Genomic DNA, 57,671 nt, shown 5'->3' with positions numbered 1-57,671 from the left:
AGGTATGCCGGTCATGGACGCACTACACAGTGCGCGAGCCGTGATTCCGCGCGCTTGGGACCAGGCGTTTGATGACGCTAGCGGCCACGTCGAGGCAGGCTACGGGCTTGCCGCCGCGTTTGAACGCCACGGACTTACGACGGCAGTTTCACTTCGAATGCTGCGGGTGGGTGAGCATTCTGGCCAAATGGGGCAAATGCTTCGGCAGTCCGCGGAGTTTTACGAGGGTGACATTTCGCGCTTCGTCGATAGATTCACACGTACATTTGAGCCTCTACTGATGGCCACGATCGGAGTGATCGTCGGGGCGATCGTGATTCTTCTGTACATGCCGATCTTCGATCTGGCTTCGAGTCTGCAATGAACACCACCTCACCAGTCTTGTCGTTGGACGCCGAGCTGATTGACAGGGCGCGTGATCTTGTCCGCCGGTCATCCGGGAGCATGATAGACGCGCTGCAGACGACGACGGGAACAAGTGGTCGGGAAATTGTCGCATTGCTAGGAAGCCACCTCAATTGGCCCGTAGTGGAAACGGCCGATATGAGTGCAGTCACACCTGCATTCGATCTACTACCGCTCGTCAAGGCTCTGCAGCGAGGAGCTGTCCTGTTACGGAGCGAGGTTGGTGATCTCTGGGGCGTGGTCGCGGATCCATTTGATGCGGATCTGCAGATCTGGCTTGATGCTCATGCCGGTGCGCCATTGCAGTTTCGGCTGGCTGTCGCGGAAGACATCCGGGCTTACCTCGCCAAACAGGAGGAACGCACCCGTGCGGTGGACGGCATCCTGGCTGTCGCGGGAAGCGACGCCGGCGACAAGCGGAATACGCCGGAGCTATCGTATGCGGCAGCGGCAGACGGCTCAAGCCCCGCAGTTAAGCTCGTCAACTCCACACTGTACGACGGACTGAAGGCCGGCGCGTCTGACGTACATTTCGAGTGCCACCCGAGCGGCCTCGGCGTCAGGTACCGCATCGATGGTGTGCTCGTGGTAGCGGCAACTTTTAGCGGTGTGGATTTAGCAGAACAGGTCATCTCCCGCCTCAAGGTGCTCGCCGATCTGGATATCGGCGAGCGACGAGTTCCTCAGGATGGCAGTTTCCGTGTAAGTGCGCAGGGGCGCGATATCGATTTGCGCGTTTCTATCATGCCAAGTGTCCACGGTGAAGACGCCGTGATCCGAATTCTCGACAAGCAGGCAATGATCGAAGCTCACGGTAGCCTGAGCCTACATGCGCTTGGATTTGACGAGTCAACGCTCCAGACGCTGCGTCAACTGGCCGATGCTCCCCATGGCATGTTGTTGGTCACGGGCCCGACTGGCTCGGGAAAGACGACGACCTTGTATGCGGTCATTGCCGAGACGCACTCCGGCCACGACAAGATCATCACCATTGAGGATCCGGTGGAATACCAACTGCCCGGCGTCCTGCAGATTCCCGTGAACGACAAAAAGGGGCTGTCTTTCGCCCGCGGTCTCCGCTCGATTTTGCGGCACGATCCCGACAAGATCATGGTCGGCGAGATTCGGGATCCCGAAACGGCTGAAATTGCGGTTCAGGCTGCCCTCACTGGGCACCTTGTCCTAACCACCGTACACGCGAACAACGTATTCGACGTCTTCGGTCGATTCACCCACATGCGAATCGACCCCTACGCCTTCGTATCGTCCCTGAATGGCATTTGTGCGCAACGCCTGGTGCGCTTGACTTGCACTCGGTGTCTCGAATCCGTCCGTCCTACCCCAGAGCAATTGCTCAGCGCGGGTCTGCACGCAGAAGACGCAGATCGATTCACGTTCGTAAAGGGCGTAGGTTGTGGGGACTGTCGGGGCACAGGATATCGTGGTCGAAAGGCAGTCGCTGAGATCCTGACTCTCAACGACGAGATTCGCGAGATGATCGTCGAAAAAGCGCCTATCCGGCAAATCAAGGAGGCAGCGTACAGGCTTGGGACTCGACCGTTACACCAGACGAGTTTGGATTGGGCCACACAGGGGCTTACCACACTCGAGGAGGTTCGGCGTGTGGCAATGGTCACGTGAATCCGTCCAACTCGTGATCGCCCAGGATCACGTTTCCTTTTTTCGACGCCCCACACCGAACGCGGTCGTTCCGGTCGTGCAGGTGTCCGTGCCAATTTTGGCATCCGTTGAGGACGCGGTGGCGTCGTGCTTTGCCGATGAGCAGAAGACGAAGTTTGCAGTGGACATCGTGGTGAGCGATGCATATACCCGATTCTGGATCGTCACACCTCCCAAGAACGTGTCCACAAGGAGGGATCTCAGACTGTGCATGTTGTTGCGATTCGAAGAGCTGTTTGGCGACTCGCCAGACAACTGGAGCCTGCAAGCTGATTGGCACGCGACCAAGCCCTTTATGGCGAGTGCAATTCCGTTGCCACTCGTCAACGCGATTCGCACGGGCATGTCGTCGCGCTGTCTCAGCGTCAAACGCTGTGTGCCCCATTTCGTAGCTGAATGGAACAAGCACTATCGGTCCTTCCATCAGGGCGAAACGTGGTTCGCGGTGTCCGGCGATTCAACCTTTACCGCAGCGCTGATTCAGAACCGACAGATCGGATTCATCCGTAAGGTACAGCAACAAATTGGTGAAGAGACTCAATTGAATACGGTCGTGTCCACGCTTCGATGCCTGGCGTTACACCATCACGGTAGTTCACCCCAAACTGTCATATTGAGCGGCGACGTCCCTGAGGCCTGGCACGGAATCGATATCGGCGGGTTCCATTTCAAACGGGTACAGGGCGTCACAGTACAGGCCGGTTCCAATGAGTCTCGTGACGCGGATTCGGGAAGGGATTCGAAATGATGCGCCTAAACATTGATTACGCGGCATCAGTCGGACAGCCACAGCGGCGGCTCCGTTCGCCGGCCCTCGCGCTCGCGCTTATCGGTCTAGGGCTATGTCTTTGGGCTGGCGTTCGAATCGATGAAGCGCTTAGCACGACCGCGAAAGTCCGTGCTCGAGAAAACCATCTCGAGTCGGTCCTTGCGATGCGCGAAACCGCGAATCGCCCATCTCCGCCGCCTCCCGACGCTCAGGTGCGCGCGGTCAATCAAGGAATTGGGCGGCTAAATGTACCGTGGGGTGATTTCTTCGAAGCGCTACAGAGTGTAGCTACACCGCATGTAACGCTGTTGGCAATCGAGCCCGAAGCAACGACCTTCACCATGAAAGGCACGGGTGAGGCCGCAGGGCCGGAGGGAATGGTTCAGTACCTCGAGGATCTCAGGCGGAACAGGTTCTTTACGAGCGTAACCCTCACCCATCACGAGATCAACACATCCGATTCCAACTTGCCAATACGCTTCAGATTTGATGCGACCTGGCGGGGATCCGAGCGATGAAGCGCACCGTCCTCAACTTCACTCTGTGGCTCGCAACGTTTTCTATAGCGGAATGGATTGCGGCCGGAACATTTACGTTAGGTCTTCTGCTGAGCAGCGTCGTTGCACCACTGATGGATCGCGAACTGAATTCGCAGAATTGGCAGTTGCGTCAGCAAGAGCGGACCCTCCAACGGTCTAGCACGCGTCCGGTAGCGAGGTTTGACGAGGCGGAAAGCCGGCTCAAACACTTTTACTCCGTGCTGATCCCCGAGGATCAGCTCGAGCGATCGATTGGAAGGCTCTTCGAGATTGCCAGCCTCTCCGGTGTGAAGCTCGAGAAAGCCGACTACCGCCTGACCACTGACAAGGCTGGACAGTACGAGACCTATCAAGTCGACCTGCCCATTCGGGCAGCCTATGCAGCCATCCAGATGTTTTGCGAACAGGTACTGGCTGAGTTTCCATCAGCGTCACTGGACGCTATCAAATTCCATCGCGACAAGGTCAGCAACGGACAGATCGAAGCGACGCTTCGGCTGACAATCTTTACTGGCTTGCGTATGTTGCGGCCGGCACCGCCCCAACCATCGCCACCAGCGGGAGCTCAATTGGTCTCGGGGGCGACGAAATGAAAATGCGCCGCATTCTAATGGCCGGCGGCCTAGTCGCTTCAGCTCTCATCGCGGTGTTCGGAGATCGATCGAATCCGGGAGAGGCGGTAGGTGCGACGCGCCGAGCGCTCGTCCCGGCATCCGAACCCTCTCCAGGGTCGATTCAGGCGACGTCGGCGAGCGTATCAAACCGTGTCGATCCCGATGCTCGTTCAAGTGGCGTTTTGCTGCTGCGTGGCCGCGCCTCCCCGCTCATTCACAAACAAGACGCCGCACCTTTTGCTGTGACGTCCTGGACTCCACCGGCACCCGCATCGTCAGTCGAAGAGAAGCCTACCGCACCGCCGCTTCCATTTACCTATCTCGGCAAAGAGCTGGAAGGCGAACAGTGGCGGGTCTTTCTTGCCAAGGGCGACGAGATACTGATCGTCAAGGCCAATGACGTAATACGCGATACCTATCGAGTCGAGAATATCACTCCACCGATTGCGACCATTCGCTATCTACCTCTGAATGAGGCCCAACAGCTGAATATCCAATAGCGAGTCGCGTCGGCCATGTCAACCAAATCCATTCTGCTTGGAGCCATCCTAATAGCGATGCTGTCTGCGTGTGGCACTGAGCGAGCGCTGCGTGCGGCGCATGAGTCCTTCGATGCTGGAAAGGTGGACGAGAGCCTCGCGACGTTGCGAATAGCACTCAAGAATGACCCTACAAACGCGGTGCTGCGCGCCGAATATCTAAAACTGCGCGATCAGGCCGTCGCGACCTCGCTGGAGGCGGCCAGAGACGCCGTACGCAAAGGCAATGTGCCTGCAGCGCGCGATAACTATCAGAACGTTTTGAAGCTTGATCCAGACAATGATCGGGCGAAGTACGGTTTAGTGCAACTGGATACTGACGCACTCCACACAAAGTGGTTAGATCAGGCCCGAGCGATGGTCGCTAAAAAGGACGTCGACGGAGCGATTCCGTTGCTGAAGAGGATTCTCGCGGAGGACCCCGCCAACACGCCTGCTCGGACGCTATTTAAGTCTCTTGATGATCCCGTTGAGCGACCACCTCTTAACGCGACAATGACAGAGGCACTGAAGCGGATGTTCACGATCAACTTCAAAGACGCGACCCTTTCACAGGTTTTCGAGGTGATGTCGCGCACGTCAAGCGTCAACTTTGTGTTCGACAAGGACGTACGCACTGACCAAAAAACCTCAGTCTTTCTGAATCACACGACGGTCAAGGCTGCGATCGATGTCGTGTTGATGACCAACCAGTTGGAGCAACGCACCCTAGACGAGAACACGATCCTCATCTATCCCAACACACCGGCGAAACTGAAAGACTACAAACCATTGACGGTGCGAACTTTTTTCCTGGCGCACGCAGACCCGGAACAGGTCGCCAACACCCTAAAGACGATAGCCAAGACCCGCGACCTCATCGTTGACAAGAAGGAAAGCAGCGTCATCATGCGCGACTCACCGGAAAACGTATCAATCGCGGAAAAACTCGTTCAAATTCTGGACCTGCCAGACCCAGAGGTGATGCTAGAAGTGGAAATTCTGGAAGTTGATCGCAACCGCCTTTCAAGCCTCGGCATCAAGTATCCCGATCAGCTTACGTTGACGCCGTTACCGAGCGGCTCAAACAATACGCTGACACTGGCCGATCTGGGTCGCCTGACGACGGCGGCCGTGGGTGCGACCGTGCCGCCACTTACGGTCAACGCGAGTCTCACAACGACGGATACAAACCTGCTCGCGAATCCTCGCATCCGCGTGCGTAGCCGCGAGACCGCCAAAATCCTGATTGGCGACAAGGTCCCGAACATCACGTCTACGTCGACCGCAACTGGCTTCGTGTCTTCGAACGTTCAGTATCTCGATGTCGGGTTGAAACTCGAGGTCACGCCAGTCATAGCCGCTGACGGCGAGGTTGAGATAAAGATCAATCTGGAAGTGAGCAACATCGCGAACCAATTGACCACGTCGCAAGGCACCATCGCTTATCAGATCGGGACCCGATCCGCGGCCACCGTACTACGACTGAAGGATGGCGAAAACCAAGTACTTGCTGGCCTCATCAATGACAACGATACCCACACGGCGAACAAGGTACCCGGACTGGGCCAGCTTCCGATACTGGGCAGGCTCTTTTCGAGCCACCAGAATGATGGCAAGAAAACCGAGATCGTTCTCTCGATCACGCCTCATCTCATTCGCACCCTCCCGAGCCCCGATGCACGGCTGTTGGCATTCGACTCCGGCACTGAGTCCAACTCACGCAGCATGGTAAGAAGCGATGCCAATGTGGACGCTAACTCGCAGTCCAGCGCGGCATCCGTTAGCCTCCCGTCTGCAAAGCCGGCGCCTGAAGGACAAGCACCAGCAACTACAGGCAGCGCAACCTCCTCGCCACCAAGTGCGCCGGTCGCACCTGTGAATGGATCGGCGAATCCCGTGTCCGACCCGGCGAATGGGTCCGCACAGGCGATCTGGCTTGCACCTTCGCAAGCCAAAGTTGGCCAACCGTTCACCGTGCAACTTGTCATGAATTCAGGGCAGCCCGTGACCGGCATTCCCGTAGCGATTGGCTACGATCCGAAAAAACTGGAAGTGGGCAACATCGTTGAAGGCGAATTCCTGAAACAAGGGGGTACGCCCACGAGCTTCCAAGTTAGAGCCGACCCGGCAGCCGGGCAAATCTACGTAACCGACACTTACACCGGTGATGGGCAATCAAGCGTCGCCGGAGCGACGGGGCAAGGTGCCGTATTGACAGCAACGTTCAAACCGATCAGCTCGGCCAATCCAACCTCACTTTCCGTTGTGTCCATGGTTCCCGTTGGGCAAAACGGGGCGACTATCCCTCTTGCGTTGCCGGCCCCGCAGGCAATAGTCGTATCGCCTTGAAAGGTGTCTTATGAGACGCAATCTGGCCGGATTCACGCTCATCGAACTCCTCATCACGTTGGCCATACTCGCCGTGTTGGCTAGCATTGCGTTGCCGACAGCGCAGGTGTCGGTCCAACGTGTGAAAGAATTCGAGCTGCGGCGGGACCTACGCGAAATTCGCACGGGGATTGATGCCTACAAGGATGCAGCGGACCACGGACGCATTGAAAAGGCCGCCGACAGTACTGGCTATCCGAGAAATCTCGATGTGCTAGTCGACGGCGTCGAGGATGTCCGGGACCCTCGGAAATCAAAGATCTATTTCTTGCGACGTATCCCGCGTGATCCCTTTTGTGCCGACGAAGCCGTCGGTGACGCTGATACATGGGGAAAACGCAGCTACGCGAGCGATGCAACGGACCCGCAGGAGGGGGACGATGTCTACGACGTCTTTTCAAAATCTCCGGTCGTTGGCCTTAACGGTATCCCGTATCGCCGGTGGTAGTGACCCCGATCTCTCTTCAGGGGCGTCGAGATCGTGCGTCCTCTGCAGAACGAATGGATTCACGCTTATCGAACTGTTGGTCGTCATGGCAATCGTGGCCATGCTCCTCACGCTCGCGATACCGAAGTACTTCCAGAGTGTCGAAACGGCCAAGGAAGCCGTTTTGAGAGAAGACCTGCGGGTCATGCGCGAGACCATCGATAAATACTACGGAGACACGGGCCATTACCCTGACAGCCTTACGCAACTGGTGGACAAGAAATATCTACGCGCGGTGCCCATCGATCCCATTGCCGGTCCGACTGCCGAGTGGAAGATTTTGCCGCCTGATGACCCAGACCAGGGAAAGGTCTACGACGTAAAAAGCACTGCGCAAGGTAGCGACAAGAGTGGAGCGAGGTATGCCGACTACTAGCAAACGCCCGCGGACGCGAGCAACAGGTTTCACATACCTAGGACTGTTGATTTTTGTCGCGATTGTCGGAATTGTCTCGGCCGCTACAGCAGCTCTAGGTTCGATCGTGCAGAGACGGATTGCGGAGGACGAGTTGCTTTTCGTAGGCGCCCAGTTCCGGGCCGCTCTTAAAAGCTACTACGAAGCGACGCCTCCCGGTGGCGCCCCTTATCCCGTGTCTCTGCAGGCCTTGATGAAAGACACACGTTTTCCGACCGTCGTTCGGCATCTGCGGCAGATCTACATCGACCCCTTAACCGGGAAATCCGACTGGATACTTGTTACAACGCCCAACGGTGAGATCATGGGAATCAGTAGTGCATCCGATCGGCGCCCGATCAAGGTTGATAGGTTTCTCCCGCCATTCGAAGCATTCGCAGGGAAGAAGAGCTATTCGGAATGGGTCTTTTACTATCAAATGCTGCCCGTTGCCGTTGTGCATCCCTCTGATGTGTCAACTGCGAAGCCGAATGTCACTGATCTCCGAATACCTACAAACGCATACACCGTAAAGTGATCCTTCTCCTACTTTGCCGCGCATCTCGCCACGATGCGCAGCGCTTCTGGTCACGTTGGGTTTATCGATGATCGCCTCGGCGCGCTCGTGAGTGGATCACGTGCGCACCGATCAACCTGTATTCTTCGCGACTCGACTGCGCACTGCGGTGCTGTCTTGAGCCGCGCGGGACTGCTCTTGCCAATTCATCAGCGTGGCACGCGCTTCGACTGACTACGTCAATTTTTCTATTTGCTTCCGATAAGTACTCCAATCAGTCTCGACGCAAATTTATTCGGTAAGGCCGCAGGCATGCATTGCGAGCCAGCAAAACGCCAGCTACTCTTGTGATGTAGCCGATCAGGTTCGGTGAAGGAAAACAGGGAGCGGGGCTTACCGGTCTGGACGTTGTTCCGCGGTTTGTTCCCGCCCCACCTCCCCGTGTGCCCGCTCAACTAGCAGGCATTGTCGTTTCTGCGGTACCCGGCTGGATACGTCCCTGTTCCCACCGGGGGAGCCGACAATACGTCGATAAAATATTTCACGGACTGGGGCGGTGCTACACTCGCGCTGCCATGAGCTAACGGCATGTAACTCCGCCAACAACCGCGACGACGCCTTCCATCGAACAAGAAAGAAGGGGAAGCGAATGACGATCAATATCGCGCTCGCAACGAGCGAAGCTGTCATTTTCGGTTGCGATAGTCTAAGTAGCACGACCGATTACCTCTTGAGCCCATGGGAATTCATTGAACGCGATGCCGACGGCGCACCGGTCCTCGACGAAAACGGCTTGGTGACCGCAAGATTTCCACTCGATGGCCTTCAACCCGTTGTCACGAACGCGTTTGGCGGCGTAACGAAGATGTTCTCCATCTCTCACGGCGGGGTAGAAGCAGCCGCAGTCACATCTGGTTTGGCAACCTTGGCCGGGTCCACCATTCACTCTCGTGCCGAGGACTTCCTCAGTCGTGGAGATGCCGCAGAAACCGTAGCGGGTGTAGCTGAAGCCTTTCTTCATCACATGCGTCAGCTGTATGAGCGCGACATGGAAGCGTACTCACTGCCTCTGGGGTATCAACCCGAGCTTGAGTTCCTCGTCGGCGGATATGACGCAACGTCCGCATTTCCCTCCACCTTCCGTATCAAGGTGAAGGACAATACCTGCACGCTAATTTATGGGGACGGAAAGAGTGGCCTCAGCTGGGCCGGACAGGCAGACGGCGTCGAAAGACTGCTGTTTGGCATAGACAGCCAGCTGAGATCAAGGATCATGCTAGCGGTTAGCGATACAATCGACCGCTTTTATGAGGAATCGAAGGCGAAGACCGCGCAGATCGTTGCGCAGCTCATCGATACCGCAGGCCTCGACAGACTCCCGGACGAGATTGATACGGAGTTCGTAGCAAGGCCCGCCATCACGTTACCAGACGACGAGTTCCGACTCGACATCGACTTCGCGAATTCACCGATGCAGGATGCGATTGACTTGGTCTCGTATTTGGTTAATCTCCAGTCAGGAAGGGCCAAGTTCGTAAGAGGTGTGGCAACAGTCGGGGGCAGGACCCATATTGGTGTCATAACACGGAATAATCGACTGAAGATGCTCAACGAGCCTGACTTCATTCACCGCAATGTGGGGTACAGCAATGATTACTAACACCCGTCGAAGTGGCTCGCTCGGCACGACGAAGCCGGGCGAGGTCCGTGTCGGCGTCGCGACCGCGCGGTCGGGCTCGACTTCATCGACCAGAAAGCCTGCGCCAACGGCCGAGAAAGTGGTGACGCCGCGAGAGAAACTCGTGGTTGTGAGAGGGGCTGTGTCGATTGTGGCAGTTGATACAAAAGCTAAGCCGTAATCCTGACACGTCACTTTTTGCCGAGATCTTCTTATTGTTAGGAACCGTCTCGTTGTTCGAGCATCAAGTGCGCTGCCAGCAGCCCCAGAGGATCCTTTCATCATCGGATATCGCACTGCACGCGTGCGTGTGCCAGTTGGCCAGGTGTTGGCGGAATCGAGAGGCCCCCTGAATACAGGCGGCAGCTCCTGTCCTTCTAGATTCGACGCTACGCGACGAACCGGATCGCGCTGTTCTCGATGGCGGCCTGGTTGCCGTATTGCCAAGTGATGTTGCGGTGTTCATGTCCGATCGGCAGACCCGAGTAGATCGGCAGGCCGAAGCCGCCCAGCACGTCGACAAGCATCTGCTCGAGCGTGAAATCCGCACCGTCCGGGATCGGGCAGCGCGTGAATTGCCCGAGCACGAACGCGCGGGCCCCGTCGAACGCGCCGCTCAGACGCAGTTGCGTCAGGCTGCGGTCGAGCCGGTAGCCGAATTCCGTCACGTCCTCCAGCAGTACGATCGCATCGCGTGAGCGAAGCGACCAGCGTGTACCCGCGACGCTCGCGAGCACCGTCACGTTGCCGCCGCACAGACGTCCCTGTACCGCACCAGGGGCGCCGGACAAATGCCGCAGGCTCAGCGGGGCGCGTTTGCCACCGGTCAGCACTGCGCGCATGTCGGCACGCGTCGCGTCGTCGACCTTGGTTGCCAGGCTGTGGAATGTCGGACCGTGCAACAAGCGCACGCCGGGCCGGTCTGCAAGCGCGCAGAACAGCGACGTCGCGTCGGAAAAACCGATGATCGTCTTCGGCGTCGCGATCTCGTCGGGCAGGTGCTCGAGCAGATGCGCGCAACCGAATCCCCCTCGCGCGAGCCAGACGATATCGATTGACGGATCCATCAAGGCGCGTCGCAGATCGTCCGCGCGCTCCTCGGCGGTACCGGCGAAATAGCGATACCGGCTGCCGAGATGTGCGCTCGTCGTGACCTTGAAGCCCCAGCTTTCGACGAGCGCGATGCCGCGCTCGATTCCTTGCGGATCGGGCACACCTGCAGGCGCGACGACGCCCACTGTCTTGCGTCTTGATTCCATTGAACGGATATCCTCGAGTGCTTTCTGACTCTGCATATTATTGGCACCTCGGACCGCGCGAGAGCGCACTCGGCTTCTGCAAATTTCCCTGGATGATCAGTACGCAGACCTCAACACCATTTTCCACAGATTGAAGGCCCACCAACTGCGCAGGGTCACGTGGCGGCCCGTTCTTTGGGCTGCAATCCAGCACACAGAGCACCGCAGTCTTTTTTCCCTTCGCCATTGCATAGGATGCTGTTTGACGAGTAAAGCGTCGGCCATCCTCTAGAGCGAAAAGCGCCGATTTCTCAACCTTCAACTCGATGGGGATTCCGCGGAACGACAAATCAGTGGCACCACCCGCTGCGTTGGCATGTTCGTCCAGTTCGATCCCGATGGATGCGCTGCGTCGCAATGCGGCACGAACATCCTGTTGGAACTCAGCCTCAGACCGCATGCCGGGGAACAGCGCGTCTTGAACCGCACTGCCGGCAAGATTGAACACCGCCGAGAGGATAGTTAGCAGGTCAAGCAACTCCGGCTGCGCAATGCCCGGCACTCTGCGTAACGCTTCGCGAAACTCGACGAGGCGCCGGTCCATTGCAGGGTATCCGCACATAGAACGCGATGGATCTGTGCCATCAATAAGCAGCGTACGGTGTCCCACAATCGCAACCGGCTGCTCCGACTTCGGTGGCAAAAACTCCGCTGCGTACTTGAATTCGAACGGCCTCGCATGGAGACCTTGCGACACCTTCAGAATGGCGCGACCTCGCTGACGTAAGACGTATGGCGGATCACCCGGCGGACGGGAAAAACGAAAACTTGGGAATTCGTACGTTGAGGCGGGCTCCACAGAAACCGGTGTAAGTTGCAGTTCACTATGCTCCTCTGGCCACCGCGTGACGCGGACTTCCAACTCCAGATCGTGAACTTCTCCAGGCGTAAGCTGATGGGTGTGCTGCGCGTCGATCAAGTCAATCTGGAACTTCAGAAATGCTACCGTGAGCGGCTCGGCCCCCGGCCGCTTATCGAAGTGCGGGTCGCGCATCTTCCCTGTAAAACGGATGTCTTGGGCAAACATGCCGAGCGGCAGAGGTATAGCACCAACTGCGTTGAGAAGCTTCACGGCATCATCCAAACTAGATACGTCAAGCAGTGCTTTGCTGGCTTGGACCAGACTAGCAGCCGCCACCTGGCTCTCATATTCCTTCAGCCAAAGTGGGTAGCGTGCCTTCGCGCTTCGTAAGAAGCGGTCAGCGTCTGGTAGCGCCGTCAAAACAGCATCGTGCCATTGGACTATGCTTGCCGAAATGCGCAACAACCCCGCAAACGCCGCGTATGCGACAGCAGCGGCTGGATTGGCAAAAGACGCCGAAATCGAGTCTAGCTCGCCGGCCAGTGCATTCAAATCTTCCGTCTTTGCATTCTCTGGGAACCGCAGCAACGCTTCCGCGGCGTTCAAGCGTGGCGAACGCACGTCGGGGCGGGTCAAATTTGGCCTCATTCTTCGCCTCTGTTGCGCTTCACGCCCTCAAACGTCTGCCGCCATTGGCTAGCGCATTCGAGAGCATCTGCATGGTTTCCTGTCGCAAGGTGTCGCTCGAACTCTATCCCAAGCATCGATAACTGCGCGTATTGTTTACGTATCAGCATCCGAGTTGAATCAGGCAATATGTCATGGGAGTGGCCTGCAATCTTCGCGGCAACATCCCAAGCACCGACTACGCTAAAAACCTCGATACAGGCCGCGGCCAATACCCAATCGTCGGAGCGCTGCTCGCACAAGGTTACTAGGGCCGCCTGCATGCCGAGCAAATGGTCTTTGGGCAGTTCACGCAGTAACGAAACCAATTGATCGTCATAGGTGTCGTAACGCTCCTCCGACCGCAAGAGCTTGAGAAGGAGATCAGGAAAGCCCTTTATCGGTACTAGTCGCGTCAACATCCACGAGTGACCGCGTCGTAGCACGATCGCTACGTCGACCTTCATCAAGGTTGCAACAAAGACGGGTCCCCATACCCCAGCGAAGCGTGGCTTCTCATGCAAGCGGCCGACTAGGAGCTCGATACAAGTCACAAGAAACGAATCATGTTCGCGGTCACCCTGAGCATACGCCATGAAAATCGCCATGACCTGCTCGGTAATTCGATCTTCGTATTCCTCTGGAAAGGAAATGCGCTCAAGTGCCTCAGCGGCAGACTGATGAACACCGATGATCGGGTCGGACAACAGCAACAGAAATGCATCGTGCACAAGGGACGGAAGATCGGTCATGCTCAAGTGACGTAGCTCCCGCAATGTCTGCGCGGCCGCCATTCTCACCAACGCAGACTCCCCGACCATTGCGCCATACAGGAACGGGAGCACAGCATTCGTCGATGCCGCTGTATGCATCAACGGCGGCAAGGCCCGTATGAGTGCGCTACGGAACTGCTCCGGCCACTGTACGTCGCTAGCGATAAAGCCGATGAATTTCGCCGCGATAACTGTACTTTCGGCCGCCGCGCTACTCGCCCATTCCAGAATGGCCGAACGCAGACAAGCCAATTGCTGTCGTCTGTTACGGCGGTCCATCTGCGCGAGGAAAGCGCTCGCTTCGCCAGAAGACACCTGCACCGGAGGATTGGTGACGTCCGCGAGCGCCTGATCCAACAACGCAGCCGTTCCCAGCAGGAGTTCCATTTGATCGCATGCGACCTGAGTTAGCTGCTCCGGAAAGTGTCGCAAGGCTTCGTGAGTCTCCTGCAATACATCGGGATTCTGCGTCGTTGTAACCCATGTCAAGAGGCGGCGTAGCGCTATCCCGTAAGGCCTGAGATCGGGAATCACATCGACAGATTCAAAGCGATTGCCCGGCAATCTCAACAACGTGGAGTAAACGCCGGCGATCCGCTCTTCTCCGGCAGAAGAAGCTCCTTGATAGTAGTTTACGAGCAATGCGTCGACCTCTTGATCGTCTGCCAGCATGGCATAGACAAGCGCGCGCTCCAGCGCGTGCACGACTTCGCGCATTTCCGAGTCTGAGTCGATATCGATCAAAGAATCGACTCGAGCGAGTTTTGCAGCAAGGCTGCGAACCAAACTTAATGGATAGGCATTGCAACCATATGCGAGCGGAATTGCTCTCGCCGCGGCCTTGACCACAAAACTCGATTGACTAGCAATCAGACCATCTAGCGCCCTTTCCACAGCTGCGGGAAATCTAGACGCTAAAGCTTGCAGCGCCTCGGGGCGTTTCTCGGGTTCGGAAAAATCGAAGTCGTGACGTGGCGGCGCAGCCAGCAAGCACAAGCTCTTAACGGCCGCTTCCGCTTGGGAAGCATCAACCAAATCAAGGTGTGCCAGCAAGACTTGTGCAGCAATCGCGATATTGCGCTCCCTCGAAAGACATTGCATCGCGCAAGCAACGAGCCGCTTGTGGTCCTGGGATACTATCTGGAGACAGCTCAGTGCCGTTTCGATCGCCCACGACTCGTTCGATTCAATCAGATGGAAGAGGTAGTCGACGACGTCGTCGGCAAACACCTCGGGCGCGAGACGAGCCGTCGCAATGATCTTCTCGGACGCTGACTCCGTACGAGTTTGATCCAGTGCCTGCAGATCTTCAATCAAGGAAACAACGGGTACTGCCGCATTAGTCTGAAGTGCAACGCGCACTTTCTGGCGGGCATCGAGTTCATCGCGCAGCTTTCTTTCTTGCCGCTCTTGATCGGCCGCCATGGCAGCCACCATCTGATCTCGGCGGCCCACGAGTTCCACAAGATTGGGGAAACGCAATGGTTGCCTAACGGTGCAATTTACACAGTTTCGATCGTAGAACGCAAGCGCCGCCTCCTCGAGATACCACGTTGCGATTCCGCCAGCAGGGGCGTGGTCACAGGCCATTGAGTGGTGGCCGATCGGAAAGCCGGTAGCGGCTTCAATCATCCCCGTGCCGCCGGTTTTTTCGATCCTCGCGTGACCACACCAGTTCTGGATAAGAACCTTAACTTCCTGGTTGCGCTGGCCGACTTCCACCGTCCGCTGGTAATCCCGTTCGCTAACCATGAGCTTAGAACCTCTGTCGTTTCAGAGAAGACAAATGCCGAAATTCATTTTAATCTGTCGACGCACCGAAAACATGTAGTCTCTGCTCCGGGGGCAGTTTCCGCCAGTCGCGACCGGCAGGTGCCAGCCGCAAGCGGCTACTTGGGTACATGTCGCGAATGGCCACTCCCGGAGACGGCTCCTCCTTTGAGCCGTCCCCGTACAGACAGCCTATCAGCGTCAATCAGTTGCCTCTGTAATTGGGCGATTGTGCAAGTTTCTTCCCCCCACGACGTCCTCGATTGCCTAGGTCAGCTAGGTACTCGTGGCATCGTGAGATACGATGACGGCGTACTGCCCCTCCAAAAACTTCCGATCAGTCATTCCGCATTTATCAATCTACCCATGAGCCTGGATCGCGTTTGCTCCTCTTGCTTCTCTGATCATGACTTGCGTGCTTGGGTTCGGAACCAAGATGGTCCCCGTGGCTGCTGCGTCTGCAACAAGTTTGACTCCCCAACAGGGGAGTTCCACAAAATTGTGAATCGCATCGAGGAATGCCTTAGGCGTTACTATGGCAGAGCAGTCGATCAACTTGGATATTGTTCAGCGGAAGGGGGATATTTAGGGGAGCACTGGGATTCGTGGGACATGCTCGCCAAGGTCGGGTTGGATTTTCCTCGAGACTATAGCGGCAGGCTGAACTCGGCTATTGCGGGCGCCATGACTGATGAACCTTGGTGCGACTTCGATGTCGGCGCACTTGACCTTGACCATGCGTTGTGGAGCAGTTGGGAATCGTTTTGCTCGACAGTAAAGCACGAACGGAGGTTCTTTTTTCACGCCAGTGGTAGGGACGACCAAGACTCGCTCACCCCTGCATCACTGTTGAATAGCATCGCTCATGCGAGTGAAGACCTCGGCTTGATAACGGAGATTCCTCCCGGATTGGGATTTTGGCGTGCTCGGCCAGATCTTCAGAAGGGGCAGCGCGTCGGGGCATCAAATTTTGGGCCACCTCCAGCCCACCTCGCTCGTCAAAGCAATCGCATGAATCCTGCCGGTATCCCGATGCTATATCTCGCATCGTCGCAGGTGACCGCTCTAAAAGAAACTCGCACGGAACAAGCAAAGGTAGGACGCTGGCGCACGGCGCGCCCGATACGGATTCTGGATCTTCGCTGCCTCCCCCCCGTGCCTGGTGTGTTTTCCGATTCCGCACGCGCACCAGCCCTGACGCTCAAATTCCTACATGACTTTGCCGACGACATCATGAAGCCGGTCGCGCGGGACGAGCAGGTACATATTGACTACCTGCCATCACAGGTTGTTACTGAGTTCATGCGTGATCATTCGTTTAAAGCCGGAGCGCTGGACGGAATTGCCTACAGGAGTACCGTCCATCGCGGTGGTTGGAACCTTGCACTTTTCCTCGGACCGATCGATCTAGGGCTTGCGAAACGCGAATGGGGCCCCACACGTCCACTTGCATTTGCGTTCGACAAGTCGATGTGGGCCACGTCCGTGTAGAGCCGCGTGCCACGGCAGCGTCGGATACCTTGCTGCTCCTTTGCGAATGACGCCGTGCTATAGGAGCTCATGCATCTCTCTTCAGACAAAATTATTTCAATGAATCAAGCCCCAGAGCCCCGTGTCACTACCGTGACCTGAGGATCGCCAAGCTGCGTCAACGTGTCGTCAAGCACCCGAAGGTACCGCACAGTCGATTTTTCGTAGTCCTCTATGAGCTGAGATTCAAAGTTCTCTTGTCTGCTATGCTCTTGAATGGAACTTATGATGCCATCGTCGGTCTTGTGCGTAATTCCGTCATCGATAACATCTTGCGTGACAGCTGCCATGCGTGTCGTGCACTCGGTGACATACGCCAGTTTGGCAATGTCGAGATCACCTTTTCCACCAGAAGGCATACATGGATTAGGAGATGAAAGGTTGCTCACCGGATGAAGATCAATCTCATCGACGTGAATCAGGTCGTCAGCCATATGCTTCCCGAAATATCGGACCAGCTTGAAGTGTTCAACGATCAGTTGTTCACGCCAGCGCCGGTGGAATGCCATATAGTCTGCCCAAGACGACGCCGAAAACTCCTTCCAGCCCTTGTTGTGTGAGGCAATGGTCATTTTGGCTAGTTCATTGTAGCCATCGTTCAACAATCGACTTGTCTCCTGCGCGGTAGCCTGTGCACCATCGATAAAACGCACGCGCTCAGCATGCGCTTCCTGACGACTCAGTTGCCAACCTATCCCCCCAACGTCAGGGTAGAGGTGATAAGTGCTGCCGCAACCGGGCCTGCAAAATTCTGCCAATACGAAGCATCGTTACTCATTTCAAATGGTCCTAGACGAGGTGGAAGATATACCCCTTGAAGTTTGCCACGCAAGTTAATACGATTATTTTGCCCTGATACTCAGGGTTCCACCACAACGAGAGGTGACCATGGCAACGGGAAAGAAAGCCGCATCGGACGCGGGCAAGATCTTGCGTGATCCGAAGTCGACAAAGAAGGAAAAGGAGGTCGCAGCATCTGACCTAGCACAGCGCAAGGGTCCCGCATCGAACAAGTCCAAACCAAAGAAATAAGCCGCCCCGGCGCGCCGTGTTGATTAAGGTCCATACGCACGCGGCGCTGCTTTTCTCTCTCGCAGATTCCCCACCTACACGGCAATCGTAGGTGGCATCCTCCGATCTCCGCTAGCTACCAACCAGCTCGTCAGGATTCGCAATTCGATTCATACGCGCCATGAGATTCGCATATCGGAGAAGCTTGTTCGATAGTTAGCAACCTACAGCGCGACCAACTCGTACAGCATAAAGGTAGTCACCGTCAGACACTGCACCTGTTGGCGAAGCAGCCATCCCGCTGCAACAGCACGTGAATCCGGCGATAGCCGTATCGGCGCTTCGGCGCGGCGATGGCCATCATCCGGCCAGTCAGCGCTTCGTCGTCAACTCGGCGGCGTGATTCGTAGTGGAACAGCGAGCGCGAAATCCCTACCAGCCCGCAGGCCCGGGTAACACCCATGGCGCGTTCGGTCATCAATATCCGGACCGCTTCGCGCTTGGCCTGCGGGCTCGCCACTTTCGAGCCAGCAGGTCCTTCAACGCGGCGTTATCGAGCATAGATTCAACCAACAGGCGCTTGAGCTTGCTGTTCTCCTGCTCCAGTTCCTTCAGGCGCTGTGCTTCGGAGACCGTCATCCCGCCGAACTTCGCTTTCCAGTTGTAGTAGGTCGCTTCCGAGATGTTGGGCGCAACATACAGGCTCTTAGCACGGAACGATGGTCACGCGAGGCCAGCGATTGCGATACTGCTTCTCTTCTAACCGCTGCCGATACGTCGCGACACTGACTCGCTCGGGATTCCGACGAACCACCATGGCAAATAAATCATCCAGCCCATACGGTGCAAGAACCCTGATCGTGTCGTCAGAAAGCAGAGTCAACCCGACTGCGGTTGCATACTCCGGCCACGACGCGACGGCGGCCTCTAGCGACTTCAATGGTGGCACGGCGTAACCAAAAGCCGCCTCGAACCAGGTGTGAACGGCGGCTTGATTGGTGACCTCCCATGGCAATTGGGGGTGCATCCTGCTTAGATGAGACTGAAACGTTGCGTCGCGCTCTGCAGAAAGATCGGCACCATCGAAGTACGCGACATCGACGTCAGGCAATGCTGATGATGATTCCAACCCATGCAAAGAGTCCCAGACGAGGTTCCGGACGGCACCAGCACCGATGCACCAGGAAGGTAGATTCAGGGACCGGACTGCAACCAGTGCGGGCCAAAACCATGAAGACTCTCGCGCAAGGGAAACGAGGTGTGCTTCGAAATCAGTTGATGGCATGAGCGAAGAGTCCGTTGGGTAGAGGCGAGGATCTGCCGCTGAGCAAACTCGCCGCTCATGGTAAGTCGATCTTAACCGAGTGTGACGCAGATGGAGGAGATAGGCGTCCTTTACCGACCGCTTACTTCCATTTTATCCCAGTCTCGCTTAAAGTTTTTAGTCGCGACTTGAAGGCACTTCTCGTAGTTATATATTTCCATACGCGCATCTCCGATTGCTACAGGAGTCTTCGATTAGATCAAGACAGCGTAGTTAATTTTCTCATGGCCGCAATGCGACGATGACTTAAAGCAGGCGATTTCATTGCCCGTCTGTCGACTACAACCAGCCCTCAGTCCGACTCAAAGCCGTGTGACGTCCCAACCACAATCACACGACGCTGAAGCGGAATACGGCATCAGTCAGCCAGACTGCCGTTGATGACGATGGACTGTGCGGTTAGAAAGGCTTCATTGGTGCGTCGATCGAACGGATGCGAAAACAGTCGTCGCAGAGTCGAAGCGTTCCCGGCCCAGCCGCCGGAATACTCACGAAGACATAATCGCAGGCTGGGTCATCCGCACAGACACTGCATACATCCATACTTCCCGTTGCTCTAATGGCCGCTTCCGTCATTGCGGCCTGCTTGGGATTCCATTCGCGCAACGAAGCAAACCACTCAGGTGTGTGCGGGCGGAGCAACCTGGGAGGCGCGGGCTCGCGCAATCCCTTACGCTCGAGCCACCGAGTTGCCGCTCTAATGCGCCGAGCATGAAACTGCGTCAGGATATCGTACAGCTCTACCTTCAGCGCAAAGTATTGACGAGGGTGCAACGTGTTCACAGTCACATAGCCCGCGTGGTTCAGGACAAAACGGTTTTGACACAACTCCTCGTCTGCCAGCAGCTCTTCGCAGTACCTCTGCTTGCGTTCCGCTGAGCCAGTGTGCCCCTCCATCAAGGCGACGTGGTACTGCCAGGCATTCCTTTCAAACTCATCTCGCCACAGTTCCAGGTACCTAGAAGATCGCAGGGCTTGCACCAGGTAAGCGTCGCACTCCGGATGCTCTATCAGGTAGGCATCGATGTCGTTGAGTGACTCAATCTCAGAGGATAACTTGCGGGCCTCCCGAAGCAAGGCGTTGGTTGAATCGCGCATGGTTTGCACGTTGTCAATGTCGTCACGCCAGTCAGCCTCTTCTTCTGCGCTGAGATTTCTGAGCACATTAGACACTTCAACAAGCGCCGAGCTCTTTAGGAACTCCCCGGGATGACAAAAATCAGCATCCGGCACGAGGTCCACGCCGGCATTGCGATAGGCCTGCGCGACCAAACGCGAACAGTACTGTCTCCGGCCAGCAACGAAACCTGCCAACACGCTCTTGGCGGCGCCGGTCATGGAGTATCGGGTACCAACCGCTGCTCTGGCGAAAGAAATGACGGAGCGCAATTGGTCAGTAGTCAGCGGCTTCACCGGTCGAAGTACATGACCAGCGCAGCCTGGATCAAGAATAAGTCGCTCAAGATTGCGTGCGTGAACACCGTCGCCAGTGGAGTCGATCACACTCGACTTACCCACACAAATCATGGCATGAGAGATGTCCGCACCGGTGACCCTGCGGATCGTTTGGCTCATTGGCTCGAGCGTGGTCGTCAGAACAACATCGCCGGGCTGGATGAGGCCGACAACGAACGCCCTGGGTTGCAATTTCAATTCGCTCATTTCACAACTCAGATTGAGCATCGATCCGACGCAGGTACTGAATGATGGGGTCTCCGCTGTAGCTGTCCGCCCCTTTCTTAATCGGCTCAAACAACACCTTCTCAGCCAGCCGTTGCGAGGCAACATTGTCCTCACCAACGATGGCCTCAATCCAGAAGGCCGTCATTCCTGCTCGGCTGAAGCCGTTCCACATCTCCTTGATGGCGGCAACAACAACCCCACGAGCCTTTCCCTGCCCCCGGTAAGCCTCAGCAACCGCCCAACCCACGTTGAAACAAGGCTCGCCCTCGACAGGGTCACATGGAATAAACTGCACGAGAGCCACGATGGAACGCCCAGCCATCTGGGCATAGCTCAGCCTAGTTTCGCCGTTGGGCCGATCCATATGGACCAGCAAGTTTCGGTCGAGGTCGCCGCGCTGCACTGTTATCGCATTTGCAGCAAGTGCTTGTTGAAATGACTTGAGTGCTCCTGCCACATCCGGCAAAGGCATAATATTCACCTATTAGGGTTTACGACGTCGACCAAAAAATCTTCAAGCAAATTAATTCCCGGCCGCTTCGTCCAATGTGGATCACTATGCCTTAAACCGGTCAGCACCTTTGAGATCAATGCTCCTCTGTTCAAGTCGACCGACAATACATCGGCCGCAAAGGAGGCAAAGTCCCCGCCTGCGAATATCGCGGACGCCCGAAGAGGAACTGACCGATTTCCGACAGGCCGCTGAGCCAAATGGTCAGGCGGAGTTTTTTGCCATTAAATTCAAATAAGCAATATTCTATTTCCCCACCCCGACAGGGAATAGGACATAACAGCCAGATACATGACAAATACATTTAAAGCGCATACAACAAAAGACCGCGCACAAATAATTAACCTACGCTCGTCAAACACCTTCTAACATAGACCATACTTGGTGATAGTCTGCGCCACGCTGCTTCCCAAGGGCACTCGCCCACGTTTCACGACTGCCTTTTAATTCTTCGCGCAATCGATAAACGCTTCCGCCCTCCCCAAGTGACGACCTAGCAGCAAGGCCCAACGCAGCATTGCGTGGCACCCCGGCACTACGCAAAGCGATCGCGGAGTCGCGATTGACACCATACAAGGCCATAGATGGAACATTAGCCGCCTCGCGGCGCTGTTCGTCACTCATTGACTCAAGGCTCGTACCAAACTTCATCGATATCAATGAAGCAAGCCCCCATGATGCGGACGTAGATATCTTCTTTACGTTTCTCATACATTCCGTAATTTTCTCTACGTCTGTTTCACCCTCGAAGTACTCCTTCGCAATGTCAGGAATGGGGCGGCCGTTCACCCAATCTGCAACCATGAACGCTAACTTGCTGCCATCCGAGCCCTTGCCAAATTCCAGATTCTCGCGAATTTCCGGAATCTTGAGCAAAATTCCCATGACTTCCTTCAAAGTCCTATTTTTTCCATTAAACAGTAGACTTCCGCTCAAGAGTGATTCAGGCGCATGAACTTGTGCCAAGTCACTCAACGCACGACGAACACTTTCTATAGAAAATCCTGTCGAATCGACTAACTTGACCGCCCCCATGTCCGAGGCAAAGCCTTGTGCGTATTGCTGCGTTTGAATCAGCAGGTGTCGCGCCAGCACCGTATTGTTCTCACGGAGAGCTTTGTAGCCCAATGTTCCGCGCAAGATAAGCTCCAACTCATCTGCAAATTTCACGGGGCCGACACGCCGGAACGTGTGAGTAATGAACTGAGCGAAGGCTGACCATTCCGGTTGCCACACGAAATCCCTTAGCCCTTTTAGGGCGCGCTCGTCATACAGCTTTTGTGCCATTGCAAGTAGCCTCGACGCGAGATTCTCGAGAGCTTCACTTACAAATTTCTCATGCTTGGTTTGCTGTTCTTGCGTGCTGCTAGCGAGTGCGACAACACCGACTGCTTCCTGGTCAACACGCCCCACGCGTCCAGCAATATTCCAGAATTCGGAGTAATCCATCTTCGACTTATACGGTTGGGAAATCGTCGCCAACACCAAGTTCGAAATCGGGAAATTCACCCCTTGCGCAAGTGTGGTGGTTGAGCAAAGAGTGTGAAGCTGTCGTTCGGAAAAAAGCAACTCAATGAATTGGGCAACCTCCTCAGGCAATCCTGAATGGTGGACCGCAACACCGACGTTTATATAGTCGGCCAATGGGAAGTCCTTTCCCAACTCATATTCAACAAAGCGTGCAGCAAGAGCCCGCCTTGTATTTGACTGTTCGCCAAGATTGTCAAAATACATCGCCAGCGTTTTCGCAGCATCCCATGTCGCGTCAACGCGACCGCACAACAAAACTGTAGGGCCACGCGTACTCAAAACCTGAGTAGTAGCAACAGCAAGCTTATTTACCGCAGTCTTGGATACGGATTCCGTAAGTCCAAGCAATGGGCTCACGCCGGGAAGCGTCACCACTTCATCGACGAAAAGTGTCCGCCTCGGCGTATGCAGCGTGCGAAATTGAATATCCTCTAGCAGTTTCCCACGCTTCGCCTTATCGCGAGGGGGCAGGGCGAGACCGACGACTCTATCATTCGGCACCCAATCCGCCGCAATGGAGTAATCCTGATAATTTACCTGGTCGAGCCACGTCGCGACTTCCTTTGCGTTCTTAATAAACGGCGTCAAAAGTAGAAAGCGCGCGTCTCGATGCTCTCGATTCAGCATCGCCAACAGCAATTCAAGTTTGATGGCACGGTCGTCTGAGCCACCTACATTGTGCGCTTCATCGACAACGACCAATGCAAGCACGCCGAGCTTGTCGCGTATGTCATCGCGACGCATCAGTAAATCAAATTTCTCGGGTGTGCAAACAAGCACATTGACCGGTGGTTCGGAATTCTCAGCAGACTCAGCGTCCAAAATAGCCGCTTCGATAGAATCGAATTCCAATGCCGGAGATAGGCGTTCAACGCGCAAACCTAACTCTCCGAAATCATGACGTAGCTTCGCCGAGATTTGATTGACTAGAGCACGTGTTGGCGCAATGTAAGCAACAAAACCTTTAGAGCTGCCCAGGTCATTTATCGCTTGCAGTATTGAGAATTCTGCAATAAGCGTCTTTCCACTAGATGTCGGTAAATTTACGACTATCGAGCGGCGGGCTGTTGAAATGAGCCCTTCCTCAGCCAAGGCAGCCCGCTGAGGCGGAAGCAGTTCGAAGATTGGATTGTGTGGTCGATTTACAAGGTAATTAGCAAATCGCTGCGTTAGAGAATTTGCACCTCGAACCGCGGTGCGAACCGAGTTAGCTATCAACTGCTTCGCGGCAGCATGCAACAGAATCCCAACGTCGAGCAAATCTAACGAGCGAGCGCGCTCAAACGCCTCGATTGCACGCTCGAACTGCATGTCGGTTTGCGCGCCAATATCTGATGCACCCTCACTGCGTCCAGTTATCGTGTAGGACGCCATCCGGTCAGCCGCACTGGCGAGATTATAGAGCCCCACAAGCTCAAGGGCGGCAGATTTCTGTTCCCGCGTGCCCCGTCCTTGGAGCCATCGACTCTCGTATGTCTTTTGCTGCGCCCTCAGACTCGCAATTATTGAGACCGTGGCATCAATGTCGTCGCGGCCGTCCTTGCGCAACAAGCCAACCCAGGCAAACGCAACAGACTGACGCACATATGGCAGCCAATGCTCTCGGGGTGCAGAAATGGATGCCATCTCGGTCCGCAGAAATCTGCGGGCTTCAGCCGGGCGATCAGCAATGATGGCGAGCGTAGCTGTCCGCAACAGCCAAGTCAGATGGTCTTCTGGTGGCTCATCGTCGGGACGCTCATCTTTAAGCAGGAGATACGATTTTGCTGCCCGGTTGCGAAGCTCGGGGGCAAGCTGATTCGGCCCCATGGCATCAAGAACTGCAAGCTCGGCAATGACTGAGGCGAGTTCGTCCCTAACCTCATCGCGAAGCGATAGGCCAAACGTCTCATAGATACGCCGCTTTTGCGCCTCGGCATGTGCACGTTCGACGCTTCGCAGGGTTTCAGAAGTAGCCACGATGCTGTACCTATCAAAGCGGTGTGCAATGTAGCGACCAATTTTTGGCTGGAACGCAGATATACAGAGCGAGAAGCGAAACGCAATCTACGTTCGGCAACTTGCCCGACAACGCCCCGGCGTGATGAGCAACATCTTTCGCCTGCGGAGTAGTGTCTCGAACGAGGACACCGACGAGCTCTGCCCCCGTCGGAAATTCGTTCGCAAGACGCTTGAAAGCCTCCCGCCAGACGGGCATAAGCGAGGTCTCGCGAACCCGGCTGTATGTGTACGACAAAAGGCGCCTGAGCACTCGCCAGTCGGTGGCAAGCGTATAAAGTTGGTATTCTAACCCTTTGTTCCCGTACATGACCGCCGGGGGAACTTTCAAGTCCGATGAGGTCTTCACCTCGGCAAACAGGAACCGGTAGCCACCGTCATCCGACGGTATAAAACCCACTATGTCAGCGCCCGGAAGGCTCGCGCGAACTGACCGCATGTCTCGCCTACGGTTTGTCGGCCAGATGGCTTGCAACCGTGACTGCAAGGCGAGTTCCGCCATTGCTTCGCCGATGTCATTCTCCGAGAGTTGCTCATCTGGAGCCATGAGCGCCGCGTGTAGCGCTGTATCGTCGAACCCCTCGACTCGCATGAAATCGTTCAGGGCGGCAACTTCCTCCGCGTCATACGCGCGGTTGCGAACTGGGCCCTTCAACCAATCGATGCAATCGGCTTCGTCAGCGACACAAAGCCCCAGGTACGCAACACCCGCCTCGGCGGACTTATAGTTCTGCTTCGTGGAAGAAGGCAGCATACAATTCGATTTTTTGCCAAGAACACACGTCTTGGTCGTTTTCTTCAAACCGTCTGGTCTACGACGGCCCCTCGGCGCTACTCTTATCGTCTCTCACACACTGCACCAACACTCATCATCCGCCTGGAGAGCTCCAACTTCCCCATATCATCTACTGCTTTAGCTAATTTAATCAAGCTTGTGTGTGGAGAAGGGAGGTGAGGCCCTAGCAGGCGGGTCGGATACCGATGATAGTGGATAAGATGGGAGCCTTTATGTCACTGCGGCATGGCTGATTTAGTAGGGATGGCCATCAGCACACCACATTGGCCGACAATTGGAACGAGTGGCGCCGAGACCGTGCTGCCATCCAGGCGAGATTCACGTCCGATTGTCGCAAACAGTCTCTAAATTCTGCAGCTGTCAAAGATGACAGCCACCTCCCACTTGAGGTATCAGCGATATTCCCGTTGGGCCAGAATCGCTGTTGCTGTCGGTAAGCCACCCGGAAGACTATCTATACGACCAAAGCGATCGAGTCCAGTACTCGTACCTGCGACTTGATCTAGCTCTGAGTGATAGTTCAGATCCCGATTCGTTCATGTTAATCGTCGACGTCGGAAAAGATAGACCGCCCTGCCGTAACGTCTCTTACTTTCGCAGGTGCAACTTTCTCCCAAAAGCTAGCTGAACTGTCCTCTGACTCCGTTGACTTGACCGATCTCTTAGCGTCTGCCAACTCATCTTGTAACTCTTGGATTCTGCTCTGCAAGTCGTCAGGAATCAGATCTTCGATGTCGCGAAGGAAACTAGAGACTGGGTCAAAATGATCGTCGAGATCGCTGTCTGGATCTGCGCTATCAGCAAGGCTCGATATACGGTCGCCAATATCCTCGTCCAGCATCCCGAATAGTTTCCCCGCAAGACGCATCAGTTCTAGAGGAGGAATAAGCCCGAGCAAGTCGTCGTCCTGGAGGAAAGACAGGTCGAGATTGCGAAGTGCCGCTTCTTGGAGCTCGTCGCTCGTTGCCAAACGCATACTGTCCTCCAGAACTCCAAGTCGATGAGCAAGCCCATGGAGTCGAATACGATTGTTCCATCCAACCTTATGCCAAGAACGTGCATCGCCGTGCCTTCTTAGAATGGAGGGGTCGAGTTCGAGGACCTTGTTGGCCACAGACTCCGGACATCGCCCGACCAAAAACAGAAATAATTTCTCATTAAGTCCCGCTGTATCCGGCGCATCGACCAAGCGTCCGATCAGATTGTCGAAGCTCGTAGCAGGCACTACTACGGCGTCGCGCACCGTTGGTGCTCCGTCGCAGACGGCTTCGCTGAGCAGGTTTTCGAGGCGTGTGCCGCGAACGTATAGGCCGACCAAATCTGACCTAACACTCAGGATGCTGCTTATCGCGTCTGCGAACGTAGGATGGACGAATCCCCAACACATTTGCCCGTTTTCCAAGCGTTTTAGCAAGAAAACGCCTTGAAGCTGACCAAGCGCTTCGATGACGGATGCAACCGACACTCCATATTTGTCTGCGGCGACCTTACATTCCGATTCGCCAGCCGAGTGATCGGGGAGCATTGAGCGAGCAAGAAAAACGGACGTCATCGCCGCTTGCTGTGCTGCCGTGAGTTCAAGAATCGTTTCTTTCAGAAACTCCTGAGGCTCATGCACAAATCGAAATAGATCATCGGGCAGCGACTTCACGCCGGTCGTGTAGCTCGAATCACCTAATCTTCGCGCGATTTCCGGAAGCAAGTAAGGCTGCTCGGCCAAGCTTTGCAGGTGAGGCTTCACCGCCCGCTTCCAAGTCTGTCTCTGAATTCCAGCCTTTATGTGGTTGTACAAGATCTGCTGCCGCTCCTCTGGACTGAGCAAACCTACGTCAACGATCACCCGACCGTCCGCAAGAAGTGGGTGATTTCTGGTGCCGAGCTTATGCTTTGCCGCATTCCAAATGTGTGTACGGGACGTGAGGATAAAGTGATTGCCCAATTCAATCGCTGCCTTCATTTTCGGCATAAATTCGATCCAAGCGTCGACATAGTCATCTCTCAGCTGATTCGGACCGAAGGCATCGTCTATCCAGAACAAGCGATTTCGCTCATGCGGATTCCAACGGGATCGTAGCTCAAGAGGGCCTTCACACTTGAAAGTTTGATGATGTTCGCTGTCTATCGCGGTGGTTGCCAGAATTGCCGCCAGCATTGACTTGCCCGCGGCGGGAGAACCCAATAGCAAAACGAACTTGTGTTCGCCGAGCGCTCGGACGGCAGTCCTGTGCGCCCCGGTGGGCACATAAACTTTCAAGCTCCGCAACAGGTGTCCGAGAAGGACTTCGGTTTGCGCTGCACATCTTTCATCGACGATAGTCGATAGATCACCCAAGCCGTAGACGCGTGGCACTAACGCCCGTAGTCGCGAGCTGCTTTTAATTTGAAGTGTGAGCCACTCGCGCCCGAGAACGTGAGGCTCAAGAACCCCAGCTGCAGTGAGCGCGCCTCGAATCTCCGACGCCACGGGAGCATCTATGCCAAGATTGGTAATGAAGTAGTAGACAGATGCTTTGCCGGCGGAAACAAGGTTCCTGACAGTATCCAATTCGTCGGATATATCGGATGGTCTCAGCCTGCCGTCCGCCCGACTGCTGAATTTGCATTGGACAGTTGCCTCAGTGGATTGGTCACGCCCGTCCCGTCCCGGAAGCATGAAGACAGCATCCTGCCCACCATCCTGCGCTTCGCGATAAACTGAAACGGTGCGGTCGAACGCTACTTCACATACTTGGGCGCAAAGATCTTGAAAGGCCTTCCAGCCCAACGTATTTAGCGCAAGAAATACATTCGGTGCCTGAGGAGTTGATTTAAAGTCTTCCATACACATTTGTCCCCTTCAACCTCACCCGACCAACACATCACTCGCTAGCTCGCCTGCAAACCTGATTTGGGAAGTTCAGTGATCAGGGAGGCGGCAGCGGTTCGACCGCTTGACCAAAGTAGACCATGCAGACAGCCTCCTGAAACGCAGCTGGTAGCTGGCCTTGGGCGTGGAGATCTTCCACGGTGCTGACGGCTAGAAAAGGCTTGTTTTTGCGAGGTGCTTGATATCCCAAGAGGCCCTCCAGATCTGGCGCAACCAAATGCCGTTGATTTGCACCAGCGACTAACAGAGCGAGAATATTCTGGTTGTTTGCCTGCTCGGCCGGATTGCCAGGATCTTCGTCGTGCAGTACGCGATAGGGGATGTTGAATGCGTTCAGCACGCGCTGAAACGCTGGGATGTTCGATTTGCCGTTGCAGTCCACAAGCGACACCTCGCGCCGAAGCCGTAGATGTCGTTCGAACAGTCCCATTAGCTCTGCGCCTCGCTCGAAAGCTGCAATAGCGCTAAATTCCTCCATAAGCACGACCCGTTTGGCGAAGAAAAGCTCGTTCACGGTAGGATCGAAGCGTGCAACAGTATTCAGTCGCTGCCTGTCGGCTTGGAGAGGTTGCCCCGGAAAGAGATCTTGGGTCACCTGATGCGCAGCCGCGTCACCTTGTGGCGTCTTGAACATCCTAATGATGGCTCGATACTTGGTGGCGATATCAAGGAACACTGGTGAATGAGTGCAGCATGCCACTTGGGTAGAAGCTTGCTCAGCCAAACGATACAGCACGTCACGCATCAACCGCTCCATTTGCGGATGAAGATATAGCTCCGGCTCTTCGATCAGCAAGATGTTGGCTCTTACCGATGCGAGGGCCGCACCAGGTACAACCTGCGCCTGCGCATCGGCCAGTGATTGCAGCAAGGTGATGACCAATGTCCGCTGAAGGCCGTGTCCTTGGTGTCCGACGTCAGTATCGATGCCTGCTTCCACGTCGCGGATGACCAGAGACGTTGATGGCAGCACCATCGACCGAATCTCCGGCGCTTCCGTACGAATCAGCGCCTGGCCTCCTACTACTTCGTTGAGGCTCCGGTTGATCCGGTCCTGTAGGTCCCGAACCTCCTGGGCTTGTCGTTGAGGATTGACCTCGTCAGGGCGGAATAAGGCCAACACCTCCTCCAACGCCTCTTGCAACCGAACCATTTCCGGGCGCTGTGCCAAGCTTCGCTCGACAATGAGATTCACCAACTTGCCGTAGGTCGATGCATCCTTCGCGTTGGTCTCGTCGCTAGCTTCTTGCACCGCCCGTACCAGTATGGGGCGTGGCAGGATGGAGTTGGCGTTGCTTTTCCAATTTCCGCCGCCACCTGGGTTAGGCACCCAATCGGGCGCGCCGAAAGCCACGAGGTCAGGCCGTTGCCGTCGCACCGCCTCGCGCAGGGTCTCTCTCGCAGCGTTCGTAGGGCGAACTCCGCGATTTGGCAGCGCCGCAATGAGCAGCTGATATTCCTCTGGGAATGCATTCCAAGTCGCGTCAGCCTCTGGCCAGCCTTCAAATCGCTCCGCGCCGGAGAAGGAATACAGCGCCTCTTTCCACCCACCCGATTCGCCGTCCTCGCCGGCCTCGAACCAGTAGCGCTTCTTCAAGACCCAGCGGTCGCCGTTCATGCGACCACGAACTGCTACCTGAGTTGTCTCTTCGTCGCTGAGACCGTCGAAATGTCCAATGAGCTCAATCGCGTTCGCCACATCGGTCAGATGTCGCCGGAACAACGAAGGGTCTTTAATTGCGCTGCCGCTCAGGAAAGCAGCAATGGCCGACAGGATGGTTGACTTGCCGGCGTTGTTTTCACCGATTAGCACCAGCAAGTCCCCCCACTCCAAGCTGGCATACTCGACGCACTTAAAATTTCTGACCTCGAAGCGACACAGGCGCATGCGATTTCTCCCCGATATCAAACTGTCTTGAACACTGGCTCCTCAGTACATCAGCTTCATTTGTCTCGTTCGATGACGTCGTAGTACGACTAGTCATCGCCAATCTTACGTCAACAACCAGATAGCCGCGACTGACTACTTGCCGAACCTTGCGGTCGACCGATATGGTCGGCCATATATCACAATAGGATCAGCCTTAGTTTCGATACAGCAACGTGGCGTCATCAATAGCCAACGGCATCAGGAACTGCTTGGTCGGCTATTTCGAAACTTATTATGGGGTGGATCTCCCGAATGCTCGTCCTCCTTGCAACGTCCTGGCCCTGCGCAACCGGAACGAAGTGAAGCCGTTGTTCCTGCCATCAGATCACGAGTGCAGCTTCACTTGCTTGGCACGAAACAGTGGCTGCATCGACTGGAAATTATCGACATGCGCACCCAATGCCGTGACGCTCCTTGCGGAGTCAGATAAAACCCAACGCATACCGTATCTGACGCAATGGAACGCGTCGCCGGTCGACCCTGCCACTGCCCGGCCTCATTTCAACGGCGTGTTGGCAGTCTATTCGCTCCTCTACCGCGGCTAGACCTTCGGATAATCCGGATTCTGTAGCCGCCGACATACGCCAGCACTGGTACAGACAGCGTGCACTCTCAATCTCCTCGGGGACGCTCGCCACAGGAGAAATGTGCGAGAAAGCCGAACCACATCGACACCGCACCATGCTCGGCCGCGTCACCATGATCGGCTTCTCGCACTGTGGACAAACGTCAAGCAGTTGAACAGCATGCACGGGACATGCCGTCATCCAGGTAAGACGATGGGCGGCAAGCATTATTCCGCCGTCGAGCAGGCACATCGGACAGATTCGCTCGCGCGCTCGAACAAGCAAGTGCCGGGCCTCAATCACGTGACGCCCCACCGCGTAACTGAAGGCGGCCCCTCGTGCTCGCCCACCGACTTCGACCGGGCACATCGATCTCATGGTCGATTGCCCGATCCGGCAAACACGCGACAGCTCTGCAATCTCGGCGGAAACCAACGGACCGAACGCAACGCAACCGGCGTCGCGCAGCAACGCCCCAACACTTCTCAGACCGTTGGCGTCCACCAGACGCATGAGCACCGACGACAACGACTCGTCGGGATAGGGTTCGACGCGAAGCGCAAGCGGCAGCCGTAACATCGCATTCGCTGACCTTGCGGAGCACGACATCCAACTTCGATTTTCCATATCGAACTCCAGATCGATGCGGTGCTCGTTCCTAGCGGTAGGCGCCTGTCTGCATACTCAGCAGCGTCCGGGCCACCAGTTCCTCTCCGTCGGCGGTATCGAGATACGTAATTGGCTTCTTCCACCCGAGTGACGGCACCTCTTCGTGTAGCCACGCACACAACCACTTTTTCGCATCAAATCCCTCCGGCTCGCCTGACTCGTCGACCATTTTCTGCACAAGATTAACAAGCTTGTTTCAGACAGCTTCAGGCACGCGCTCGACCATACATTCGGATCGCCATGTGCCGCAACGACACGTTTTCATGATGTCCACCTCGCCCAGATTCGAAGTCCTATGTCGGAACCAGTGGCGATCCGATTCGAATCGGATCGCCACTGGTCATCGACAACACCGCGTCACACGGCCTACACCACCGGACTGCCAATTGCGTCGACCAATGCACGATGAAGGAACGCAAACGGTGGCTCCGGCAACTCCGTGAACAAACGCAAGGAAATGTGCTCAACGCTCCGGACCGAACTCAGGATCGAACCCGACCGAGGTCGGTATTGCCGTTTTGCGTTGACCAGTTCCGCGAATCCCCGAGGCCAGTCCGACATGATCTGTCCGATTTTCTGCATGCGCGGCACAAGCTCATGAATAGCCTTCGAGCGCAGCCCCTTGTCTGTCGACCCGATCGTTGCACCACTGACGCGATAGAGAAACGAAAGCGCGCGCAGCAACTCCCCAAGGTCAAGCGCCGCGAAATCGGAAGGGACGCCTGGCGGACAGTCCCGCACGTCATGCTCAAAGCTCATGCGCCAGCGTCGATCGATGAGCCGAGTGATCATCAATTCGTCCGGCGTCGCGGGTTGACACGCGGCCGACCCGAGATCCGTCCCGCACTGACAACGCGCAAGACCCGGTCGCATGGACGACACATCACGTCGACAGCTCGGACAGCGATCGTGGAGTTGGACGCCGTGGACAGCGCAGCACGTCGCGAATACGTAAGCATTCACGCCCAGCACATGTCGGTGCTCGGCGATACACATCGGGCATACGCGCTCGTTGGCGCCGACCAGGATTGCATCGGGCTCAACCCAGTGACCGTACAAGCTGATCTTCGGGTGCTTCACCCCGTTACAGTCCATCGCGCCTATGTTCATCGGTGTCATCGCACGGAGCAGTTTCGGGGAAAGCCGGCAAACACGGGCAAGCGCATCAACCTCCGACGCAAAGCGCGGCCGAGCAGCAGCCACGCCGGCGCGGCGCAGGACCATCCCTGGTCCACTCAACCCGTTGACCTCGGCAACGCGATGCAGCAACGACGAAAGCGACTCTCCGCGATGCGGAGCAACGCCAAGAAGAAGAGGGGTCGTCATTGCACGTCCTCCGCAAACGGTTCACCCGGTTGGTCAAGCGGAACGCCATTAAACTTCGAATCGAAGGGATCGCGAGAAGGCGGTGCATCCTTCCAGATATGAACGCGAAACGCCGCGGCAAAATCGTTCAGCGTGACACTTTTCCCACCGCGTCGCTCGGCAACCTGGTAAGCACCGTTCAACAGCTTGCACATGTAGTCCACCAGTCCTGCAGTTGCGTAGTACAACTTCATTACGACACGCTTGTCGGCAATATCCGTCATCGGCAATGGCATATCTTTGGCGAGCGCCTGCATCACGCCAATGAACGTTTTGGCGCCTTCGTCGGTATTCACATTGAACGGACGCATCTCCGTCACGCGAGAAAACCGGCGCCGCAATTGCCCATTGACTCGCAGCACACCCAGCAGCGACGGCAGCCCCGCGAGCACAACAGCAGCTGGGAGCCGGTCCAACAGCACCTTCAACCAGTTCGCAACCTGTCTCAGCGAACGGCGGTCGCCCTCGACGAAGTGCTGAAACTCGTCGAGCATGATGATCTCCACGCCACAGCCGTGTACCAGTTTGACAATCTGCTCCGTCAGGCGCGCACTCGATTGACCCGCTTGCGCAATTTCACCCAAGGCAATCAACATAGCTTCAGCCAAAGATCTGACAGTCGGTACGGCAGGCACGATGACATAGAGAACCGGCACGTGCCGGCGCAACACCTCCTCTCGCACCGGGAATTGGGCACGATAGCATTCGAGCACGGTCGATTTCCCGGCCCCGGACTCCCCGATCGTCGCCAGACACCCTGCTTCACCGGATTCCCGCAGCCATTGATGGATCTCCTCGATGCTCTTGAGCGCAGCAACGAAGTCGGGATGTTCGACAATGCTTTTACGGACATTAAATCGCTTCATGATCAGCTCCTTACCGTTCAGTGCGCTTCGTAACATAAAATTCAGGAACACTATCGAATCTGACGACCATGGGATCCACTTGATCGGACTGGGCGGAATCGTCCACGGCATTCCCGCCAGCGGCTCCCAACAAAAGATCCTTGCTCGACTTCCCCTTAATCTGAGCAACCCATTTGCGCTTCTTGAGTTTCTGATCAAGCTCCGCCTTGGCAATGTCGTCTGCGAGACGGATACGCGCTTTTCGAAGCGAGACAGGGTTGATATCGATGCTGCTGTCTCGCATGGCGCCGGTGACTTCGTTGTGCATCCATCTGGTCAAATCCTTCGTGTAATCTGGATCGGTGCAATCAACGCGAAGGTATTCCTTCTGCCTTGGGTCGTAGACGTAGACAAAGCTGGTCTGCTCGTTGAAATACCGCACCTTGACTTTTTCGTCGTCCGATATGCTGTGGCGAAGCAGTTGCAACGCACTGGAGTTGTACGACAGGTGATCAAACGTCACGCCACTGTTCGTGATCGGACGCATGATGGTGTCCGAGAACGCAACGGAAAGCTGATCGGGATCGGCCGGCATGTAGATAGGGGCCAGCCGTGCGCTTTCCTGCCATGCCTGAAACGGTGTCCTGCCCTTCAAGCCACGATGTGGCGCGTGCTGGTAACACTCCACAATCCAGCGCACGACAAACACCGTTAGCTGTTCGAGGGTCACACACGCAAGCTTCTCGGACGGGTACTCTCCTCGATCCTTGGTATTCGACCAAGTCGTTCCCGGAATCAAATGGAAGAGTTGTTCTGCTATCGTGCGCATGAACCGCTCCACACGGCCTTTGAACCATGGTGCACGGCTCGGGCAGTACGCGAGTGAAATCCCCAACTCGTCGCAGCCAGCTCGTGTGGCGCCGCCGTGGAATTCCCACGCGTTGTCACCGAAGATCATCTCGGCTACACCTCGCGCCAACCATTCAAGATGCCCCAGGCCTAATCGGTTCAGTAGATCGCGCTTGCTGAGCATGGCCATTTGCATTGCCCATCCGACCTCCTCCTGGCCAGGTGAGCGCGCCCCGATATGAAACCCCATCACCATGCGAGTGTGCGCGTCAATGATGAGCGTCAGTACGGGACGGACGATGACCATACGGGTGCGCTCACAGACGCACAGCAAGTTCACCGGCGTGTGGTCAATCTCCCACCGCTCGTTGAGTCGTTTTGTCTTGAGCCGACGGAACACCGGTCGATACTGCTTCAGTGCTTCGGTGCGGCCCTCCCGGGCCACGGTGACGAGATAGCTGTTCAGTTTTCCGACATGACGATAAAGCGTCGCTCTACTAATCGTTGGTAACGGATTTTCCAGGTCACGTTCGTTATGAGCGTCAATGGCATCCTCTACTTGATCGTACAATCTCGCCACGTTGAGTTTCTGGCCATTGAGATAGTGCGTTTCGATGACATCTTCCACCAGCGTGAGCAGTTGACCATCGAGGATTTCGCGTCGTCCCTTGTTTTCATGGCGCGGCACCACGTCCATGACATCACGTGACGGCTGGTAGCGTTTTCTCCACCGACAGAAGGATCGATAGGTTGGCGGTATCGATGCGCCAACCTCACACGCCACCCGTTTGATGACGGTCTCGACTTCGTGGACGCGCGAGCACTTCGCCTCCTCGACGGCTCTTAGGTAGACGAGTCGCGCACGCATCACGACAAGATCTTCTTCTTTGAAGGTGGTGACATCACGTCGAGCAACAACAATCGGTGACGCAGCCGTCTCACGTAGCGATTCGATACTGACGGACCATGTCCCATTACCGTGGCGTGCCCATATTTCAGTTTCGTGCAGGCGTATTGGCGAGCTGTAGTCGGAGCTGAGCTCGATTCGACCATCGGGCAGCGCAGTCTGAACGCGCCAGACATACTCGCCCTCACGGAACTCGACGCCACGCTTAAGCAAAAATTTTTGCATGACGCACCTCCGAAGGAGCGACGTAAATGGCTGCGTCGGAGGTCAGCGGCACATCGAGATCGATACCCGCGGCGCCATTGGCGATCCAGGTCAACGCAACGTCGCGCGAACGGGCCAGATGCACGAGGTTTCGGAGGGTTTTCGGATACTTCTTTTCAACGAGCCACTGTGCTTCCCGGATCCGTTCGGACGAAATTCGCCCCAGCCACGGCCGCAAGAGCCGCAGAGTCTCGTGACGGGTGCCGGAGATGTAGGTACGTTCATCCCAAATGAAAAGGGCGTGTCCATGCTCCGCAAGGACGGCTCTCGCACGCGCCATGCGGGCCTGCACTGAAGGCTTCTGCAGATCCTTTGCTGGCTTGGCTTCGACGAAGACAGTCGAACTGTCGCGCCGCACAATCTCGTAATCAGGCGTGTACCGAAAAAGCTGGCCGGCGTCACGAAGAACAAATGTTCTATCTTGAGCGCTACGAAAGCGCAGTACCTCAGGGCTGAACTCGAGCAAGAGGGTCGTCGCCTCTTCCGCCAGGGAATACCAAGGCATCGAGCAAGCGTTTTTGACAGAGGGCGTGAAACCTCGAAAATTTCCGCCACTGCGAGTATCGTACGAAGGCATGATGATGTCTCCTGCGCCCTTTCGGGCGCGTGGATGTGGGGGGCGCCAGTCCGAATGGACGAGCGCCGGCCGCGCGGATGTCATTTCCACGCAACGAGGAGACGAGTTGGGCCTTGACGCCGATGAGGGGGGAGCTATACTGAAGTCGCTTAGGTTTCAGTTGTGCTCCCGCTCAGTCGGGTCGAAAGAACCAATCCGTCGTAAAGGGTTGGTTTTTTCTTTTCTGTCGAATAGGCAGTACTCCTAATTCAATAGGTTGATGGGGAAAGGCATTTTCAGGATGACGTTACCGATCCAGCCTCGCCACCAGTTCATCAAGCAAGGTGACTTCGTCACCGCTTAGACGCGTCGACGCTCGCACCAGGCGATTGATCAGGCGCAAAGTATCTGAGTGCAGGTCGTCGGGTAACTGCAATTTCCTTTGCGAGTCCAGAGCGGCCTCGAGCAATGAGGCGACATCGGCGTTGCTCATGCCGAGCACCGCAGCTATCCGCTCAATTTGTTCGGTCGATGGCGGCGGCTTAACCGCGCGCTCGAGCTTCCAGACATATTGAATCGCGACCCCAAGTTGCGTGGCCACATTCGTTTGACTGAGACCAGCTCGCTTTCGGTAGTACACCAATGCATTTGAGAATGGAGTCATCGCCTTGCACCTACACATGTCCTATCTCTCAATGTATGTGGTGACCCAGCCGGCGGACAAGTAAATTTTTTCTTCTTCTAGACGACAACAAAGGCGGAAGAACCCTCGTCCGAATCAAAAAATAGAGGCATGCGTTATGGAAACGCTGAAAAGGAGAAGAAAATAATTTCCCTTTTTGTACAAGTGTCGGCCCGTATGTTTCTCGAGTAGGGTCGATTCATTCGTCAAACTTCTGAACGGCATACACAAGGAAATCGACGAAAATTAATCTATAGGTGTTCAAACGACACGCAGATTTGCGGTGACGGATGAGCGGTGCCGGCCGGCCGATAAGCATCCGTTGCGCGAAAGTTACACTCCCAGGACAAGTGTGGGCCGGGTTGCAAAGCGACACAAATAGCCATGGCTCACATCGCCGCGATTGGCATGCCAATTGGAAGTGTGTGCCGCAGAAAGGCTGCACAGAGCCTCTAGGTCTGCTTCGTCAGGTCATCAAGACGATCGACAAAGCCATCCCCGGCGATCCGATCAAGTTCTCGCTAAAGCAAGATCACGACAACCTCCGACTCGGAGCGGCCGTAGAAGCCAATCTTTGCGATGCGCTCAAGTGCCACATCGACCTGCACGGGGAGGGTTAGCCGAACGAGCCGAGTAGCTTCGGCAGATGGCTTGCGCCCTGAACTAAGCATCGACCTCCCCATTGGCTTGTGGAGACACGCCCCGGACGTGAAACGGCGATTGAGCGTCGTTAATGTGGCGACATCGATCTGACACCATCGACTAAACATTGCGTCGTAGGCCGTCACTGCCAAATATTCTCCGATCGTTTTCTGCCTATCTATACGGGTTACATGCCCAACGCATGGAAGGTAGCCAATTATTCAAAGACAACTTATTGAGACTACGGACATCTTTTTTGAGAGACAACAAACAAACACACACACCGTCGCCGGCCCTAACCCCTCCCGTACCGGCAATCGTCAATCGAACTGTATCGGTACTGTACCGCCAACCGTCGCTAAACTGACCTCCATCCCAGTCTCGAACCGAATGGAGAGTCCGCGATGGAATTCCTCACCCTGAGCGCGCTGCCAGCCGGTATGCTGTTCGCGCTCGTCACGTCGATCACGCCCGGCCCGAACAACACGATGCTGCTCGCATCCGGCGTCAATTTCGGTTTCCGCCGCACGATGCCGCACCTGTTCGGCATCAGCATCGGCGTCGCGATCCTGATGCTCTGCGTCGGCTTCGGCCTCGGCGAAGCGTTCAAGCGCATGCCGCTGCTGTACACGATCCTCGAAGCCGCAAGCGTCGCGTACCTGCTCTACCTCGCGTGGCGCATCGGCACGTCGGGCGAAGTGAAGGCGAACGGCGGCAAGCCGCGGCCGATGACGTTCATCGAAGCCGCCGCGTTCCAGTGGGTCAACCCGAAAGCCTGGATGATGGTGCTGACCGCCGCGACGACAGTCCGCCTGTCCGCCGACTACGGCATGAACGCCGCGTGGATGGCCGTCGTGTTCATCCTGATCGGCTTTCCGTGCATCTGCCTGTGGGCCGCGTTCGGCCTCGGCCTGCGCCGCTTCCTGTCGAACCAACGCGCATTGCGCATCTTCAACGTGACGATGGCCGTGCTGCTGATCCTGTCGCTGTATCCGCTCATCGCGCACCTGCTGCCGCAGTGAGCGCTCACAGCGCACCCGTTGAGATTCATGTGATGCAGGCGTACCCTTTCGGTACGGGCGCGCGCAGCCGCTTCGCGGTCGCGCCGCTGCTGCCGGGAGAAAGCCGATGAAACCCATGCTGAGGACGGGCGAGCACATCGAGGGGATGCACTGGATCGCCGAGTATCGCCCGCTCACGCACGACATCCGCGTGCTGCGCGAGAACATCGAAGTCGGCACTTACTGCGCGCCGCCCACGCTGTTTGGCGAAGAGGAAGAGATGGGCGCCGCGAACCTCGCCGATCATCGCGGCCGGGAGGCCGCGCTGCGCGCGTATCTGCGCAACTTCGTCAAGGAACACGACGCGGAGGAATAGCGGCGCGAAAGGCACCGTTCGCAAAGGGCCTGCGCATCGCACCGGCCCGCGCTTCGCTCAATGTCCGAGCGATTCGATCTTGCCTGCCGGCTGCGCGACGCCATGCGGCCGCGCCATCTGCTTGATCAGCAGCGCGATGCACGCGAGCACGCCCGCGACGGCGATCGTCGCGAACACACCCGCGAACGTGAAGTGCCGGCGCGTCAGTTCGGCGACGAGGAACGACCCGGCGATCCCGCCGAAGCGGCCGACGCCGAGCATCCACGCGACACCGGTGCCGCGCCCCTCGGTCGGATAGAACGCGGCGGCAAGCGCCGGCATCGACGATTGCGCGGTGTTCATCAGCACGCCGGCCACGAACACGACCAGCACGAGCAGCCCGACGTTGCCGGCCGCCTGCCCGATCGCATACACGCTCACCGCCGTCAGCGCATAGCACACGGCGATCACGCGGTTCGCGTTGAAGCGGTCCATCAGCACGCCGCACAGCACGGCGCCCACGCCGCCGAGCGGGAACAGCGCCGAGATCAGCGTCGCGCTCTTCGGCGTCAGGCCGGCATCCTTCAGCAGGATCGGCATCCAGTTGATCGACGCGTAGAAGATCACGAGGCCCATGAAGTACGCGATCCACAGCATCACGGAGCCGACGATGTACGAGCGCGACAGCACGACGCCGAGCCCCTTGCCGCCCGTCTGCGGCGCGGCTTCGGTCATCGTGAACGAGCCGGCATTCAGCGCGTCGCGCGAGATGCGCGCGAGCGTTGCGCGGATCTTGTCGACGGCCTGGCCGCTCGCGACCATGAAACGCACCGATTCAGGCATCTTCAGCAGCAACAGCACGCCGAGCAGCAGCGGCGTCACGCCGCCGAGCATCAGCACGCTGCGCCAGCCGAAATGCGGAATCATCCACGCGGCCAGGAAACCGCCGAACGCGGCACCGAGCGGGAAGCCGCAGAACATCAGGTTGATCACGGTCGCGCGGCGCTTGTCCGGACAGAATTCGCCCATCATCGTGACCGCGTTCGGCATCGCCGCGCCGAGCCCGAGGCCGGTGATGAAGCGCAGGATCGTCAGGTGTCCGATGGTCGTCGAGAACGCGGACACGAAGCACGCGACACCGAACAGGAATACCGAGCCGAGCAGCAGCGAGCGGCGCCCGAGCCGGTCGGACAGCGGGCCCGACACGAGCGCGCCGCACGCGAGGCCGAACAGCGCGGCGCTCAGCACGGGCGCGAGATCGGGCTTGGTCAGGTTCCATTCGCCGAGCAGCGACGGCGCGATGAAGCCGATCGCGGCCGTATCGAAGCCGTCGAGCAGCACGATCACGAAACACATGAGGAACACGAGCCATTGAAAGCCGCCGAACGGCTGCTCGTTGATGAAGGTCTGGACGTCGACCACGGTTGCGCGATTCATCGCGAGTCTCCTGAATATATGTATATGAGCAATACGGCATGGTTGCCGCGCCCTTACTTTGTTCGCCCACCGGCCATCCGGTGTGCCGCGCGCCGATACTCTGCCGGCACGTTCATCGATCCCGTCGTCGACGGCCCGCTTGCGAAAGCGGGCCACGCGATCGGGTTGCGGCCGCCCTCAGCCGACCGCTCCTGACCGGCCGTCTTACGCGGCCGCGTCCTGTTCCTTGAAGATCTTGTCCGCGAGATGGAACGCGGAATTCGCGGCCGGCACGCCGCAATAGATCGCGGTCTGCAGCAGCACTTCCTTGATCTCGTCGCGCGTCACGCCGTTGTTGCGCGCGGCGCGCAGATGCAGCGTCAGTTCCTCGCCGCGGTTCAGCGCCACCATCATCGCGATGGTCAGCAGGCTGCGCGTATGGCGCGGCAGGCCTTCGCGCGTCCAGATCTCGCCCCACGCATAGCGCGTGATCAGGTTCTGGAATTCGTCGGTCACCTCGGTGCGGTTCTCGAGCGAACGGTCGACGTGTGCATCGCCGAGCACCGCGCGGCGCACCTTCATCCCTGCTTCGTAACGTTGCTGGTCGTCCATCGTCGGTGCCTCACGCAGTCAGGAAATCGAGCAGCGCGCGGTTGAAGCCGCCGGTGCACTCGATGTTCGAAATGTGCGCGGCGTCGAATTCGACGTGAAGCGCACCGGGAATCGCGGCAGCCAGCGCGCGGCCCTGGTCGGGCGGCGTCGACATGTCCTTCGCGCCGGTCACGACGAGCACCGGCAGCGTAATGCCTTTCACCTCTTCGCGCAGGTCGGCCGCGTTCAGCGCGTCGCAGTTCGCCGCGTAGCCGTCCTTGTCGGTATGCACGAAGGTGTCGCGGATCGCGTCGAACAGGCGCGGCTCGCGCTCGACGAACGCATCGGTGAACCAGCGCGGCAGCACGGCGTCGGCGAGCGCGGCCATCCCTTCGGCGCGTGCCTTCTGCGCGCGCGGCACCCACACTTCCGGCGAGCCGATCTTCGCGGCGGTGTTCGACAGCACCGCGCGAACGATGCGCGACGGGTAGCGCGCGGCCAGCGCGGCGCCCGTCAGCCCGCCCATCGAGATCCCGCAGAAATGCGCGCGCGCGATGCCGACGTGATCGAGCAGGCCGATCACGTCGCCCGCAAGCTGGTCGATCGTGTACGAACCGGCCGGCGCATCGGAATGGCCGTGGCCGCGCGTGTCGTAGCGCAGGATGTTGAAGTGCTGCGTGAGCGGACGGATCTGCGGCGCCCACATCTGCAGGTCGGCGCCGAGCGAGTTCGAGAAGACGAGCCACGGCGCGTCGTCGCGCGCGGCACGGTCGATCCGGTAATGCAGTTTCACGCCGTTGACAGTGGCGAAAGGCATCAATGTTCTCCTGGTTGGGTCGTGCCCGCATGCAGCGCGAGCACGGCATCGACATAGGCCTGCGCCTCGCCGACGTAATGTGCGGGATCGAGCAGCCGCGCGAGCGCGTCGCGCGACAGGTGGGCCGATACGGTTGCATCGGCGGCGAGCACGTCGAACAGCGTCGCGCCCGTGCGCACGGCTTCCTTCGACGCATGCTCGACGACGTGGTGCGCATCGAGCCGACCGATCCGGTCGCCGAGCGCGAGCATCACGGCTTCGCCGAGGATCAGCCCGTGCGTCAGGTCGAGGTTCGCGGCAAGGCGTTCGGTGTTCACGTCGAGGCCCGCGACGATCTGTGCGATCTGGGCAAGCGCGCCGCCCGTCAGCCGCGCGAGGTCGGGCAATGCATCCCATTCGGCCTGCCAGCCGCCGAGCGCGCGCTCGTGCTCCTGGACCATCCCCGCGAATACGGTCGCGACGAGGTTCGGCGCGCGTACGGCGGCGGTCAGCACGGCCGCGCAGCCGACCGGGTTGCGCTTGTGCGGCATCGTCGACGAGCCGCCCTTGCCGGCGGCGGCCGGCTCGCCGAGTTCGCCGACTTCGGTCTGCATCTGCAGCGACACGTCGCGCGCGATCTTGCCGAGCGTACCGGTCAGCATCCCGAAGCATGATGCGGCTTCCGCGATGCGGTCGCGCTGCGTATGCCACGGCACGGCCGGCACGGCGAGCTTCAGGTCGGCCGCGAGCGCGGCCGTGACGCCACGCGCGTGCTCGCGCAGGCTCGCGAGCGTGCCGGCCGCGCCGCCGAACTGCAGCACCAGCACGCGCTCGCGCAATTCGGCGAAGCGCGCGCGATGGCGCAGCAGCGCATCGAGCCATTGGGCGAATTTCAGGCCGAGCGTGATCGGCAGCGCCTGCTGCAGCCAGGTGCGGCCGATCATCGGCGTCGCGCGATGCGTGCGCGCGAGCGCCGCGAGCGATGCGCACGCCTGGTCGAGCATCGGCTCGAGCACGTCGAGCGTGTCGCGCAGCTGCAGCACGGTGGCGGTATCGATGATGTCCTGGCTCGTCGCGCCCCAGTGCACGAACTTCGCGGCCTCGGGGTCGTCGGCCTTCACTTGCGCGGTGAGCTGCTTGACGAGCGGAATCGCGAGATTGCCGCCGAGCGCCGCGCCGTGCGCGAGCGCGTCGGCGTCGAGCCGGCCGGCGTCGCATGCGCGTTCGATCGGCGCGACCGCGGCGGCGGGAATCACCTGCTGCGCGGCGAGCGCGCGCGCGAGCGCGGCCTCGACGTCGAGCATCCGCTGGATCGTCGCGCGCGGCGACCAGATCCGGTTGAGCGGCTCGGTGCCGCAGATGAGGGAGGTCAGGCGGGCGCTGTCTTCGAGCATGGCATCAGATTGGGGAAACGGCGTGCGCCTATTGTCCACCCAAGCGCGCCGGCGTGCGCTCGATCGCGCGCGCCGGCACGCCTGCGGTTCAGGCAGCGGCCTTTTGCGTCGCGTCGATCAGCGGCACGCCGGTCAGTTTCTGCAGTTCGTCGAACGACAGGTCGGTGAAGATCTCGCTCACCGCGAGGCCGTCGGCCGTCACGTCGAGCACGGCGAGATCCGTGTAGATACGGCTCACGCATTGCACGCCGGTGACCGGATACGAGCACTGCGCGACGATCTTGCTTTCGCCCTGCTTCGTCAGGTGCTCCATCATCACGAACACTTGCTTCGCGCCGATCGCGAGATCCATCGCCCCGCCGACGGCCGGAATCGCATCGGGCGCGCCCGTATGCCAGTTCGCGAGATCGCCGTTCGCGGACACCTGGAACGCGCCGAGCACGCAGTAGTCGAGGTGGCCGCCGCGCATCATCGCGAACGAATCGGCATGGTGGAAATACGCGCCGCCGGTGAGCAGCGTCACGTGCTGCTTGCCGGCGTTGATCAGTTCGTCGTCTTCTGCGCCGGCCGCGGGCGCGGGGCCCATGCCGAGCAGGCCGTTCTCGCTGTGCAGGAAGATTTCCTTGCTCGGGTCGAGGTGGTTCGCCACCAGCGTCGGCACGCCGATGCCGAGGTTCACGTATGCGCCTTCGGGGATGTCCTGCGCGACGCGCTTGGCCATTTCATCGCGGGTCAGTCGTTTCATCTGGATATCTCCCTCAAGCGGCTTGCGATGCAGCGTGTTCGGCGGCCAGCTCGGCCGCATGGGCGGCCTGCGGCACCTCGACGATGCGCTGGACGAAAATGCCCGGCGTCACGATGTGTTCCGGGTTCAGCGCGCCGAGCGGCACGACTTCCGACACCTGCACGATCGCGACCTTCGCGGCGCTGGCCATGATCGGCCCGAAGTTGCGCGCGGTCTTGCGATACACGAGATTGCCCCAGCGATCGCCCTTGTACGCCTTCACGAGCGCGAAATCGGCGTGGATCGGCGTCTCGAACACATACGGCTTGCCGTCGATCACGCGCGTTTCCTTGCCTTCCGCGAGCTTGGTGCCGTAGCCCGTCGGCGTGAAGAAGCCGCCGATGCCGGCGCCCGCAGCGCGGATGCGCTCCGCGAGGTTGCCCTGCGGCACGAGCTCCAGCTCGATCTCGCCCGCGCGGTACAGCGCGTCGAACACCTGCGAGTCGCTCTGGCGCGGGAACGAGCAGATGATCTTGCGCACCTGTTTCGCCTTGAGCAGCGCCGCCAGGCCCGTCTCGCCGTTGCCCGCGTTGTTGTTGACGATCGTCAGGTCGCGCGCGCCCTGTTCGATCAGCGCGTCGATCAGCTCGGACGGCATGCCGGCCGTGCCGAAGCCGCCGATCATGATCGTCGCGCCATCGTGAATGTCGGCAACCGCCGACTGAAGCGATTCGAAAATCTTGTTGACCATGTCTCTTCCTGATACGAACCCGCGGCACGATGCGCGGCCTGTCGAGGGGACACGCGCGTGCCGCGTGCCGCGCCGGGCCGATTTCGACCCCGGCATTTGTTCGCTAATCGAACCTAGATTCGATTAGCGAACGATGGGCCGATCATAGAGTCGTGCACAGCGCGTTGTCAAGGCGGGTTGCCTCGGGGGTCCCTGCATCATCGAACGGCAGCCCGACGTAGTTTTCGGCGAGCGACTGCGCGGCGGCCCGCGAGCGCGTCACGTATTTCAGCTCGGCAAACTTCAGGCGATTGACGAACGGCGAATCCTCCGGCGACGAATGCAGCATGTTCGTCATGAAGTACGAGAAGTGCTCGGCACGCCATACGCGCTCGAGGCAGGTCGCCGTATACGTGTCGAGCGGCGTCGCATCGCCCGTTCGGTAGCGTGCGCCGAGCGCACGGGACAGCGCGCGGACGTCGGCGACCGCGAGGTTCATCCCCTTCGCGCCGGTCGGCGGCACGATGTGCGCGGCGTCGCCGGCAAGGAACAGCCGGCCGTGCTGCATCGTCTCCGACACGAAGCTGCGCATCGGCGTCACGCTCTTCTGTGTGATCCGGCCCTCGGTCGGCGTCCAGCCCGTGTCGTTCGAGAAGCGCGTGTGCAGTTCGTCCCAGATCCGCGCGTCGGACCATTCGGCGAGGTTTTCGTCGGGCTTGCATTGCAGGTACAGGCGCGTGACGGTCGGCGAGCGCATCGAGAACAGCGCGAAGCCGTTGTCGTGATGCGCGTACACCAGTTCGTCGAGCGACGGCGCCGCGTCGGCGAGGATGCCGAGCCATGCGAACGGGTAGACGCGCTCGAACGTGTTCAGCCGCTCGGCCGGGATCGTCTGGCGCGCGATGCCGTGGAAGCCGTCGCAGCCGGCGATGTAGTCGCAGTCGATGCGGTCCGCGCGGCCGTTCGCGTGCTTGAACGTGACGAACGGGTGTTCGCCTTCGACGTCGTGCAGCGCGACGTCGCTGACTTCGAAGTGCATTTGGTGGCCATGCTCGACGCCGGCCGCGATCAGGTCGCGCACGACTTCATGCTGGCTGTAGACGGTGATCGCGCGCCCGCCGGTCAGTTCGGACAGGTCGATGCGGTGGCGCTGCCCGGAGAACAGCAGCTCGATGCCGTGATGCTCGAGCCCTTCGCGGCGCATCCGGTCGCCGAGGCCGGCTTCGTTCAGCGTATCGACCGTGCCCTGCTCCAGCACGCCGGCACGGATGCGGTTCTCGCAGTATTCGCGCGAACGCGCTTCGACGAGGATGGAATCGACGCCTTGCAGGCGCAGCAGATGGGACAGCAGAAGGCCGGACGGACCGGCGCCGATGATCGCGACTTGGGTGCGCATTGTTCGTCTCCTGAACATTGGTTCGAGTAATGGAACACATTTGAGCGCTTTCCCGACTATGCGGCAACGCGATTCAGGAGATATGTTGTATACGTTTTAAAGATATTGGCCCGATGATGGATTCGCTCGATCTGAACCTCATTCCCTACCTCGTCGCGCTCGACGACACGCGCAACGTCAGCCGCGCCGGCGACCTGCTCGGCGTGAGCCAGCCGCGCGTGAGCACGGCGCTCGGCCGGCTGCGCGAGTATTTCGGCGATCCGCTGTTCGTGCGCACGTCGCGCGGAATGGAGCCGACGCCGCGCGCGCTCGCGCTGCTGCCGGCCGCACGCGACGCGCTCGCGCAGATCGAGCGCGGCCTCGTCGCGCCGCACGACTTCGATCCGGCCGCGAGCACGCATACGTTCTCGATCGCGCTGTCGGACGTCGGCGAGATCGTGTTCCTGCCGAAGCTGCTGCAGGCGTTCGCGACGCGCGCGCCGCACGCGAACCTGCGTTCGGTCTCGCTCGCGCACGACGAAGTCGGACGCGGCCTCGAAGCCGGGTCGATCGATCTCGCGGTCGGCTACTTCCCCGATCTGGACGGCAACAACTTCTTCCAGCAACGGTTGTTCACGCACCGGTTCGTGTGCCTGATGCGCCGCGGCCATCCGCTCGAACAGACGCCGCCGTTCACGGTCGAGCAGTTCCTCGCGTGCGGGCACGCGGTGGTGCGCGCCGAAGGGCGCAGCCAGGAAGTGCTCGAGAAATACCTGGCGAAGCAGCGCATGCAGCGCCGCGCGGTGCTCGAGACGCCGCACTTCATGAGCCTGCCGTTCATCCTGAGCCGCACCGACCTGATCGCGACGGTGCCGCATGCAATCGGCTATGCGTATGCAGCCGAGCATGCGTTCATCGTGCCCGTCGAGCCGCCGCTCGCGCTGCCGCGCTTCGACCTGAAGCAGCACTGGCATCGCAAGTACCACAACGATCCGCGCACCGCGTGGCTGCGCGGCGTCGTCGCGTCGCTGTTCAACGACGAGCAGGACGAATGGCCGAAGTGAGCGCCAGGGCCTGTTCGCGCTGGCACGCACGACCCGCGAAAGCATGAAACAATTGGCGGATATCGGCCGCCGCAGGCGGCCTTCGATGGAGCCACTACATGGGTAAAAAATCCGCACGGCCCGAGCAGGCCGCATCCCGGCCGAGCCGCGAAGAAGCAGAGGCCGCCGTCCGCGTGCTGTTGCGCTGGGCCGGCGACGATCCCGCACGCGAAGGCCTGGTCGACACGCCCGCGCGCGTCGTGCGCGCGTACGAGCAGTTCTTCGCCGGCTATGCGGTGGAGCCGCGCGACATCCTCGCGCGCACGTTCAGCGAAGTCGACGGCTACGACGAGATGATCGTGCTGAAGGACATCCGCTTCGAGAGCTACTGCGAGCACCACATGGTGCCGATCATCGGCCGCGCGCACGTCGCGTATCTGCCGAACCATCGCGTGGTCGGCATCTCGAAGCTCGCGCGCCTCGTCGACGCGTTCGCGAAGCGCCTGCAGATCCAGGAAAAGATGACCGTGCAGATCGCCGATACGCTGTTCGACGTGTTGCAGCCGAAGGGCGTCGGCGTGATCCTCGAAGCCGCGCACCAGTGCATCTCGACGCGCGGCGTGCACAAGCCGGGCGTCGAGATGGTCACGTCGCGCATGCTCGGCTCGTTCCGCACCGATCCGTCGACGCGGCGCGAATTCCTGTCGATCGTCGCCAATCCTTCTTCAGTCAACCTGACGAATACGTAATGGAGTCGACGAAGCAAACGGCGCACGCGCCCGTCGTGCTCGTGACCGGCGCCGCGCGCCGGGCCGGGCGCGCGTTCGCCGAGTATTTCGCCGCGCACGGCTATCGCACCGCGGTTCACTACGATCGTTCGGCCGATGCCGCACGCGCGGCGGCACGCGCGATCGCCGAGCGCGGGCACGATTCGATCGCGCTGCAGGCCGACCTGTCGGATGCCGCGCAGATCACCGCGCTGATCGACCAGGTGTATGCGCGCTTCGGGCGCCTCGACGTGCTCGTCAACAACGCGTCGGTGTTCTGGCAGGACCACTTCCCGAGCTTCGATCTCGCGGCGTTCGACCAGGCATGGGCCGTCAACTGCCGCGCGCCGATCCTGCTCACGCGCGCATTCTACGAACGGGCGCGCGCGGCCGGCACGCAGGGCGTCGTCGTGAATGTGGTCGACCAGAAGATCAAGGAAAACTTTCACCGCGACCATTTCAGCTACACGGTCGCGAAGGCCGCGCTCGGCAACCTCACGCAGATGCTCGCGCTGTCATGCGCGCCCGTGCTGCGCGTGAACGCGGTGTTCCCGGGGCTGATGCTGCCGAGCGACGACCAGACGCAGGCCGACTTCGAACACGCGAGCCGCGCATCGACGCCGCTCGCGCGCATCGCAGGCCCCGACGACGTCGCGAGCGCGATCCTGCTGCTGACCGGCAACGCCTACAACGGCGTGGATTTCGTGGTGGATGCGGGGCAGAACCTGATCCGTGTAGACCAGGACGTGCTGTACAAGCACCGCTCGCCCGCCGGCAAGCACTGACGCACGCGCGGCGGCGGCCGGCGGCCGCGCGCCGCGTTACGGCTTCTCGGCGCTGCCGCCTTCGCGGGCCCTGGTCTGTGCGACGCTCGTGCCGGGCGGCACGCTGTGCGTGAGCCACACGTTGCCGCCGATCACCGAGCCGCGCCCGATCGTCACGCGGCCGAGAATCGTCGCACCCGCATAGATCACCACGTCGTCCTCGACGATCGGGTGCCGTGCGTTGCCCTTGACCAGCGCACCTTCGCCATCGGCAGGGAAGCTCTTCGCGCCGAGCGTGACGGCCTGGTACAGGCGCACGCGCTCGCCGATGATCGCCGTCTCGCCGATCACGACACCGGTGCCATGGTCGATGAAGAAGCTCGGGCCGATCTGCGCGCCGGGGTGGATGTCGATGCCGGTGGCCGAGTGGGCGATTTCATTGATGAAGCGCGCGAGCAGCGGCACGCCGAGCTGGTGCAGCGCGTGCGCGAGCCGGTGGTGCATCATCGCCAGCACGCCCGGATAGCACAGCAGGATCTCGGTAATGTGCTGCGCGGCCGGATCGCCCGCGTACGCGGCCTGGATGTCGCTGACGAGCAGCGCGCGGACCGCCGGCAACTGCCGGCCGAACTCGCGCGCGATCTCGAACGCGCGCTCGTCGAGTTCGGCGAACGGCGTGTCCGCATGCTCGGGCAGGAACGGCAGCGCGCGGCGAATCTGCTCGCACAGCACGCGCAGCGTGCTTTCGAGCGTGTGGCCGACGTAGTAGTCGACGCTTTCGTCGGTGAGATCCGGCGCGCCGTAATGCGTCGGAAACATCGACGCGCGCAGACCGGTCACAATCTTGCAGATCGCATCGCGGGACGGCAGTTCGCGGATGCCGCGCGGATGGCGCGTGCGATGGAGTTCTTCGCGCGACTCGCGCAAGCCGGCGACGATTTCTTCGAGGCCCCACTGACGGACGGGTGATGTCGACATATGCAAATGCAGGCGGCCGCGCTCGGTCGCACGGTCGCTAATAAAGTGACGGGTTCCGCAAGATTACCGCGTTTTTTTGTCCGGGAGCGGCACACCGGGGATCGGCCGAACGGCCGACGATGCCGGAAACGCGATGGCGTCAGATCACGATGCTGCTCGCGTCGATCCAGCGCACGGCCCAGTCGCGCGCGTGCGCGATCGCGGCGCCTTCGTCGTTGAACTGGAGCTCGGTCGGGAAAAAACGGTTCGCAACCAACTCCCCGTCGCTCGATCGGGAGATCACGACGTAGGGCTTGAACGAACCGTCACTGGCGCGCGCGGGCGCGCAATTCAACAGATAACCGCGGTGCGTGAAGGCAGTAGTCGCTTGCATGAATCCGCCACCTCTAGTCCCTTGTTTGTTGTTCACTACCCGTCTTTAAGGGTGCTGCGGCGCCCCGGCGCGGGCAGAGGCGGCGAGATCGCATCCCCTGTCGCCGCTTCGCAGGAAAAGAATCATACTCTGTAGAAAACGCGTCTTCTAGCTGAAATAAATCATGACAAATCAGTGCGCGTCGCGCGACCGCGGCGGTCGCCCGCGCGCCTTTTCCCGTCGAACCCGGAACGGGATTTGCTTCGATCCGAAGCGCTTCGCCGCCAGGAGAGCCGTGATGGAATCATCCGGTCAAGCAGGTCATTTGCATCCGCACAGCGTCGAGCTCGACAACGACGACACCCACGACAGCACGGTCGACACCGACGGCAAGAACCGCGAGGCCTGGCTTCTCGCCGGCGGCGGGCCGATCTCGCCCGACCAGATCACGGGCAGCAACGCGTCGCTCGTCAATGCGATGCCCGAAGCCGGCGACGGCCTCGCCGGCTTCGACAGCCGCACCGGCGGCAACCATCCGGCGTTCGCGCTGCGCGCGGGCTATGTGGTGATCGAGAAAGGCTTCGCCGCGCCGTCGCCCGCGGACGATGCGCAGTTCGGCCCCGTCCATCGGATGTACGGCAGCGCGTACTGGCCCGGCCACGGACGGCGGCCGGAACGCGTGATCGAGCTGACGGCCGTGCCGAGGTAGCCGGCGCGGCGTTTGAATCGATCGTTCGTTTGCAGATCGGCATCGGTCGACGATCGATGCCGGTGGATCGGCGCACGCGACAGGTGCTCAAGCGAACGATTCCGCGCGTCGGCATCGGCGGTTTCATGCATGCCGCGAATCGCGCCGACGCACATCCATTGATCGAAGTCATGTCGAAACGGCGCGGTTGCGATTGAATGACGATGCGCGCGGTTCATTGGCGTGATTTCGCACCGTGTCGGTGCGGCATGCGCGCGCCGCGATGCGTGCGCCGGTGCAACGCGGGATTTCGATGCCTGCGCATTCGTTCCCGGCGACGGTGCGGTCCTCATCCACCATCGCTCGAAACCGCTATCGCGAGCCGCGCGGCGGCCACGCGAACGACGGATGCGATGCAGCCATGCGAAATGCGTCGCGCAGTGCGGCATGCATTGCGTGCATGGCCGTGCACCGCGATGCCGGAGGCGCTGCTGTAGCGCGGCAGCACAGGCACCGCACTGCAAAGTCCCCGCCGTTGGTTTACCCTGCCTCGCAGCATTGCTCAGACAGATCGGCCATCCGGCCGACTTCGTTTCAACCCGCCACTCGGAGACACTATGTACAAGCGTATTCTGGTTGCCGTCGACGGCAGCAACACGTCCCGCCATGCGTTCGATGCCGCGCTGGCGCTCGCGAAAGCGCACGGCGCCGAGCTGCAACCGTTCTACGTCGTCGAGAACGCCGCGATCTACTACAACGTGCCGGGCTACGATCCGTCCGTGCTGCGCGATCAGCTCGTCGCGCAAGGCAACGAGCTCGCGAAGGATTTCACGAAGCTGATGCAGGCAGCGGGCGTGAAAGGCGATACGAAGCTGGCCGAAGCGACGTCGCTCAACGATGTGTCGCAGCTGATCCTCGAGGGCGCGAAGGCGTTCGGCGCCGATCTGCTCGTGCTCGGCACGCACGGCCGCCGCGGGTTCCGCCGTCTCGTGCTCGGCAGCATCGCCGAACAATGCGTGCGGCACGCGACGCTGCCCGTGCTGCTGATTCCGGCCGCCGCCAACACGGACGAGCAAGCCGCATGAACGGCGTTCGGCATCCGCGGCCGGTCGCGACGTTTTGTCACCCGACAGCGACAACTTGCGGTGGGACAATGATTCAGTCGATTCAACGCCGGAGTAAACGATCATGCTGACGCCCGTCGCCACACGTACCGCCGCCACGCCTCATGCCGGCAGCTGGGCTCCTCGCCAGGCCGCGCACTGCTCGTCGTGCGCGATGCGGCACCTGTGCATGCCGCAGGGCCTGGCGCCCGAAGCGCTCAGCCGCCTCGAGTCGGTCATCTGCGCGGCGCGCCCCGTCAAGCGCGGCGAAGCGCTGTTCCGCGAAGGCGACGCATTCGACAACCTGTACGCGGTACGCTCGGGTTCGCTGAAAACCGTCGCCACGCGCCACGACGGCCGCGAACAGGTCACGGGCCTGCATCTCGCGGGCGAAGCGCTCGGCCTCGACGGCATCTGCGACGACACGCATCCGCGCACCGCGGTCGCGCTCGAAGACAGCTCCGTCTGCGTGATTCCGTACAGCGCGCTGAAGGCACTGTGCTCGGAAGCCGGCTCGATGCAGTTGCGCATGCACAAGCTGATGAGCGAACAGATCGTGCGCGAAACGTCGCAGACGATGCTGCTCGGTTCGCTGAATGCCGAAGAACGTGTCGCCGCGTTCCTGCTCGACGTATCGTCGCGCTACCTGAAGCGCGGTTACTCGCCGTCGGAATTCAACCTGCGGATGACGCGCGAAGACATCGGCAGCTATCTCGGCATGACGCTCGAAACGGTCAGCCGCACGCTGTCCAAATTCCAGAAGCGCGGCCTGATCGAAATGCAGGGCCGCCACGTACAGATCATCGACTTCGACGGCCTGCATCACGTCTGATCCCGCACGGTGCACGCATCTCGCGCGCCGCCCGTGTGACGTTACCGATCAATCGAGAAACAGCGCGGCGCGCGCCTTCAGCGCCGCGCTGAAATCGTCGAGCCAGCCGATCGACAGACGCCAGCTCTGCCAGTAAAGATCGATGTCGACGGTGCGCCCGCGCGACATGTCGACCAGTTCGCCCGCCGCCAGCTGGCGGTCGACCATCCGGTCCGGGCACATCCCCCATCCCAATCCCGTTTCGCATGCGCGCAGATAGCCCGCGACGTGCGGTATCCAGTGCTGCGGCGGATCGAGATCCGCGCGCGTCACGCGCCGGATGAAACGCGCCTGCAGCCCGTCCTTCGGATTGAACATCACGCACGGCGCGCGACGCAGCGCATCGCGCGTGATGCCCGCGCCGAAATAGCGTTCGTAAAACGCCGGCGAGCACACCGCGCGATAGCGGATCCGCCCGAGCCGCTCCGACCGGCATCCCTGGATCGGCTCGGCCTGCGCGGTCACGGCGCCCTGCACGCTGCCGTCGCGGATGCGCGCGGCCGTGTAGTCCTGGTCGTCGATCACGAGGTCGAGCAACGTTTCGCGCTCCGTGCAGAACGGCCCCACCGCGTCGATGAACCACGTCGCGACGCTGTCGTCGTTGACGGCCACGCGCAACATCGGCCATGCGCCCGCGATCTGGCCCGGCAGCGCCGGCATCCGGCCGCCCAGTTCGGCCTCGAGCAGTTGCACGCGCTCGGTATGCCGGCACAGCAGCGCGCCCGACGTCGTCGCGACGCACGGCTGCCCGCGCTTGACCAGCACGCTGCCGACACGCTCCTCCAGCAGCTTCACGCGCTGCGACACCGCCGACGGCGTGACGTTCAGCTCCTTGGCCGCGCGCTCGAACGAGCCGTACCGGATCACGGCCGCGAGGGCATCGAGCAGGGCGTAGTCGAGCATTAGATTTCCTTAATCCGCATTAGGTGAATTAGCTTCTCTTATTTTCATGCTGACCGCAGACTAGCGCTACCCGATTCATCCGTCTACTGCTTCCACTGCGTCTACCGCTGTCACCACCATGAACTGGCTCGCTTTTTCCCACGGCGCCGCACTGTGCGCGTCGCTCATCGTCACCATCGGCGCGCAGAACGCGTTCGTACTCCGCCAAGGCATCATGCGCTCGCATGTCGGCAAGATCGTGCTGCTGTGCGCGCTATCCGACATGATCCTGATCGGCGCCGGCGTCGGCGGCGCATCGGTGCTGGTCGAGCGGTATCCGACTTTCGTCCACGCGGTGCTGTACGTCGGCCTCGCGTATCTCGCATGGTTCGGCATCAACGCGCTGCGCCGCGCGTTCAAGCCGGGCCACGCAACGCTCGACGTGCGCGGCGACGCGGTCGCGCCGCCGCCGCAGAGCGGGCTCGCGATCGTGCTGATGACGCTCGCGTTCACGTGGCTCAACCCGCACGTATATCTCGACACGTTCCTGCTGATCGGCACGGCCGGCGCGCGCGAGCCGGAAGGCGCACGGCTCGCGTTCGCGATCGGCGCGATGGCGGTCAGCGTCGTGTGGTTTCTCGGGCTCGGCTACGGTGCGCGATTGCTGGCGCCGTGGTTCCGCAAGGCCGTTGCGTGGCGCGTGCTGGATGGCGCGATCGGCAGCATGGTGCTGTTTCTCGCGGCTGTGCAGTTGCGCTGACCGACTCGCCGTCGCACGGGCGGCTGCTTGCCGCCCGTCTGCCGATCCGCTCCGGCGCAACGTCGGGGCATCCGTCCCTCCCGCCCCCGCCCGCTTCCGCCGACACGGCATCTCGCTTCCCGCAGCGCATCGCCGCCGCGAAATTCAGCTCCGGATCCAACGCAGCCGTACGGACCGCCAACGTGACGGACGATGCGTCCGTCATCTGTCCCAAGCCGTCCATCATCGCGGCGACACGCCGCCTGCACGAATCCGATCGATCGGAGAGAATGACCGGTGTCCTGCGACAACGGCGGAACCGCACCGCGCACCCCGCCGTCTCGTCGCGCTCGACCTGGCCAATCGCTCAGTTCAATCCCGTCACCCCACCGATATCGGAGCAGAACATGGCACTACGCACTCTCGGCACGTCGAACATCCAGGTTTCGCCGCTCGCGTTCGGCGGCAACGTCTTCGGCTGGACCGTCGACGAAAACGCGTCGTTTTCGCTGCTCGACGCGCTCGCCGACATCGGCATCAACTTCATCGACACGGCCGACGTCTATTCGGCCTGGGCGCCCGGCAACAGCGGCGGCGAATCGGAAACGATCATCGGCAAGTGGCTCAAGCGTTCCGGCAAGCGCGAGCAGGTCGTGATCGCGACCAAGGTCGGCCTGCTTTCGACACGCGCGGGCCTGACGAAAGACAACATCCTGCAGGCCGCCGACGATTCGCTGCGCCGCCTGCAGACCGACTACATCGACCTGTATTTCTCGCACCGCGACCTCGCCGATACGGCCCCGCTCGAGGAAACGCTCGGCGCATACCAGACGCTGATCGACGCGGGCAAGGTGCGCATCATCGGTGCATCGAACTACAGCGGCGCGCGCCTGCGCGAAGCCGCCGACATCAGCAAGCGCGACGGCCTGCCCGCGTACCAGGTCATCCAGCCCGAATACAACCTGATCGACCGCGCCGACTACGAACGCGATCTCGAGCCGGTCGTGCGCGACCTGAAGCTCGGCGTCGTCAACTATTACGCGCTCGCGAGCGGTTTCCTGTCGGGCAAGTACCGCAGCGAGGCCGACCTGAAGAAGAGCGTGCGCGGCGATCGCGTCGCCGGTTATCTCGACGAACGCGGCCTGCGCATTCTCGCCGCGCTCGACGCCGTGTCGGCGAAGCACGGCACGCAGCCGGCCGCAATCGCGCTCGCGTGGCAGATCGCGCGGCCGACGATCACCGCGCCGATCGCGAGCGCGACGTCGCTCGCGCAGCTCGCATTGCTCGGCGAAGCGATCCGCATCCGGCTCGATCAGGACGACATCCGCCAGATCGACGAGGCCAGCGCAACCTGACGTCGTGGGCGGCAGGCCGGTCGATCGAATCGCGCGGTCTTGCGGTTCCGCGATCGGCCTGCGTCATCCGCGCTCCGCTAAACGGCGCCGCGCGGCGCCGCATCGCGCAGCGCCATCGGCGACGCGCCGTAGCGCTCGCGAATCGCGCGGCTGAAATGCGCCTGGCTCGAGAACCCCCAGCGAAACGCGATCTCGCCGACGCTCGTCTTGCGCAGCCGCGCATCCGTCAGCTCGCGATGCGCGTGCGCCAGCCGTTCCGACCAGATGTGCTGCGTGATCGACTCGCCTTCGGCCGCAAAGAGCCGGCCGAGATGACGCAGCGACAGCCCGACCGCGTCGGCAACCGCCTGCGGCCCGAGCTCCGGCTCGCCGAGATGCGTCGCGATGTACTGCTTCGCGGTCAGCAGGTACGACAGCGAAGCACGCGATGCGCCCGCACCGTTCACTTCCGTGTCGATCAGTTCCGCGACCAGCGTGCGCGTGCGCTCGGCAAAGCGCGCGGCATCGCACTCGACCGGATCCTTCATGAAGCGCTCGACGCTCGCCCTCAGCGTCGCGCCGAGCATCGCACCCGCGCCCGGCTTCGGCGCGATCCGCAGCGGCAGCGCCGCCAGCTCCGCGTCGAGCCGGTCGTCGAACGTCGCGATCGGGACATCGATCAGCAGCTGCCGCATCGGCGTCAGGAATCCGAACAGATATGGCACGCGCGTGTCGTAGACGACGACGTCGCCGGCTTCCGCGAGCAGGCACCGGTCACGCTGGATGAAATACGCGCGCCCGCTCAGGATCTGGCACGCGAACAGCGATTCCTTCGGCAGTTGGCGCACCAACGCGGGGCTGCGCTCGATCACGTGATCCTGGCCGCTGATGTCGGCGATGCCGAGGCCCGGCAGCGCGATGTCGGTCTTCTCGACTTCGAGCCCGGCCGGCGACAGCGACGAGCAGCGCAGGCCGACCAGCGTCGCCGCGTTGAACGCATCCCAGTACGCCATCCTGTCGCGCGCCGGCACGTCGGCCGTCGAGCCTCGCGTGCGTGAAAAAACGGTCGAATTCGTCACGTCGCCTCCTGCTGGCGCCCGTCGTCCGGAGCGGCATGCATTGCGGAATTGGGGGATGGATCGTTTAAACGTCGTGCGGTGCGATGTCCGGCCCGATCAAGCAATTCGTCCAGCCCAGTCAAGAGCGGCGCGCACCGGCTGGCTAAAGTCGAGCCCACGACATCCAAACACAAGGAGACGAACCGTGGTCGACAAAGCCGTAGCCGAATTCTGGCAAAACATCCCGCCGATTGCCAATCCGTTCAAGCCCGATGCGCTGCCGGAAGCCTACATCGCGAACGCGGCCACCGACGACGAGCGCTATTACGTTCCGTTCACCGAAACGGTTTCGTCGCGGCCGCTGTGGATCTCGCCGTCGCAGAACAAATGGTGCGACATCCTGATGGCGAAGGAAGCGGGGCTCGTGAACCGGCACTATCACCCGCACGAGGTATTCGCGTACACGCTGTCCGGCAAATGGGGCTATCTGGAGCACGAATGGACCGCGACGAAGGGCGATTTCGTGTACGAGACGCCGGGCGAAGGCCACACGCTCGTCGCGTTCGATCACCCCGAGCCGATGCGCGCGTTCTTCATCGTCAAGGGCCCGCTGATCTGGCTCGACGAAGAAGGCAACCCCGACGGCTATTTCGACGTGCATTCGTACATCGCGATGTGCAAGGCGCATTACGAGAAGGTCGGCCTCGGCGCGCCAGCGATCGAGAAGCTGTTCCGCTGACGCGCGACGGGGCCCGCCATGACATCCCACCCTTCCCCCAAACTCGCATGGACGTACGAGAACAGGCTGCTGCTGATCCTGTTCATGACGTTCGGCTTCGTGTTCTTCGACCGCCTCGCGCTGTCGTTCCTGTTCCCGTTCATGTC

The 57,671-nt window shown here is 59.6% G+C and carries 55 protein-coding genes (2 of these 55 cut by a window edge); 24 read left to right on the top strand and 31 right to left on the bottom strand.

Annotated elements, in window-relative coordinates:
• The 10 genes from MRS60_RS26855 to MRS60_RS26810 form a co-directional block, all read left to right on the top strand.
• Positions 1 to 364, top strand: partial view of a type II secretion system F family protein gene (locus MRS60_RS26855; protein WP_243565890.1) — the final stretch only. The gene continues 821 nt to the left of window position 1, outside the view; only the last 364 of its 1,185 coding nucleotides appear in the window; its start codon lies off the left edge, out of view; its stop codon occupies positions 362 to 364.
• Complete coding sequence (locus MRS60_RS26850; protein WP_243565889.1) at positions 361 to 2,046, top strand: GspE/PulE family protein; 1,686 nt, start codon at positions 361 to 363, stop codon at positions 2,044 to 2,046. The genes MRS60_RS26855 and MRS60_RS26850 overlap by 4 nt, the downstream gene beginning before the upstream one ends.
• Complete coding sequence (locus MRS60_RS26845) at positions 2,027 to 2,833, top strand: hypothetical protein (protein WP_243565888.1); 807 nt, start codon at positions 2,027 to 2,029, stop codon at positions 2,831 to 2,833. Before MRS60_RS26850 ends, MRS60_RS26845 begins: the two co-directional genes overlap by 20 nt.
• A 535-nt stretch (positions 2,834 to 3,368) precedes the next feature.
• Positions 3,369 to 3,986 (top strand): hypothetical protein, encoded by a 618-nt coding sequence (locus tag MRS60_RS26840; RefSeq protein ID WP_243565887.1) that lies wholly within the window; start codon positions 3,369 to 3,371, stop codon positions 3,984 to 3,986.
• A gap of 2 nt (positions 3,987 to 3,988) precedes the next feature.
• On the top strand, positions 3,989 to 4,507 hold the full coding sequence (locus MRS60_RS26835; protein WP_243565886.1) for a hypothetical protein: 519 nt from the start codon (positions 3,989 to 3,991) through the stop codon (positions 4,505 to 4,507).
• A gap of 15 nt (positions 4,508 to 4,522) precedes the next feature.
• Entirely contained in the window at positions 4,523 to 6,877 is a 2,355-nt protein-coding gene (locus tag MRS60_RS26830; RefSeq protein WP_243565885.1) for a secretin N-terminal domain-containing protein, read from the top strand.
• Positions 6,878 to 6,887: 10 nt separating this feature from the next.
• Positions 6,888 to 7,364, top strand: coding sequence for a type II secretion system protein (locus tag MRS60_RS26825; protein ID WP_243565884.1), 477 nt, complete (start codon positions 6,888 to 6,890; stop codon positions 7,362 to 7,364).
• Positions 7,351 to 7,779, top strand: a complete 429-nt coding sequence (locus MRS60_RS26820) for a type II secretion system protein (RefSeq protein WP_432207853.1) — start codon at positions 7,351 to 7,353, stop codon at positions 7,777 to 7,779. Before MRS60_RS26825 ends, MRS60_RS26820 begins: the two co-directional genes overlap by 14 nt.
• Complete coding sequence (locus tag MRS60_RS26815) at positions 7,766 to 8,335, top strand: type II secretion system protein (protein WP_243565882.1); 570 nt, start codon at positions 7,766 to 7,768, stop codon at positions 8,333 to 8,335. The genes MRS60_RS26820 and MRS60_RS26815 overlap by 14 nt, the downstream gene beginning before the upstream one ends.
• A 628-nt stretch (positions 8,336 to 8,963) precedes the next feature.
• On the top strand, positions 8,964 to 9,974 hold the full coding sequence (locus MRS60_RS26810) for a hypothetical protein (protein ID WP_243565881.1): 1,011 nt from the start codon (positions 8,964 to 8,966) through the stop codon (positions 9,972 to 9,974).
• Positions 9,975 to 10,381: 407 nt separating this feature from the next.
• Here MRS60_RS26810 and MRS60_RS26805 read toward each other — a convergent pair whose 3' ends face one another.
• From MRS60_RS26805 to MRS60_RS26795, 3 genes are read right to left on the bottom strand one after another with little or no spacing between them, the layout of a single operon-like run.
• Positions 10,382 to 11,251: a S66 peptidase family protein gene (locus tag MRS60_RS26805; RefSeq protein WP_243565880.1), complete on the bottom strand. Its 870-nt coding sequence runs from the start codon at positions 11,249 to 11,251 to the stop codon at positions 10,382 to 10,384.
• 37 nt (positions 11,252 to 11,288) lie between these two features.
• The gene (locus MRS60_RS26800; protein ID WP_243565879.1) at positions 11,289 to 12,728 is read right to left on the bottom strand and encodes a hypothetical protein; all 1,440 of its coding nucleotides are present in this window, start codon (positions 12,726 to 12,728) and stop codon (positions 11,289 to 11,291) included.
• 8 nt (positions 12,729 to 12,736) lie between these two features.
• Entirely contained in the window at positions 12,737 to 15,283 is a 2,547-nt protein-coding gene (locus MRS60_RS26795; RefSeq protein ID WP_243565878.1) for a hypothetical protein, read from the bottom strand.
• Positions 15,284 to 15,667: 384 nt separating this feature from the next.
• On the opposite strand from MRS60_RS26795, the gene MRS60_RS26790 reads away from it, so the two are divergent.
• The gene (locus MRS60_RS26790; RefSeq protein WP_243566826.1) at positions 15,668 to 16,792 is read left to right on the top strand and encodes a HEPN-associated N-terminal domain-containing protein; all 1,125 of its coding nucleotides are present in this window, start codon (positions 15,668 to 15,670) and stop codon (positions 16,790 to 16,792) included.
• Positions 16,793 to 16,896: 104 nt separating this feature from the next.
• Here MRS60_RS26790 and MRS60_RS26785 read toward each other — a convergent pair whose 3' ends face one another.
• The 17 genes from MRS60_RS26785 to MRS60_RS26705 all read right to left on the bottom strand — a co-directional run bounded on the left by MRS60_RS26785 (position 16,897) and on the right by MRS60_RS26705 (position 37,165).
• Positions 16,897 to 17,589, bottom strand: a complete 693-nt coding sequence (locus MRS60_RS26785; RefSeq protein WP_243565877.1) for a hypothetical protein — start codon at positions 17,587 to 17,589, stop codon at positions 16,897 to 16,899.
• Positions 17,590 to 18,107: 518 nt separating this feature from the next.
• On the bottom strand, positions 18,108 to 18,320 hold the full coding sequence (locus MRS60_RS26780) for an IS3 family transposase (RefSeq protein WP_243565876.1): 213 nt from the start codon (positions 18,318 to 18,320) through the stop codon (positions 18,108 to 18,110).
• Positions 18,320 to 18,526, bottom strand: a complete 207-nt coding sequence (locus MRS60_RS26775; protein WP_279388977.1) for a transposase — start codon at positions 18,524 to 18,526, stop codon at positions 18,320 to 18,322. The genes MRS60_RS26780 and MRS60_RS26775 overlap by 1 nt, the downstream gene beginning before the upstream one ends.
• Before the next feature lie 22 nt (positions 18,527 to 18,548).
• Positions 18,549 to 19,127 carry a nucleotidyltransferase family protein gene (locus MRS60_RS26770; protein WP_243565874.1) on the bottom strand — a complete coding sequence of 193 codons (579 nt, stop codon included), beginning with the start codon at positions 19,125 to 19,127 and terminating at the stop codon, positions 18,549 to 18,551.
• Positions 19,128 to 19,565: 438 nt separating this feature from the next.
• Positions 19,566 to 20,828 (bottom strand): YiiX/YebB-like N1pC/P60 family cysteine hydrolase, encoded by a 1,263-nt coding sequence (locus MRS60_RS26765; RefSeq protein ID WP_243565873.1) that lies wholly within the window; start codon positions 20,826 to 20,828, stop codon positions 19,566 to 19,568.
• 1 nt (position 20,829) lies between these two features.
• Entirely contained in the window at positions 20,830 to 21,321 is a 492-nt protein-coding gene (locus tag MRS60_RS26760) for a GNAT family N-acetyltransferase (RefSeq protein ID WP_243565872.1), read from the bottom strand.
• A gap of 393 nt (positions 21,322 to 21,714) precedes the next feature.
• A complete protein-coding gene (locus MRS60_RS26755; RefSeq protein WP_243565871.1) occupies positions 21,715 to 24,849 on the bottom strand; it encodes a DEAD/DEAH box helicase in 3,135 nt (1,044 codons plus the stop codon).
• A 13-nt stretch (positions 24,850 to 24,862) separates the two neighbouring features.
• On the bottom strand, positions 24,863 to 25,690 hold the full coding sequence (locus MRS60_RS26750; protein WP_243565870.1) for a hypothetical protein: 828 nt from the start codon (positions 25,688 to 25,690) through the stop codon (positions 24,863 to 24,865).
• Positions 25,691 to 26,225: 535 nt separating this feature from the next.
• Positions 26,226 to 28,505, bottom strand: coding sequence for a hypothetical protein (locus MRS60_RS26745; protein WP_243565869.1), 2,280 nt, complete (start codon positions 28,503 to 28,505; stop codon positions 26,226 to 26,228).
• Positions 28,506 to 28,587: 82 nt separating this feature from the next.
• Positions 28,588 to 30,438: an ATP-dependent nuclease gene (locus MRS60_RS26740; RefSeq protein ID WP_243565868.1), complete on the bottom strand. Its 1,851-nt coding sequence runs from the start codon at positions 30,436 to 30,438 to the stop codon at positions 28,588 to 28,590.
• Positions 30,439 to 30,902: 464 nt separating this feature from the next.
• On the bottom strand, positions 30,903 to 31,559 hold the full coding sequence (locus MRS60_RS35215) for a hypothetical protein (protein WP_432207852.1): 657 nt from the start codon (positions 31,557 to 31,559) through the stop codon (positions 30,903 to 30,905).
• Between the two features lie 145 nt (positions 31,560 to 31,704).
• On the bottom strand, positions 31,705 to 31,884 hold the full coding sequence (locus MRS60_RS26730; protein ID WP_243565866.1) for an antitoxin Xre/MbcA/ParS toxin-binding domain-containing protein: 180 nt from the start codon (positions 31,882 to 31,884) through the stop codon (positions 31,705 to 31,707).
• 197 nt (positions 31,885 to 32,081) lie between these two features.
• Positions 32,082 to 33,041 (bottom strand): TniQ family protein, encoded by a 960-nt coding sequence (locus tag MRS60_RS26725; RefSeq protein WP_243565865.1) that lies wholly within the window; start codon positions 33,039 to 33,041, stop codon positions 32,082 to 32,084.
• Positions 33,038 to 33,946 (bottom strand): TniB family NTP-binding protein, encoded by a 909-nt coding sequence (locus MRS60_RS26720; RefSeq protein ID WP_243565864.1) that lies wholly within the window; start codon positions 33,944 to 33,946, stop codon positions 33,038 to 33,040. The genes MRS60_RS26725 and MRS60_RS26720 overlap by 4 nt, the downstream gene beginning before the upstream one ends.
• A 10-nt stretch (positions 33,947 to 33,956) precedes the next feature.
• Entirely contained in the window at positions 33,957 to 35,906 is a 1,950-nt protein-coding gene (locus MRS60_RS26715) for a Mu transposase C-terminal domain-containing protein (protein ID WP_243565863.1), read from the bottom strand.
• On the bottom strand, positions 35,887 to 36,522 hold the full coding sequence (locus tag MRS60_RS26710) for a hypothetical protein (RefSeq protein ID WP_243565862.1): 636 nt from the start codon (positions 36,520 to 36,522) through the stop codon (positions 35,887 to 35,889). The genes MRS60_RS26715 and MRS60_RS26710 overlap by 20 nt, the downstream gene beginning before the upstream one ends.
• Before the next feature lie 286 nt (positions 36,523 to 36,808).
• Complete coding sequence (locus MRS60_RS26705; protein ID WP_243565861.1) at positions 36,809 to 37,165, bottom strand: helix-turn-helix domain-containing protein; 357 nt, start codon at positions 37,163 to 37,165, stop codon at positions 36,809 to 36,811.
• 1,064 nt (positions 37,166 to 38,229) lie between these two features.
• Between MRS60_RS26705 and MRS60_RS26700 the strand changes: the two genes are divergently transcribed.
• Both MRS60_RS26700 and MRS60_RS26695 read left to right on the top strand, forming a co-directional pair.
• Entirely contained in the window at positions 38,230 to 38,847 is a 618-nt protein-coding gene (locus MRS60_RS26700) for a LysE family translocator (RefSeq protein WP_105391332.1), read from the top strand.
• Between the two features lie 106 nt (positions 38,848 to 38,953).
• A complete protein-coding gene (locus MRS60_RS26695) occupies positions 38,954 to 39,202 on the top strand; it encodes a hypothetical protein (RefSeq protein WP_034181454.1) in 249 nt (82 codons plus the stop codon).
• Positions 39,203 to 39,259: 57 nt separating this feature from the next.
• Here the strand turns inward: MRS60_RS26695 and MRS60_RS26690 are convergent, their stop codons facing one another.
• From MRS60_RS26690 to pobA, 7 genes are all read right to left on the bottom strand, one after another.
• Entirely contained in the window at positions 39,260 to 40,618 is a 1,359-nt protein-coding gene (locus MRS60_RS26690) for an MFS transporter (protein WP_243565860.1), read from the bottom strand.
• 204 nt (positions 40,619 to 40,822) lie between these two features.
• Positions 40,823 to 41,209, bottom strand: coding sequence for a 4-carboxymuconolactone decarboxylase (gene pcaC, locus MRS60_RS26685; protein ID WP_243565859.1), 387 nt, complete (start codon positions 41,207 to 41,209; stop codon positions 40,823 to 40,825).
• Positions 41,210 to 41,219: 10 nt separating this feature from the next.
• Positions 41,220 to 42,005 carry a 3-oxoadipate enol-lactonase gene (pcaD, locus tag MRS60_RS26680; RefSeq protein ID WP_034181457.1) on the bottom strand — a complete coding sequence of 262 codons (786 nt, stop codon included), beginning with the start codon at positions 42,003 to 42,005 and terminating at the stop codon, positions 41,220 to 41,222.
• Entirely contained in the window at positions 42,005 to 43,378 is a 1,374-nt protein-coding gene (locus MRS60_RS26675; RefSeq protein ID WP_034181458.1) for a 3-carboxy-cis,cis-muconate cycloisomerase, read from the bottom strand. The genes pcaD and MRS60_RS26675 overlap by 1 nt, the downstream gene beginning before the upstream one ends.
• A gap of 88 nt (positions 43,379 to 43,466) precedes the next feature.
• Positions 43,467 to 44,123: a 3-oxoacid CoA-transferase subunit B gene (locus MRS60_RS26670; RefSeq protein WP_034181806.1), complete on the bottom strand. Its 657-nt coding sequence runs from the start codon at positions 44,121 to 44,123 to the stop codon at positions 43,467 to 43,469.
• Between the two features lie 13 nt (positions 44,124 to 44,136).
• A complete protein-coding gene (locus MRS60_RS26665) occupies positions 44,137 to 44,853 on the bottom strand; it encodes a 3-oxoacid CoA-transferase subunit A (RefSeq protein WP_034181459.1) in 717 nt (238 codons plus the stop codon).
• A gap of 142 nt (positions 44,854 to 44,995) precedes the next feature.
• A complete protein-coding gene (pobA, locus tag MRS60_RS26660; protein ID WP_243565858.1) occupies positions 44,996 to 46,228 on the bottom strand; it encodes a 4-hydroxybenzoate 3-monooxygenase in 1,233 nt (410 codons plus the stop codon).
• A 116-nt stretch (positions 46,229 to 46,344) separates the two neighbouring features.
• Between pobA and MRS60_RS26655 the strand changes: the two genes are divergently transcribed.
• The 3 genes from MRS60_RS26655 to MRS60_RS26645 all read left to right on the top strand — a co-directional run bounded on the left by MRS60_RS26655 (position 46,345) and on the right by MRS60_RS26645 (position 48,802).
• Positions 46,345 to 47,271 (top strand): LysR family transcriptional regulator, encoded by a 927-nt coding sequence (locus MRS60_RS26655; protein ID WP_034181461.1) that lies wholly within the window; start codon positions 46,345 to 46,347, stop codon positions 47,269 to 47,271.
• Positions 47,272 to 47,369: 98 nt separating this feature from the next.
• The gene (folE, locus tag MRS60_RS26650; RefSeq protein ID WP_034181462.1) at positions 47,370 to 47,999 is read left to right on the top strand and encodes a GTP cyclohydrolase I FolE; all 630 of its coding nucleotides are present in this window, start codon (positions 47,370 to 47,372) and stop codon (positions 47,997 to 47,999) included.
• Positions 47,999 to 48,802 (top strand): SDR family oxidoreductase, encoded by an 804-nt coding sequence (locus MRS60_RS26645; protein WP_105391328.1) that lies wholly within the window; start codon positions 47,999 to 48,001, stop codon positions 48,800 to 48,802. Before folE ends, MRS60_RS26645 begins: the two co-directional genes overlap by 1 nt.
• Before the next feature lie 36 nt (positions 48,803 to 48,838).
• On the opposite strand, the gene epsC is transcribed toward MRS60_RS26645, so the two are convergent.
• Complete coding sequence (epsC, locus tag MRS60_RS26640; protein WP_034181464.1) at positions 48,839 to 49,759, bottom strand: serine O-acetyltransferase EpsC; 921 nt, start codon at positions 49,757 to 49,759, stop codon at positions 48,839 to 48,841.
• 139 nt (positions 49,760 to 49,898) lie between these two features.
• Entirely contained in the window at positions 49,899 to 50,132 is a 234-nt protein-coding gene (locus MRS60_RS26635) for a hypothetical protein (protein ID WP_034181465.1), read from the bottom strand.
• A 277-nt stretch (positions 50,133 to 50,409) separates the two neighbouring features.
• Between MRS60_RS26635 and MRS60_RS26630 the strand changes: the two genes are divergently transcribed.
• The 4 genes from MRS60_RS26630 to fnr all read left to right on the top strand — a co-directional run bounded on the left by MRS60_RS26630 (position 50,410) and on the right by fnr (position 52,734).
• Positions 50,410 to 50,820: a DUF3005 domain-containing protein gene (locus MRS60_RS26630; protein ID WP_175749693.1), complete on the top strand. Its 411-nt coding sequence runs from the start codon at positions 50,410 to 50,412 to the stop codon at positions 50,818 to 50,820.
• 29 nt (positions 50,821 to 50,849) lie between these two features.
• Positions 50,850 to 51,017: a hypothetical protein gene (locus tag MRS60_RS26625; protein WP_175749692.1), complete on the top strand. Its 168-nt coding sequence runs from the start codon at positions 50,850 to 50,852 to the stop codon at positions 51,015 to 51,017.
• A gap of 399 nt (positions 51,018 to 51,416) precedes the next feature.
• Entirely contained in the window at positions 51,417 to 51,884 is a 468-nt protein-coding gene (locus MRS60_RS26620; RefSeq protein WP_034181467.1) for a universal stress protein, read from the top strand.
• Between the two features lie 103 nt (positions 51,885 to 51,987).
• Positions 51,988 to 52,734 (top strand): fumarate/nitrate reduction transcriptional regulator Fnr, encoded by a 747-nt coding sequence (fnr, locus tag MRS60_RS26615; RefSeq protein WP_034181468.1) that lies wholly within the window; start codon positions 51,988 to 51,990, stop codon positions 52,732 to 52,734.
• A 48-nt stretch (positions 52,735 to 52,782) separates the two neighbouring features.
• On the opposite strand, the gene MRS60_RS26610 is transcribed toward fnr, so the two are convergent.
• A complete protein-coding gene (locus MRS60_RS26610) occupies positions 52,783 to 53,676 on the bottom strand; it encodes a LysR family transcriptional regulator ArgP (protein WP_243565857.1) in 894 nt (297 codons plus the stop codon).
• Positions 53,677 to 53,794: 118 nt separating this feature from the next.
• Between MRS60_RS26610 and MRS60_RS26605 the strand changes: the two genes are divergently transcribed.
• Positions 53,795 to 54,415, top strand: coding sequence for a LysE/ArgO family amino acid transporter (locus tag MRS60_RS26605; protein ID WP_034181470.1), 621 nt, complete (start codon positions 53,795 to 53,797; stop codon positions 54,413 to 54,415).
• 386 nt (positions 54,416 to 54,801) lie between these two features.
• Positions 54,802 to 55,749: an aldo/keto reductase gene (locus tag MRS60_RS26600; protein ID WP_243565856.1), complete on the top strand. Its 948-nt coding sequence runs from the start codon at positions 54,802 to 54,804 to the stop codon at positions 55,747 to 55,749.
• 77 nt (positions 55,750 to 55,826) lie between these two features.
• Here the strand turns inward: MRS60_RS26600 and MRS60_RS26595 are convergent, their stop codons facing one another.
• The gene (locus MRS60_RS26595; RefSeq protein WP_034181472.1) at positions 55,827 to 56,807 is read right to left on the bottom strand and encodes a helix-turn-helix domain-containing protein; all 981 of its coding nucleotides are present in this window, start codon (positions 56,805 to 56,807) and stop codon (positions 55,827 to 55,829) included.
• Between the two features lie 184 nt (positions 56,808 to 56,991).
• Between MRS60_RS26595 and MRS60_RS26590 the strand changes: the two genes are divergently transcribed.
• The gene (locus tag MRS60_RS26590; RefSeq protein WP_243565855.1) at positions 56,992 to 57,525 is read left to right on the top strand and encodes a 2,4'-dihydroxyacetophenone dioxygenase family protein; all 534 of its coding nucleotides are present in this window, start codon (positions 56,992 to 56,994) and stop codon (positions 57,523 to 57,525) included.
• An 18-nt stretch (positions 57,526 to 57,543) separates the two neighbouring features.
• A protein-coding gene (locus MRS60_RS26585) for an MFS transporter (RefSeq protein ID WP_034181474.1) crosses the window boundary here: on the top strand, positions 57,544 to 57,671 show its start. It continues 1,177 nt past the right edge of the window; the window shows 128 of its 1,305 coding nt (coding positions 1-128); the start codon lies at positions 57,544 to 57,546; the stop codon falls past the right edge of the window.

This window comes from Burkholderia pyrrocinia (assembly GCF_022809715.1).
GTDB lineage: Bacteria > Pseudomonadota > Gammaproteobacteria > Burkholderiales > Burkholderiaceae > Burkholderia > Burkholderia pyrrocinia_C.
The sequence above is the reverse complement of the archived record's forward strand: the minus strand, read 5'-3'. Positions and strand labels throughout refer to the sequence as shown.

Bases quoted from the DNA above. Each gene is read 5' to 3' on its own strand.
- MRS60_RS26850 (WP_243565889.1), top strand. From the start codon at position 361: ATGAACACCACCTCACCAGTCTTGTCGTTGGACGCCGAGCTGATTGAC.
- MRS60_RS26840 (WP_243565887.1), top strand. From the start codon at position 3,369: ATGAAGCGCACCGTCCTCAACTTCACTCTGTGGCTCGCAACGTTTTCT.
- MRS60_RS26835 (WP_243565886.1), top strand. From the start codon at position 3,989: ATGCGCCGCATTCTAATGGCCGGCGGCCTAGTCGCTTCAGCTCTCATC.
- MRS60_RS26830 (WP_243565885.1), top strand. From the start codon at position 4,523: ATGTCAACCAAATCCATTCTGCTTGGAGCCATCCTAATAGCGATGCTG.
- MRS60_RS26825 (WP_243565884.1), top strand. From the start codon at position 6,888: ATGAGACGCAATCTGGCCGGATTCACGCTCATCGAACTCCTCATCACG.
- MRS60_RS26815 (WP_243565882.1), top strand. From the start codon at position 7,766: ATGCCGACTACTAGCAAACGCCCGCGGACGCGAGCAACAGGTTTCACA.
- MRS60_RS26810 (WP_243565881.1), top strand. From the start codon at position 8,964: ATGACGATCAATATCGCGCTCGCAACGAGCGAAGCTGTCATTTTCGGT.
- MRS60_RS26805 (WP_243565880.1), bottom strand. From the start codon at position 11,251: ATGGAATCAAGACGCAAGACAGTGGGCGTCGTCGCGCCTGCAGGTGTG.
- MRS60_RS26795 (WP_243565878.1), bottom strand. From the start codon at position 15,283: ATGGTTAGCGAACGGGATTACCAGCGGACGGTGGAAGTCGGCCAGCGC.
- MRS60_RS26790 (WP_243566826.1), top strand. From the start codon at position 15,668: ATGAGCCTGGATCGCGTTTGCTCCTCTTGCTTCTCTGATCATGACTTG.
- MRS60_RS26780 (WP_243565876.1), bottom strand. From the start codon at position 18,320: ATGACCGAACGCGCCATGGGTGTTACCCGGGCCTGCGGGCTGGTAGGG.
- MRS60_RS26770 (WP_243565874.1), bottom strand. From the start codon at position 19,127: ATGCCATCAACTGATTTCGAAGCACACCTCGTTTCCCTTGCGCGAGAG.
- MRS60_RS26765 (WP_243565873.1), bottom strand. From the start codon at position 20,828: ATGAGCGAATTGAAATTGCAACCCAGGGCGTTCGTTGTCGGCCTCATC.
- MRS60_RS26760 (WP_243565872.1), bottom strand. From the start codon at position 21,321: ATGCCTTTGCCGGATGTGGCAGGAGCACTCAAGTCATTTCAACAAGCA.
- MRS60_RS26745 (WP_243565869.1), bottom strand. From the start codon at position 28,505: ATGGAAGACTTTAAATCAACTCCTCAGGCACCGAATGTATTTCTTGCG.
- MRS60_RS26740 (WP_243565868.1), bottom strand. From the start codon at position 30,438: ATGCGCCTGTGTCGCTTCGAGGTCAGAAATTTTAAGTGCGTCGAGTAT.
- MRS60_RS35215 (WP_432207852.1), bottom strand. From the start codon at position 31,559: ATGCGTCTGGTGGACGCCAACGGTCTGAGAAGTGTTGGGGCGTTGCTG.
- MRS60_RS26730 (WP_243565866.1), bottom strand. From the start codon at position 31,884: ATGGTCGACGAGTCAGGCGAGCCGGAGGGATTTGATGCGAAAAAGTGG.
- MRS60_RS26725 (WP_243565865.1), bottom strand. From the start codon at position 33,041: ATGACGACCCCTCTTCTTCTTGGCGTTGCTCCGCATCGCGGAGAGTCG.
- MRS60_RS26720 (WP_243565864.1), bottom strand. From the start codon at position 33,946: ATGAAGCGATTTAATGTCCGTAAAAGCATTGTCGAACATCCCGACTTC.
- MRS60_RS26715 (WP_243565863.1), bottom strand. From the start codon at position 35,906: ATGCAAAAATTTTTGCTTAAGCGTGGCGTCGAGTTCCGTGAGGGCGAG.
- MRS60_RS26710 (WP_243565862.1), bottom strand. From the start codon at position 36,522: ATGCCTTCGTACGATACTCGCAGTGGCGGAAATTTTCGAGGTTTCACG.
- MRS60_RS26705 (WP_243565861.1), bottom strand. From the start codon at position 37,165: ATGACTCCATTCTCAAATGCATTGGTGTACTACCGAAAGCGAGCTGGT.
- MRS60_RS26700 (WP_105391332.1), top strand. From the start codon at position 38,230: ATGGAATTCCTCACCCTGAGCGCGCTGCCAGCCGGTATGCTGTTCGCG.
- MRS60_RS26695 (WP_034181454.1), top strand. From the start codon at position 38,954: ATGAAACCCATGCTGAGGACGGGCGAGCACATCGAGGGGATGCACTGG.
- MRS60_RS26690 (WP_243565860.1), bottom strand. From the start codon at position 40,618: ATGAATCGCGCAACCGTGGTCGACGTCCAGACCTTCATCAACGAGCAG.
- pcaC (WP_243565859.1), bottom strand. From the start codon at position 41,209: ATGGACGACCAGCAACGTTACGAAGCAGGGATGAAGGTGCGCCGCGCG.
- pcaD (WP_034181457.1), bottom strand. From the start codon at position 42,005: ATGCCTTTCGCCACTGTCAACGGCGTGAAACTGCATTACCGGATCGAC.
- MRS60_RS26675 (WP_034181458.1), bottom strand. From the start codon at position 43,378: ATGCTCGAAGACAGCGCCCGCCTGACCTCCCTCATCTGCGGCACCGAG.
- MRS60_RS26670 (WP_034181806.1), bottom strand. From the start codon at position 44,123: ATGAAACGACTGACCCGCGATGAAATGGCCAAGCGCGTCGCGCAGGAC.
- MRS60_RS26665 (WP_034181459.1), bottom strand. From the start codon at position 44,853: ATGGTCAACAAGATTTTCGAATCGCTTCAGTCGGCGGTTGCCGACATT.
- pobA (WP_243565858.1), bottom strand. From the start codon at position 46,228: ATGCGCACCCAAGTCGCGATCATCGGCGCCGGTCCGTCCGGCCTTCTG.
- MRS60_RS26655 (WP_034181461.1), top strand. From the start codon at position 46,345: ATGGATTCGCTCGATCTGAACCTCATTCCCTACCTCGTCGCGCTCGAC.
- folE (WP_034181462.1), top strand. From the start codon at position 47,370: ATGGGTAAAAAATCCGCACGGCCCGAGCAGGCCGCATCCCGGCCGAGC.
- MRS60_RS26645 (WP_105391328.1), top strand. From the start codon at position 47,999: ATGGAGTCGACGAAGCAAACGGCGCACGCGCCCGTCGTGCTCGTGACC.
- epsC (WP_034181464.1), bottom strand. From the start codon at position 49,759: ATGTCGACATCACCCGTCCGTCAGTGGGGCCTCGAAGAAATCGTCGCC.
- MRS60_RS26635 (WP_034181465.1), bottom strand. From the start codon at position 50,132: ATGCAAGCGACTACTGCCTTCACGCACCGCGGTTATCTGTTGAATTGC.
- MRS60_RS26630 (WP_175749693.1), top strand. From the start codon at position 50,410: ATGGAATCATCCGGTCAAGCAGGTCATTTGCATCCGCACAGCGTCGAG.
- MRS60_RS26620 (WP_034181467.1), top strand. From the start codon at position 51,417: ATGTACAAGCGTATTCTGGTTGCCGTCGACGGCAGCAACACGTCCCGC.
- fnr (WP_034181468.1), top strand. From the start codon at position 51,988: ATGCTGACGCCCGTCGCCACACGTACCGCCGCCACGCCTCATGCCGGC.
- MRS60_RS26610 (WP_243565857.1), bottom strand. From the start codon at position 53,676: ATGCTCGACTACGCCCTGCTCGATGCCCTCGCGGCCGTGATCCGGTAC.
- MRS60_RS26605 (WP_034181470.1), top strand. From the start codon at position 53,795: ATGAACTGGCTCGCTTTTTCCCACGGCGCCGCACTGTGCGCGTCGCTC.
- MRS60_RS26600 (WP_243565856.1), top strand. From the start codon at position 54,802: ATGGCACTACGCACTCTCGGCACGTCGAACATCCAGGTTTCGCCGCTC.